This is a genomic window from Microcoleus sp. Pol12B5, assembly GCF_036701335.1.
Taxonomy (GTDB): domain Bacteria; phylum Cyanobacteriota; class Cyanobacteriia; order Cyanobacteriales; family Microcoleaceae; genus Microcoleus.
The window spans coordinates 134436-192106 of the sequence record NZ_JAUBQQ010000003.1 but is presented as its reverse complement, the minus strand read 5'-3'; the positions used below and the strand labels follow the sequence as shown (position 1 = coordinate 192106).

50 protein-coding genes and 1 pseudogene are annotated in these 57671 nt (G+C 44.4%); 31 read left to right on the top strand and 20 right to left on the bottom strand.

Translation table 11 applies throughout. From position 1 onward, the window contains the following. Window positions 1-4 precede the first annotated feature (4 nt). Window positions 5-1810: a proline--tRNA ligase gene (proS, locus tag QUA24_RS03165; protein WP_333227132.1), complete on the bottom strand. Its 1806-nt coding sequence runs from the start codon at window positions 1808-1810 to the stop codon at window positions 5-7. Here proS and QUA24_RS03160 point away from each other — a divergent pair. The 4 genes from QUA24_RS03160 to QUA24_RS03145 all read left to right on the top strand — a co-directional run bounded on the left by QUA24_RS03160 (window position 1809) and on the right by QUA24_RS03145 (window position 7163). Further along, window positions 1809-2201 carry a hypothetical protein gene (locus QUA24_RS03160; RefSeq protein ID WP_333227130.1) on the top strand — a complete coding sequence of 131 codons (393 nt, stop codon included), beginning with the start codon at window positions 1809-1811 and terminating at the stop codon, window positions 2199-2201. The two genes, proS and QUA24_RS03160, sit on opposite strands and share 2 nt — an antisense overlap. A gap of 144 nt (window positions 2202-2345) precedes the next feature. After that, entirely contained in the window at window positions 2346-3275 is a 930-nt protein-coding gene (locus tag QUA24_RS03155) for a hypothetical protein (RefSeq protein ID WP_333227128.1), read from the top strand. Window positions 3276-3355: 80 nt separating this feature from the next. After that, window positions 3356-3517, top strand: a complete 162-nt coding sequence (locus QUA24_RS03150; RefSeq protein ID WP_333227126.1) for a hypothetical protein — start codon at window positions 3356-3358, stop codon at window positions 3515-3517. A gap of 490 nt (window positions 3518-4007) precedes the next feature. Then, window positions 4008-7163, top strand: a complete 3156-nt coding sequence (locus tag QUA24_RS03145) for an MFS transporter (protein WP_333227124.1) — start codon at window positions 4008-4010, stop codon at window positions 7161-7163. Between the two features lie 86 nt (window positions 7164-7249). Here QUA24_RS03145 and QUA24_RS03140 read toward each other — a convergent pair whose 3' ends face one another. After that, the gene (locus tag QUA24_RS03140) at window positions 7250-7399 is read right to left on the bottom strand and encodes a hypothetical protein (RefSeq protein WP_333227122.1); all 150 of its coding nucleotides are present in this window, start codon (window positions 7397-7399) and stop codon (window positions 7250-7252) included. A gap of 288 nt (window positions 7400-7687) precedes the next feature. Here QUA24_RS03140 and QUA24_RS03135 point away from each other — a divergent pair, with 288 nt between their 5' ends. Continuing rightward, the gene (locus tag QUA24_RS03135; RefSeq protein ID WP_333157866.1) at window positions 7688-8164 is read left to right on the top strand and encodes an orange carotenoid protein N-terminal domain-containing protein; all 477 of its coding nucleotides are present in this window, start codon (window positions 7688-7690) and stop codon (window positions 8162-8164) included. 218 nt (window positions 8165-8382) lie between these two features. Here the strand turns inward: QUA24_RS03135 and QUA24_RS03130 are convergent, their stop codons facing one another. The 4 genes from QUA24_RS03130 to QUA24_RS03115 all read right to left on the bottom strand — a co-directional run bounded on the left by QUA24_RS03130 (window position 8383) and on the right by QUA24_RS03115 (window position 12768). Beyond that, window positions 8383-9057 carry an acetoacetate decarboxylase family protein gene (locus QUA24_RS03130; protein ID WP_333227119.1) on the bottom strand — a complete coding sequence of 225 codons (675 nt, stop codon included), beginning with the start codon at window positions 9055-9057 and terminating at the stop codon, window positions 8383-8385. Between the two features lie 279 nt (window positions 9058-9336). Beyond that, complete coding sequence (locus QUA24_RS03125; protein ID WP_333227117.1) at window positions 9337-10818, bottom strand: S-layer homology domain-containing protein; 1482 nt, start codon at window positions 10816-10818, stop codon at window positions 9337-9339. Window positions 10819-11087: 269 nt separating this feature from the next. Next, on the bottom strand, window positions 11088-12074 hold the full coding sequence (locus QUA24_RS03120) for a hypothetical protein (RefSeq protein ID WP_333227116.1): 987 nt from the start codon (window positions 12072-12074) through the stop codon (window positions 11088-11090). 4 nt (window positions 12075-12078) lie between these two features. Beyond that, window positions 12079-12768: a polysaccharide deacetylase family protein gene (locus tag QUA24_RS03115; RefSeq protein WP_333227113.1), complete on the bottom strand. Its 690-nt coding sequence runs from the start codon at window positions 12766-12768 to the stop codon at window positions 12079-12081. Window positions 12769-12848: 80 nt separating this feature from the next. On the opposite strand from QUA24_RS03115, the gene QUA24_RS03110 reads away from it, so the two are divergent. From QUA24_RS03110 to QUA24_RS03080, 7 genes are all read left to right on the top strand, one after another. Next, window positions 12849-13028 carry a DUF433 domain-containing protein gene (locus QUA24_RS03110; protein ID WP_333227111.1) on the top strand — a complete coding sequence of 60 codons (180 nt, stop codon included), beginning with the start codon at window positions 12849-12851 and terminating at the stop codon, window positions 13026-13028. A gap of 182 nt (window positions 13029-13210) precedes the next feature. Beyond that, window positions 13211-13375 (top strand): hypothetical protein, encoded by a 165-nt coding sequence (locus tag QUA24_RS03105; RefSeq protein ID WP_333227109.1) that lies wholly within the window; start codon window positions 13211-13213, stop codon window positions 13373-13375. Then, window positions 13372-14139 (top strand): ChaB family protein, encoded by a 768-nt coding sequence (locus QUA24_RS03100; RefSeq protein WP_333227108.1) that lies wholly within the window; start codon window positions 13372-13374, stop codon window positions 14137-14139. The genes QUA24_RS03105 and QUA24_RS03100 overlap by 4 nt, the downstream gene beginning before the upstream one ends. Window positions 14140-14398: 259 nt before the next feature. Further along, on the top strand, window positions 14399-14557 hold the full coding sequence (gene rd, locus QUA24_RS03095; protein WP_333227106.1) for a rubredoxin: 159 nt from the start codon (window positions 14399-14401) through the stop codon (window positions 14555-14557). A 24-nt stretch (window positions 14558-14581) separates the two neighbouring features. Continuing rightward, entirely contained in the window at window positions 14582-15829 is a 1248-nt protein-coding gene (locus QUA24_RS03090) for an NAD(P)/FAD-dependent oxidoreductase (RefSeq protein WP_445242580.1), read from the top strand. A 183-nt stretch (window positions 15830-16012) separates the two neighbouring features. After that, a complete protein-coding gene (locus tag QUA24_RS03085) occupies window positions 16013-16690 on the top strand; it encodes a hypothetical protein (protein ID WP_333227102.1) in 678 nt (225 codons plus the stop codon). 88 nt (window positions 16691-16778) lie between these two features. Beyond that, complete coding sequence (locus QUA24_RS03080; RefSeq protein ID WP_333227100.1) at window positions 16779-17552, top strand: class II aldolase/adducin family protein; 774 nt, start codon at window positions 16779-16781, stop codon at window positions 17550-17552. Between the two features lie 112 nt (window positions 17553-17664). On the opposite strand, the gene QUA24_RS03075 is transcribed toward QUA24_RS03080, so the two are convergent. From QUA24_RS03075 to QUA24_RS03060, 4 genes are all read right to left on the bottom strand, one after another. Further along, window positions 17665-18567: an Rpn family recombination-promoting nuclease/putative transposase gene (locus tag QUA24_RS03075; protein ID WP_333227098.1), complete on the bottom strand. Its 903-nt coding sequence runs from the start codon at window positions 18565-18567 to the stop codon at window positions 17665-17667. Between the two features lie 37 nt (window positions 18568-18604). After that, complete coding sequence (locus QUA24_RS03070; protein WP_333227097.1) at window positions 18605-19351, bottom strand: HEAT repeat domain-containing protein; 747 nt, start codon at window positions 19349-19351, stop codon at window positions 18605-18607. 327 nt (window positions 19352-19678) lie between these two features. Beyond that, window positions 19679-20215 carry a GNAT family N-acetyltransferase gene (locus QUA24_RS03065; RefSeq protein ID WP_333227095.1) on the bottom strand — a complete coding sequence of 179 codons (537 nt, stop codon included), beginning with the start codon at window positions 20213-20215 and terminating at the stop codon, window positions 19679-19681. 4 nt (window positions 20216-20219) lie between these two features. Next, complete coding sequence (locus tag QUA24_RS03060; RefSeq protein ID WP_333227093.1) at window positions 20220-20423, bottom strand: hypothetical protein; 204 nt, start codon at window positions 20421-20423, stop codon at window positions 20220-20222. Window positions 20424-20558: 135 nt separating this feature from the next. Here QUA24_RS03060 and QUA24_RS03055 point away from each other — a divergent pair, with 135 nt between their 5' ends. Beyond that, the gene (locus QUA24_RS03055; protein ID WP_333214010.1) at window positions 20559-21920 is read left to right on the top strand and encodes a calcium-binding protein; all 1362 of its coding nucleotides are present in this window, start codon (window positions 20559-20561) and stop codon (window positions 21918-21920) included. Between the two features lie 213 nt (window positions 21921-22133). Beyond that, window positions 22134-23492, top strand: a complete 1359-nt coding sequence (locus tag QUA24_RS03050; RefSeq protein ID WP_333214008.1) for a calcium-binding protein — start codon at window positions 22134-22136, stop codon at window positions 23490-23492. Window positions 23493-23816: 324 nt separating this feature from the next. Here the strand turns inward: QUA24_RS03050 and QUA24_RS03045 are convergent, their stop codons facing one another. Both QUA24_RS03045 and QUA24_RS03040 read right to left on the bottom strand, forming a co-directional pair. Continuing rightward, window positions 23817-25181, bottom strand: coding sequence for an MFS transporter (locus QUA24_RS03045; protein ID WP_333214006.1), 1365 nt, complete (start codon window positions 25179-25181; stop codon window positions 23817-23819). 134 nt (window positions 25182-25315) lie between these two features. Next, on the bottom strand, window positions 25316-27379 hold the full coding sequence (locus tag QUA24_RS03040; RefSeq protein WP_333214004.1) for an Eco57I restriction-modification methylase domain-containing protein: 2064 nt from the start codon (window positions 27377-27379) through the stop codon (window positions 25316-25318). A 201-nt stretch (window positions 27380-27580) separates the two neighbouring features. On the opposite strand from QUA24_RS03040, the gene QUA24_RS03035 reads away from it, so the two are divergent. The 4 genes and pseudogenes from QUA24_RS03035 to QUA24_RS03020 all read left to right on the top strand — a co-directional run bounded on the left by QUA24_RS03035 (window position 27581) and on the right by QUA24_RS03020 (window position 31574). Beyond that, on the top strand, window positions 27581-28948 hold the full coding sequence (locus QUA24_RS03035) for an AAA family ATPase (RefSeq protein ID WP_333227092.1): 1368 nt from the start codon (window positions 27581-27583) through the stop codon (window positions 28946-28948). Then, window positions 28941-29723, top strand: a complete 783-nt coding sequence (locus QUA24_RS03030; protein WP_333227090.1) for a hypothetical protein — start codon at window positions 28941-28943, stop codon at window positions 29721-29723. The genes QUA24_RS03035 and QUA24_RS03030 overlap by 8 nt, the downstream gene beginning before the upstream one ends. A gap of 4 nt (window positions 29724-29727) precedes the next feature. Further along, window positions 29728-29868, top strand: a pseudogene (locus QUA24_RS03025) (alpha-E domain-containing protein); the annotation flags it as partial. Window positions 29869-30074: 206 nt separating this feature from the next. Next, complete coding sequence (locus tag QUA24_RS03020) at window positions 30075-31574, top strand: family 10 glycosylhydrolase (protein ID WP_333227088.1); 1500 nt, start codon at window positions 30075-30077, stop codon at window positions 31572-31574. Between the two features lie 228 nt (window positions 31575-31802). Here the strand turns inward: QUA24_RS03020 and QUA24_RS03015 are convergent, their stop codons facing one another. The 3 genes from QUA24_RS03015 to dusB all read right to left on the bottom strand — a co-directional run bounded on the left by QUA24_RS03015 (window position 31803) and on the right by dusB (window position 34644). Beyond that, window positions 31803-32453: an NAD(P)H-dependent oxidoreductase gene (locus QUA24_RS03015; protein ID WP_333227086.1), complete on the bottom strand. Its 651-nt coding sequence runs from the start codon at window positions 32451-32453 to the stop codon at window positions 31803-31805. Between the two features lie 160 nt (window positions 32454-32613). Next, entirely contained in the window at window positions 32614-33534 is a 921-nt protein-coding gene (argF, locus tag QUA24_RS03010; RefSeq protein WP_333227084.1) for an ornithine carbamoyltransferase, read from the bottom strand. Window positions 33535-33633: 99 nt separating this feature from the next. After that, window positions 33634-34644 (bottom strand): tRNA dihydrouridine synthase DusB, encoded by a 1011-nt coding sequence (gene dusB, locus QUA24_RS03005; protein WP_333227082.1) that lies wholly within the window; start codon window positions 34642-34644, stop codon window positions 33634-33636. Between the two features lie 463 nt (window positions 34645-35107). Between dusB and QUA24_RS03000 the strand changes: the two genes are divergently transcribed. The 3 genes from QUA24_RS03000 to QUA24_RS02990 all read left to right on the top strand — a co-directional run bounded on the left by QUA24_RS03000 (window position 35108) and on the right by QUA24_RS02990 (window position 38957). Continuing rightward, window positions 35108-36700 carry a glucose-6-phosphate isomerase gene (locus QUA24_RS03000; protein ID WP_333227080.1) on the top strand — a complete coding sequence of 531 codons (1593 nt, stop codon included), beginning with the start codon at window positions 35108-35110 and terminating at the stop codon, window positions 36698-36700. Between the two features lie 63 nt (window positions 36701-36763). After that, window positions 36764-37498: a DNA-binding response regulator gene (locus QUA24_RS02995; RefSeq protein WP_333212971.1), complete on the top strand. Its 735-nt coding sequence runs from the start codon at window positions 36764-36766 to the stop codon at window positions 37496-37498. 58 nt (window positions 37499-37556) lie between these two features. After that, on the top strand, window positions 37557-38957 hold the full coding sequence (locus QUA24_RS02990; protein WP_333227078.1) for a hypothetical protein: 1401 nt from the start codon (window positions 37557-37559) through the stop codon (window positions 38955-38957). 1 nt (window position 38958) lies between these two features. On the opposite strand, the gene QUA24_RS02985 is transcribed toward QUA24_RS02990, so the two are convergent. The 4 genes from QUA24_RS02985 to murC form a co-directional block, all read right to left on the bottom strand. Further along, window positions 38959-39459, bottom strand: a complete 501-nt coding sequence (locus tag QUA24_RS02985) for a low molecular weight protein-tyrosine-phosphatase (RefSeq protein WP_333227076.1) — start codon at window positions 39457-39459, stop codon at window positions 38959-38961. Between the two features lie 197 nt (window positions 39460-39656). Further along, a complete protein-coding gene (locus QUA24_RS02980) occupies window positions 39657-40007 on the bottom strand; it encodes a YbaB/EbfC family nucleoid-associated protein (protein ID WP_006634273.1) in 351 nt (116 codons plus the stop codon). Window positions 40008-40069: 62 nt separating this feature from the next. Beyond that, on the bottom strand, window positions 40070-41026 hold the full coding sequence (gene murB, locus QUA24_RS02975) for a UDP-N-acetylmuramate dehydrogenase (RefSeq protein WP_333102382.1): 957 nt from the start codon (window positions 41024-41026) through the stop codon (window positions 40070-40072). A 150-nt stretch (window positions 41027-41176) separates the two neighbouring features. Beyond that, window positions 41177-42733 (bottom strand): UDP-N-acetylmuramate--L-alanine ligase, encoded by a 1557-nt coding sequence (murC, locus tag QUA24_RS02970; RefSeq protein ID WP_333227074.1) that lies wholly within the window; start codon window positions 42731-42733, stop codon window positions 41177-41179. Between the two features lie 967 nt (window positions 42734-43700). On the opposite strand from murC, the gene nadD reads away from it, so the two are divergent. The 5 genes from nadD to QUA24_RS02945 all read left to right on the top strand — a co-directional run bounded on the left by nadD (window position 43701) and on the right by QUA24_RS02945 (window position 51765). Beyond that, entirely contained in the window at window positions 43701-44417 is a 717-nt protein-coding gene (gene nadD, locus QUA24_RS02965) for a nicotinate (nicotinamide) nucleotide adenylyltransferase (protein WP_333227072.1), read from the top strand. A gap of 190 nt (window positions 44418-44607) precedes the next feature. Then, window positions 44608-45627: a type I glyceraldehyde-3-phosphate dehydrogenase gene (locus QUA24_RS02960; RefSeq protein WP_333045021.1), complete on the top strand. Its 1020-nt coding sequence runs from the start codon at window positions 44608-44610 to the stop codon at window positions 45625-45627. A gap of 413 nt (window positions 45628-46040) precedes the next feature. Then, window positions 46041-46994: a GDP-mannose 4,6-dehydratase gene (locus QUA24_RS02955; protein WP_333227070.1), complete on the top strand. Its 954-nt coding sequence runs from the start codon at window positions 46041-46043 to the stop codon at window positions 46992-46994. 463 nt (window positions 46995-47457) lie between these two features. Next, on the top strand, window positions 47458-48453 hold the full coding sequence (locus QUA24_RS02950; protein WP_333227068.1) for an STELLO glycosyltransferase family protein: 996 nt from the start codon (window positions 47458-47460) through the stop codon (window positions 48451-48453). 84 nt (window positions 48454-48537) lie between these two features. Further along, window positions 48538-51765: a tetratricopeptide repeat protein gene (locus QUA24_RS02945; RefSeq protein WP_333227066.1), complete on the top strand. Its 3228-nt coding sequence runs from the start codon at window positions 48538-48540 to the stop codon at window positions 51763-51765. A gap of 180 nt (window positions 51766-51945) precedes the next feature. Here QUA24_RS02945 and QUA24_RS02940 read toward each other — a convergent pair whose 3' ends face one another. After that, the gene (locus QUA24_RS02940; protein WP_333227064.1) at window positions 51946-52632 is read right to left on the bottom strand and encodes a methyltransferase domain-containing protein; all 687 of its coding nucleotides are present in this window, start codon (window positions 52630-52632) and stop codon (window positions 51946-51948) included. Between the two features lie 334 nt (window positions 52633-52966). On the opposite strand from QUA24_RS02940, the gene QUA24_RS02935 reads away from it, so the two are divergent. The 5 genes from QUA24_RS02935 to QUA24_RS02915 all read left to right on the top strand — a co-directional run. Next, on the top strand, window positions 52967-53719 hold the full coding sequence (locus QUA24_RS02935) for a sulfotransferase (protein WP_333227062.1): 753 nt from the start codon (window positions 52967-52969) through the stop codon (window positions 53717-53719). A gap of 18 nt (window positions 53720-53737) precedes the next feature. Next, the gene (locus QUA24_RS02930) at window positions 53738-54415 is read left to right on the top strand and encodes a methyltransferase domain-containing protein (RefSeq protein ID WP_333227060.1); all 678 of its coding nucleotides are present in this window, start codon (window positions 53738-53740) and stop codon (window positions 54413-54415) included. A gap of 1 nt (window position 54416) precedes the next feature. Further along, the gene (locus QUA24_RS02925; protein WP_333227058.1) at window positions 54417-55007 is read left to right on the top strand and encodes an acyltransferase; all 591 of its coding nucleotides are present in this window, start codon (window positions 54417-54419) and stop codon (window positions 55005-55007) included. Window positions 55008-55046: 39 nt separating this feature from the next. After that, window positions 55047-56243 (top strand): DegT/DnrJ/EryC1/StrS family aminotransferase, encoded by a 1197-nt coding sequence (locus QUA24_RS02920; protein WP_333227056.1) that lies wholly within the window; start codon window positions 55047-55049, stop codon window positions 56241-56243. A 157-nt stretch (window positions 56244-56400) separates the two neighbouring features. Next, window positions 56401-57671 (top strand): glycosyltransferase (locus QUA24_RS02915; RefSeq protein WP_333227054.1); only part of this gene is annotated, 1271 nt, incomplete at its 3' end.

The window sequence follows — 57671 nt, the reverse complement described above, 5'->3', positions numbered from 1 at the left end:
AGGCTTAGTTGATAGCGGCTTCAATCCACTGTTTTAAACTAGAATTTACTTCATCAATGAGAATTTCCTGTGATTTGTGAGTTGCTCTTTCCACGACTTCAACTTTGCCTGCTTTCAGCGAACGGCCCGGAACAATGCGATAGGGAATGCCGATTAAATCGGCATCTTTGAATTTAACTCCGGCCCGTTCGTCGCGATCATCGAGTAGGGTTTCAATGCCAGATTGGTTGAGTTCTGCGTAGAGTTTTTCGGCGACTTCTACTTGTTGGGCGTCGGAAATATTGGGGATGCTAATGATGGCGTGATACGGGGCGATCGCCACTGGCCAAATTATCCCGTCTTTGTCGTAGGATTGTTCTACAGCCGATTGAGCTAGCCGCGACACGCCGACGCCGTAGCAGCCCATCACAAAGGGCATTTCTTCGCCTTGTTCGCTGGTGTAGGTGGCGCCCATTGCTTGGGAGTATTTGGTTCCTAATTGGAAGATGTGGCCGACTTCGATGCCTCTGGCGCTTTGCAAGGTTTGTTCGGGGTTGTGCACTGCCAGATCGCCCTTTTTGGCTGTTCTGACACCTACAACCCTTGCTGGTAGCGGAAATTCTTTATCCCAATTAGCCCCGACAACGTGGTATCCTGATTCGTTTGAACCAGTGACAAAGTTTGTCAGGTCAACTGCAGTGCGATCGACCAAACGCAAAAACTTAGAGTTTACCTCCTTGCTCCCAGCGATATAATCATCAGCAACATCGGGAGCCATATAACCCAGAGGTAAAGATTTAGCCGCCCATTTCCGCTGAGCTTCCGCATCGGGGACATTCAAAAATAAAACAGTTTTAGCTTGATAATTGCCCGCTAACTTCGTCAACTCATTCAGCAACTTTACCTGATTTACATCTTGGTCGCCGCGAATGCTTACCAATACCAAGACTGTGATGCCATTGTCGTAAACAGCTTGGTAAAGCACATTTTTGACAACTTGCGTCGGAGAACATTTCAAAAACTTGCAAAGTTTATCAATTGTTTCTGTTCCCGGTGTTTCCCGCTTTTCAAACGTTGCAAAGGGCGACGGTTCCACATCCGCAGGCATTGAGACAGCCTTTTCCACATTAGCTGCATACTGACCGTCTTCAGTATAAAGAACTTCATCTTCTCCCGCTTCAGCCAACACCATAAACTCTTGAGAACCAGAACCGCCAATTGCTCCCGAATCAGCATCTACTGCTCGAAACTGCAAGCCGGATCGGCGCAGCATATTGCTATAAGCTTGAGCCATATCCTGATAAGTTTTTTTCAGACTTTCTTCGTTAGTATGGAAAGAATAGCCATCTTTCATAATGAATTCGCGGCCGCGCATCAACCCAAAACGCGGGCGAATTTCATCGCGAAACTTAGTTTGAATTTGATATAGATGTACAGGCAATTGCCGATAGGAACGAATCATATCTTTAGCAATTGTAGTAATTACTTCTTCGTGAGTTGGGCCCAGTCCCAATTCTCGCTGCTGCCTGTCTGTCATGGCAAACATAATACCTTCAGCTTGAGTATAGGTATCCCAGCGGCCGGATTCCCGCCACAAATCGGCCGGTTGCAATTGCGGGAGGAGACATTCTTGAGCGCCGGTCGCGTCCATTTCTTCGCGCACAATTTGAGATACTTTTTTGAGAACTCGCCACATTAAAGGTAGATAAGCGTAAATTCCGCTACCGATGCGCCGGATGTATCCGGCACGGAGTAATAATTTGTGGCTGGGAATTTCTGCTTCTGCCGGATCTTCACGCAGGGTAACAAAAAGCATTTGAGAGAGTCGCATGGCTGATTTCCTTAAAATACCGGATGATTGTAATCTCAGATTAACTTCTGATATTATCAGACGTGAGGCGGATTTGATTAAATATATGAATAAAATTTGGCAAAACTACCAAAAAGGTATGGCAGTATTTGATAATTGTCACTCTCCTACTGTGCAATCTCAGTGGCTTGCCTTAAAAGATGAAATAGGAGAATTTGTTCGAGAACCTAATTTAAGCGAAATTTGGGATATTGTTCATGCTGCTGGTCGATTGTTGTACAAACTAACCGGAATTCCATTCAATTTACTGGCCTATCCTACTGTTCGCAAACACAGTCAACGTTTCGAGGAGTACGGCTGTATTCGCAGCCTTCGCAACTGTGAGGGTAAATGCTGCGGCAAAAATTCGTAGCCTAGGCTGCGGTGCACTCGATATCATGTTTGTTGAATGACGCGCAATTACATTCTAATGACTGGATTAAAAAAACAATGCAACTTGAGGCAAGCGCCAAACCCATATCCAGTAACTAATTCCCACTCTCAAATCTAAAATCGCATGACCAGATTTATTCACGACCAATTTGCTAAACAGTATTTGAAAGAACTATTAACCCCTCTCGGTAATGTAGAAACCAGCCGGGATGTTGCTGGAGAAGTAAGGCAGGTTGACGTTTTATTTTCCCCGAAAGCAGAACCGGAAGTCGAAGCAACAGCCCTCGGCATTTTGGGTCAAATCGCAGCAAAACCCGCTGTATTTGAACCCTTCCGCAGCCCTGTCCAAATCGGAGAAATTCGCAGTTGTCTGGGCAAACTCTTCGATATCCACGGGGAATTTGAACGCGCCGCAGTTAGAGAAAATACCCGGATTGCAGAGGCAGACTTGCCCCAACTTTGGATACTGTCGCCGACTGTTTCCGACACGATATTAGCTGGATTTCGAGCGATTCCCGAACCGGAAAATTGGGTAAGTGGAGTTTATTTTATGGGCCCATCTCTGAAAGCAGCGATTATTGCCATTCACCAACTGCCCCGCACGCCAGAAACGCTGTGGCTGAGAGTTTTGGGGAAGGGAAACGTGCAGAAGCAAGCTATTGCCGAATTGAGAGAGTTACCCTCAGATAATGTCTTTCGGTTGAATGCGTTAGAATTGTTGTACAACTTGCGAACTATTTTAGAAGTTCGCCAAGACATAGATCGAGAAGATAGGGAGTTAATTATGGAACTGTCACCCCTCTACTTGCAACGGTTGGAAGATGCAACTCAGCGAGGTATCCAGCAAGGTATCCAGCAAGGTATTCAGCGCGCTCAACGCCTGATGGTTGAGAGTATGCTACAAGTAAAATTTGGCGAAATAGATGAAGAATTAGCCCAAATAATCGAGCCTTTGATTCAGCTAGAACCCCTCGATCGCACGCGACTAATTAGGCAGCTCGATCGCTCTGAATTGCTAGCTCATTTTGAACAAAAAAATCAACCGGAATCCTGAGTCAGCAGCGCACTCTACAATCGGTAGGGTGCGCTCAATATCAGTTTACTATTTATTATCGACAAAATCTGGAGTTAATTATGGAACTATCACCCCTCTATTTACAACGGGTTGAAGAAGCAACTCAGCGAGGTATCGAGCAAGGTATTCAGCGAGGTATCGAGCAATGTATTCAGCAAAGCAAACGCGAGATTCTTGAGAGTATATTATTACAAGTAAGATTTGGCGAAATAGATGAATAACTAGCCCAAATAATCGAGCCTTTTATTTAACTAGAATCTCTGGAAATCACGCGACTGAGTATGCAGCTCGATGATCGCAATTACTCGCTCGTTTTGAGCCTGAAAATCCAACGGAATCCTAACTCGGTAGCACACTCTACGATATGTAGAGTGCATCACATCGCACTTTACTACTATTGATAATTGGTGGGTATTGCCCCCGCATCAAACTTGCCAGTTTTATGCGAACTCTGCTGCTACCAATCCCTTAAAAAGTAATTTCTGACTTTAGACGGATTTATTTTTTAGCTTCCAGAGCCATAATAAGCAGTAAGGATGAGATCACTATAGAACTGATTTACCACTCATCCCAATGTCACTAATAAGGGCTTCCGTAAGATAAAGCCGAACCCAAACAAAACCTCATCTAAAGATTACAAACACCCCTAGAAAAAAGTTGGGGGGAATTTTCGCTATGCCGAGTTAGGCATAAAAATTAAGGAGGTAAATTATGTTTCAAAGCGAGTTATTAATGTCGCTGTACACTCCAAAACTCGATAGGGGCCAAATGCCAGTAGAAATGCCAGTACAAATGCCAGTAGAAATAGATGTGCCATTTGACCACCCCGATATCGGAGGGCTGATGTTTTTAAGCCCTCAGTTTTTCGTGGCCTTAATCGCCGGAGTCATTATGGCTTTCGGCTTCCAATTCCTGTTAACCAATTTCTCAATCGCCGCCAAAATATCAAATTGGGACGAGGCTTTACCCGACGATGACGATGATGATGAGTCCGAAAGTTTAGGCAAAAAAGTTCGGAAAATCGAAGGTTTAGTCGGGGGTTGGATTTTAGTCACCGTTAACCTGGCTTTATTTTTGGCTTGTTTTCTGGCAGTCAAACTAACTTCAATTGCCAGCGTAGACGGAGCGGCAATTATTGGTGTGGTCATCTGGGCGGCGTACTTTTTAACCCTAGTGTGGCTCGGTTCTAGCGCCGTCGGTTCTATGATCGGTTCCTTGATAAAAACCGCTTTTTCGGGCGTTCAAGGCATCATGGGTACTGCGGGTGCAGCGATCGGCGGCAAGATGGCCAGCGACCAAATGGTCAATACTGTAGAGGCATCTGTTGCCGCTGTCCGCCGCGAGTTGAGTTCGGCGGTAGACCCGGATAGCATTCGCGAAACACTGCAAGATTATGTGGGTTCTTTGCAGTTACCGAAACTAGATGTTAAGGAAATTCGCGGTCAATTTGAAAAGTTACTGGGCGATGCAGATATCAAGTCTCTTGCCGGCAGCGACGTTCTGAAGAATGTTAACCGCCAGACTTTTGTGGATTTAGTTAAGAGTCGCACAGACTTTTCTCAAGAGGAAATAACTCAAGTTGCTGACCAACTCGAAGGCGTTTGGAAGCAAACTTTCGGCAAGCAGCAAGAGCAGAAAGATCCGAATTTAGAGTTGGTAGATTTTCTTAAGTTTGCGGCTCCGGATTTGCTGAAGTCTGACGAACTCAACGCCAAGCTGTCTCAAATTCTGGAAAGTAGGGAAAACAAATCGGAATCCAGCAGTGGCATGAAGCGAGCGATGCAGTTGGGTGTGGAAGCTCTTGTGGGCACTGTTTTGTCGCGGACGGATTTGTCGGATTTGGATGTTGAAAAAATCTCTGGTCAGTTGCAGCAACTGACAGCCAAAGGGACGGAACAAGCTAAATCTTTGGCTTCTCAGGTGGGCGACAAAGTGCCTGCGCTGCCTTTCAATACAGCTAAGGCTGATGTGGAAAACTACTTGATGAATGCCCAACCTTGGCATCTCAACCGGGAGACAATCAAGCAGGAATTTAGGGATGTGATTTACGACCCGGAAGCTTCTCCTGGGGCAGTTGTGCGCCAGTTAGAGATGTTTAATCCCGATTATTTTGTAGGGATTCTAAGCCGCCGCGAGGGGTTTGCTCCTGAACAGGTGACGGAAATTGCCGAACAGCTTGAAGGTGTCCGCCAAGAAGTGTTGGAAATCGTGCGAGATGCTGCTGGTGAAGAACAGTCTCAAGATTTACGCAGCCGGATTGAGAATTATTTGCGATCGACTGGCAAAGATGAGCTGAACCCTGAAGGTATTGAACGGGATTTCCAAGCGCTTTTGGAAGACCGGGATGCTGGTTTTGAGGCTTTGCGCGATCGCCTGTCGCAGTTTAACCGCGATACTTTGGTGCAGTTGCTGGGTCAGCGGGAAGATTTCAGTCCAGAGGAAGCCGATCAGTTAATCGGGCGGCTCGAAAGTTCGCGCGATCGCGTGATTTCTAAAGCTCAAGAATTGCAAGAGCAAGCGCAGTCGAAAGCGCAAGAATTGCGGCAAAAGGTAGAAGACTATCTCCGCAATACGAATAAGGAAGAACTCAATCCTGAAGCGATCGAGCGCGAGTTTCAAACGCTGTTAAACGACCCGGAAGCCGGATTTAAAGCGCTGAGAGAACGCTTGTCTCAATTCGACCGCGATACGCTGGTGCAGTTGCTGTCACAGCGGCAAGACCTTAGCGAAGAACAGATCAATCAGGCGATCGACCGGATCGAATCTGTGCGCGACAACATTATCCACGCGCCGCAAATAGTCGCAGATAGAGCTAAGCAACAGTACGAGGAAGTTACTGCAAAAATTGGCGAGTACCTACGGAATACAAACCTGGAAGAACTCGATCCAGAAGGCATCAATCGGGATTTGACCCAATTGTTTGAAAATCCGAAAGAGGGTGCTTTGGCACTTCGAGAAAGACTTTCTCAGGTTGATCGCGAAACTTTAGTCAAGCTGCTGTCGCAGCGGGAAGATTTGAGCGAAGAACAGATCAATCGGACGATCGATCGCGTGCAAGATTCGATTCGCAGCATCGTGAAATCGCCCCGTCGCTTGGCTTCTCGCGCTCAAAAAACAGTCCGGGATTTCCAAGGCAGTTTGGAAAATTACTTGCGGAATACGGACAAGGAAGAACTCAATCCTGAAAGCATCAAACGCGATTTGCAGTTGCTGTTTAGCGAGCCGGGAATGGGGATGCAAAGTTTGGGCGATCGCCTGAAGCACTTCGACCGCTCGACTCTGGTAGCATTGCTGTCGCAGCGGGAAGACATCTCGGAAGAGGAAGCTAACAGAATTGCCGACCAAATTGAATCTGTCCGCAACCAAATTGTCGAACAAGTTCAAATGGTTCAGGACAAGTTTCAGTCAGCAATGGATGGTATTTTCGGGAAAATCCGGGATTACCTCAATTCGCTCGATCGACCAGAACTCAACTACGAAGGCATCAAGCGGGACTTCCGCAAAGTGTTTGACGATCCGCAGGCCGGATTTGACGCGATTAAAGAGCGTTTAGGTGAGTTCGATCGCGGTACTTTAGTGGCCCTGCTGAGTTCTCGTTCCGATATTTCCGAGACAGACGCTCACCGAATTGTTGACCAAATGGAAGGAGCCAGGGACAGCGTTTTATTGCGTTCGGAACGCCTGCAAAATGAAACCAAAAAACGCCTCAAACAGCTCAAGAACAAGGCCAAGCAGCAAGCAGAAGATGCGCGCGAAGCCGCCGCAGCCGCAGCTTGGTGGCTGTTCGGTACGGCTCTGACTTCTGTGGTTGTTTCCGCTTTGGCTGGAGCAATAGCAGTCAACGGGATTTCGGGTTTGTTTAGCTAGATTTTCAACGAGTTTGAAATAAAGTTCTCCTGATTCTAGGCTGGCTGTTTGCCAGCCTATTTTCTTGGGAATGATATCAAAGTTTTTTATAATTCAAAGTGAGCTGTACCTTGAGCGGCCCTTTTCACAAGTTCTCCGTTGATTAACTCAACTCGATCGTCCTCGCCAAAGAACCCCTGTTCTGTCAGGCGGTGATATTCCGCTAGGGTGAAGCGTTTTACAGTTGCGATCGACATAACAGCCACCTCAATACAGGTATGTTGCGATTATAGGCGATCGTCGCTCGGCTAAACAATGCTAATCATGAGCTCCGCTAACAACAATCGTGTCAAATTTTCCTCATCCTTTGGTTGCAAATTTTCCCAGTTTTGGTCAATTTCCTCCCCGAACTTATGTCCGGGATCATCTCTGTCTTAAGCAAGATTCTAGCATCACTATTTATTAGGTACTTTAACTTAAGTAGCAAACAAAAGTTTTCTCACAAATAAGAAAACTGAGCAATACATATTATTTTGGAGGCTTGAATGACCTTTACTACCAGTGCTTACGACCAAGGAAAAGCAGATATTAAGCAGTTGAGTGTAGACGACCAATTAGGTTTGCTGTGGTTTGTTTACACCGAAATGGGCAAGTCGATAACGCCAGCGGCTCCCGGTGCTTCCGGTTCCGAAATCGCTCAGGGTTTGTTCGAGCAAGTCAAGCCTCTGCCCCACCAAGAACAACTACAAGTAATGCGGGACATTGCCTCAAAAGCCAATACTGAAATCAGCCGGATGTACGGCTCAATGAGTCCTGAAACCAAGCTGGCTTTTTGGTATTTCCTAGCGGTAGGAATGGACGAAGGAACTATTATTCCTGTGCCTCCAGACTATCAACTTCCCGACGCCGGAAAAGCTTTATTAGGAAAGATTGAGGGCATGGATTTCCAGCAGCAAATTGATTTCCTTCGCGGTACAATTTTAGAAATGGGTGCTGAAGCCGCTCCGGGGGCTGGCATTTAAAAATAGAACTTACTACGAAAAAAAACCCGGTTTCTCGGATGTCGCAACGACGCATTTAGGAAAAAACCCGGTTTTTAGCCGTTGGATGCCTAACTCCTCAAAAAGATTAGTAAGTAGCTCAAACTAATACGTAGCGACAGAAACCCGGCTTCTTGAAGAAACCGGGTTTCTGGCTGTTCTGTTTTTTTAGGTTGACGGAAAATACCCGCACTTGACAGCTAATAACTGAATTCAACGGCTCTATTTCCTACAACTTCCGGCGCAGCGACTGTTAAACGCATATCTTCGCAGGCAACTGTTAGCAAGGGCTGACCTAAGTTTAAACTGGCAAAAGGGCTTTCTTGTGGCACATCTAACTCGCCTCTAATCAAGCCGATTCGAGAAGCCAATTCTCCTTTAAATAACAGCACATTGCTGCTGTCAGCGCTGAAAACATTTCCGCTAAAAGGCAGCGGGAAAGCTAAAGTTTGCTGGCTGTAATTGAGGCTGCACAGTTGACGGTTTCCTTGGCGAACTATGACGCGGTAGCCTAGCGGTGCTGCCTTTACCGAATCGCTACCTTCCCAACTAAATTGAGCTAATTCTTTAGGAAGTCCCCAAATTTCGCGCCCGCCGGCTACCGAGTTAGGATTGTCTACGTAGATGTGGGAAATCCAAGCGCCCCATTTTCCAGCATAATTGGCGATCGCGCTAACTACAATTAACTCATTGTATTCCATCACCGAACCCAACCCGTAGGAGGATATATAAATGCCACCTAGGGTTTTTCCGGGCAATAAAGAGATGATTTCTAATTCAGAGGGAACCAAGGGGCGCACTCGTGCCACATCTACCAATTGTAAAGTCTGAACAGCATAACCTTGCAGATTCCAAGGTGCAGATGGATATACCATTTTAAGTAATTAAATGTCTGAGGTTTTGTATTTATTTTAGCTTAGGGTCTAAAAAGCGACAGCCCTTTGCATTTCTTCACACCTTGTGAGGAAATTTAGTTTATTTAAACAAATTAATATGTGACGAGAAATTCGATGAATAATTGACGTGGGTTATCTGTTGTAGGGGGGCGGGTTTAGTAATATTGTCAACAGGAATTAGATATTATTATTCAAACCCACCCCTACAGATATTATCAGCGTTTCTCCGGGTTCATCTGCGGTTAAAAACCTCGAAGTCTACTTACTAGCATAACCCGTACTCACCAAAAACTCCCGCAACTTCCCAAAGAATTGAGTACGATCGCGTCCTTGATAAACCCTCTCCAACAACTGCCAACCTTCCGCCTCCTGGCCCATGACATACTTGTTCGCCATGAAGGCCGCCAACACCCCTTTTACCTCCCCATCTTCACTCAGACGCTTGTTAGATTCCAGCCAAAGCTCAGCAGAATTCGTGTATACTTCCACCGGATACTGTTTGCTAACATCTTGCATTTTACCTTGGCGGTACTGCCAAATTTGTAGCGGAAAGCGAGAATCAGCATAATTTGTAAAAGCCTCGGAAAATCTGCCGTCCTGACTCTTAAACTCTGGGATATCATTTTTGCCAAAATCGACTATTTCGTAACTCACATTGCCCCAGAAATGCTTGAGATGACTGTATTTTTTAGCAGCAGAGTCATAGCGGTAAATAAACGAATAATTGCAGCAGCGGACGCCGCTTTTGATTGACACTAAATCTGCCAGCACTTCCGGTTCCTTGTCCCCGTCCAAATCACGGATTCGCAGCGATAAAAAACGTCCTTCTGATATTTCTTCGCTGGCTCTTTGGTCGGGATTATCTACTAGAGAGCGAGTCGGAATCAGCACGGGTTCTTCTAATAAAGTTTTACCGTCGCGGATAATTCTGATGCGGAGATTTTTAGCATTTTCTGCTTCTTTTACGAAAGAAACTTCCGCCCGAACTTTCCCCGCTTCCGAAGTTTCTGTTGTTCTCGGCGGGCCGATATTCGGCGGAACTTGGGCGATATATTGGGTAGGAACTAAGGCAGTTTGACCGGGTTTGGCGATCGCCTGACAGAAAAAAGTTGCGACTTCGGCGCGAGTAGCATTCCGAGTAGGTTCTAGCTGTTTAACAGCCGGATAATTCACCACAAGTTGTTTTTCTGTGGCGGCGGCGATCGCACTTCTGGCTAGTTCGGGAATTTGTGGCGCATCCTCAAAAGTCGCATCCAAAATCTCAGCCGCCGAGCCCGTAGGTGTATATTTCAAGCCGCTGGTTAAAGCTACCAAAGCCTGCCAGCGGGTAATATTCAAAGTCGGGTTAAAGATACTGCCACTGTATCCAGACATAAAACCCGTCTGATAAGCTTCTCGAATTGCTTTAAAACCCCAGTAATTTGTAGGAATATCTGCAAAGTCGATCGGAGCTCGGACGGTTTTGGCATCGGGAAAAGCCATGCGAACCATCGCCGCAAACTCAGCGCGGCTGACGGGGCGATTCGGGCGAAAAGTGCCGTCTTCGTAGTAGCCACTGATGATTTTTTTCTGTGCTAACTCCTCAATGCAACCTTGCGCCCAATGGTCGTTAACATCCTTAAATTTGGCTTGAGCAAATGCCGGCGCTACATTCATGCCCGGAAACATTAAATTCCCGATGATTATCACTAGGGCTACCACTAAACCGATAATAGCTTGCCGTCTGTGCGATCGAATCATAGAACAGACTCCTCTACTTACAAATTGGCGATCGAAACTTTAGGAAACTTTATACTTTATATATAGCCATCCTCGCATTATTTGTGAATTTCTTACTTTCTCCGCGCGGGTTCGGGGAGGGTTGGGGTGGGGTAAAAAATTTACGACTCCTGCAAGGATTGCTATATCAGGTATATTAACCCGATTTAATACCATTTCTTAAAAATTTCCCCGCGACCAAGGACACGGCACTGCCGTGTCCCTAATTTTTCGAGTTCCTATAATAAAGGTTACTTCGACTCTAAAGTCATCTCCATCGCCATTTTTGTTGTGATTGTTAATTCTTCAGAACTGCCAGCATTTTTAGCACTCATTTCGCTATTTGAACTAATAGACACAGTAGCGCGAAAAGGAATTAATCTATCTAACCGTCCTGTAACTTTTCCCCGACCCTGAGAACTAAAAGATTTTAGGGTTAATGTACTTCCAGCAGGCAGTTGAGGAGAGCTAATATTTTGGGGGTTTGCTTGCTGCTCTATACTTACATTCATAGAGACAACTCCATCTTGCCAGCTAGCCAATTCATAGGTAGCAATGTCATTCACATTCATGCCACTGAAACCAGAAGAAGAAGAAACGCGCCATTTGGCTCCTTTTCCGACGGCTTCGGCAGGCAGCGGCGAACCGAGTTGCTCTAGAGATTTAGACATTTGTCGAACCATTTGTTTGACGTTATTGTCAGCTCCTGCGGGCAAAATAATGTCGCCTCCTTTATGAAAACCGCGATTGTCCATGATGAAAGATCCTTTCACTCCCACGATGTTTTTGAGTGCAGAACGCATGGCATTTAGGGCGGCGGGCTGGGTATTGCCAGTATCACCGACGATATTTGCATTAGTGTAAGCAAACTCGTAGTAAATATCGCCGTTGGAATCAATTTTAGTGACTTTGGTCTCGAAAGTCATCACCGATACAGGAATTTTAGCCGCAGCCGAAGACTGACCAGATGCGGATATGTCCATATTCATTTTGACGGTCATCACAGTTATTTCTTTGACATTGATAGCTGGTTTCAAACGTAGTTGCTGTCGGGGTTCAACTCCCGGATTTAGCAGTTCCACTTGCGGGGTTTTCGAGCTAGGGGCAGGCGCGGATAAGCCACGGGCTGGCTGCTGAACTACAAGTGGAGTTTCAGCACTGAGCGAAGCAGGAGAAAGCTCGATCGCCCATCCGGCACTTACCAAACAAAGAGATGCAATAAACTGTCTTTTTGTCATTAACTTAATTTCCTCTTATTTGAATGTTTGCCTGTTCCCACAGTCGATCGACTGTCACGAATTTGTAACCTTTATACAAAAGCAATGGAATTATTTTATCAGCAGAAGCTGCAACATCTTCACCGCCGCAATATCCGTCGTGCAGTACAATAATTGATCCGTTTTCTGTTTGCTGCACGATGCGACTAATAACTTTTCTCACCCCCGGCCGCACCCAATCTTCCGGGACAACACTCCACATTACAGGGCGATATTCCCACTGTTGCAATAACTCTAATGTTCGCGGCGTAAAAATGCCGTTGGGTGGCCGCACGTCCAGGATTAATTTTGGGTCTAAATCGCAAGCTTTGGCAATTGCTTTCTGTGTGTCTTCTAAACTTTGTTTGAGTTCGTGGGTTTTGAGTTTGGGAAACGATATATGCTGGTAGCCGTGGAGGCAGATCCAGTGTCCGCGATCGTACACTTCTTTAGCCGTTTCTGGATGCCTGTCAACGCAAAAACCCAGCCAGAAAAAACTAGCTTTGATGTCGTATTTATCTAAAATTTTTAACAGTTGAGGTGTGTGCTGACGGTGCGGCCCGTCGTCAAATGTGAGGGCAATTTCTCGGCTGTTGATATCTCCCGTCCACAGACATCCGGGAAAAGCAGATTTGAGGATGGGATGAACGACAGGAAACAGGGGTGCTAATGGCATTGGTTAATGTTGCGAAAGTGCGATCGGGTAGAAATGAAGCTGCGTTACAATAGAATAAAGTTAACTCAATCTAGGTAAATATGACAACTGCCGTTGATATTGGAACGCTAATTGTCAGCAGGCCGGGAACTTGCGGCAGCCACCAGCGCCTCGCCAAAACCGGAATTACCGTAAAAAATATTGCTATTGATTTTAATGCTGCGCTCACTCCAGAACAAATCATGGATGAAAAACCGCACTTGACTTTATCGCCCATATAAATTTATGGTTTACTAGCCTACTCTTAGGCTAATCAAGACAAAATTGACGCGGATATAGCAGCAGGAAAGGCTGATTGTGAGTCCGATCAATCTGAACAAACAATAAAAGTTAAAGCGTTACAATAAAATATAATGAGAATATTTGTAAGGTTATATGAGAGCTAAATAACTATCTGTAATAGATGAGTAATCCGTCCTTGAAAAATCCCTTAACTCTTTTGATAGAGCCTCAAACTATATCCGATCGCATCGACCTCTATCTCGCGGTTGATGCGATCGCCCTACACTGTCTTCCTATACTAAAAACCAGCATAACTAATCGAGAAACCCTCAAGGAGGAAAAATGACAGAGGAATACCTAGCCGAACGCACAGTTTCAGCCGTATTTAAGGAAGAAGAACAATTAGACGGCGTAATTCGGCGGTTGCTCGATCGCGGAGTTTCCCGCGACCACATCTCAGTAATGGGAAAAAACTTTCAATCTAAAACTAAAATTGCCGGCTTTATTACTAAAAAAGATGTGATATTAGGCGGTCTGCGAAGCGGGGCGATTTTTGGTTCCTTATTCGGTTCTTTTTTGGGTTTGCTAACAGGCGTCGGTGTGCTGTTTATTCCCTTTGTCGGTGCAGTAGTATCGGCGGGCCCGCTGGGCGCGGTACTGTTGGGTGCAGCTAGCGGCGCGATCGCAGGTTCGGCCGGTGCGGGTCTAGTTTCCGCTTTAGTCACTTTGGGAATGCCCGAAGAGAAAGCAACTATCTATCAAACTCGCGTTGAAGCAGGCGAATTTCTCGTGATGGCAGAAGTTCCTGCCGACCGTGCGGGCGAATTTCAACTCTTGCTAGAAAGTGCAGGTGGGGAAGAGATAGCTATTAGCGAGATGACCTTGCCGCGCGCCGTCAAAGGTCGCTGCAATAGTCCGGCAGACTTGTCTCCAGAAGTGCGATCGCACCTGTCGGAAGCTGCTCAAAAAACCTTTATGGAATCCTACAACGCCGCATTTGACGAAAGCAACGACTCGATACAAGCGGAACACACCGCTTGGAGCGCCATTCACCAGCAGTACGAAGAAGATGAAAACGGCGTTTGGACTAAGCCTTTAGCGAAAGTCTAGTCTTTCAATCGCAGCAAACTAATAAAAAATAAAATCCCGCCTCTAGAACTACCGTTCTAGAGGCTTTGACGATTTGAGATTTGAGATTTTATAATTGTGTAAAGCTTAATGAGATTTGAGATTTTATAATTGTGCAAAATTGAATTTTTAATAATTTGGTAATGGCCGAAAGTCGCATTACTTTTTGAAAGTGGTATTGCACTAAGTTGCGTTGTCCAGTACAATCTATAGGCTTACAATATAAAATTGAGTTAAGCAAATGCAAAAATACGTTTGTACAGTTTGCAATTACGTCTATGATCCAGAAGTAGGCGACCCCGACGGAGGCATAGATCCCGGTACACCCTTTGAAGATATCCCCGACGATTGGGTTTGTCCCACTTGCGGGGCGGCAAAATCCGATTTTGAACCAGAATAAGCGAGAAAAAATTTGTCCGATCAAATCCTCAAAATTACAATCATTGGCGGCGGTGCTGCTGGTTTTTTTAGTGCAATTACCTGTGCCAAAACCTACCCGCAGGCCCGCGTCACTTTACTAGAAGCTGGCCGGCAACTCCTGGCAAAAGTTCGCATCTCTGGCGGCGGGCGCTGCAATGTGACTCACGCTTGTTTTGACCCCGGTGTTTTAGTGCAGAATTACCCCAGAGGAGGGAAAGCTCTGCGCGGTGCTTTTACTCGATTTCAACCCCGCGATACTGTAGAATGGTTTGCAGGTCACGGTGTGAAGTTGAAAACAGAAGAAGACGGGCGAATGTTTCCGATCACAGACGATTCGGCGACAATTGTTAACTGTTTGATCCGGGCTGCTGAGGATGCAGGCGTAAAAATTCGCACTGGTGATGCAGTCGTTTCAGTAAAGAAATTAACAGGGAATAACGCAGAGGGCGAACCAGGGGACACTGCCCCTAGGTTTGAAATTGAATTGAAATCCGGGGAGAGTTTTAAGTGCGATCGCATTCTTCTCGCTACAGGCAGCAATCCGTCGGGTTATAAGTGGGCAAAAGATTTAGGTAATACTGTAGAACAGCCCGTTCCTTCTCTATTTACTTTTAATATTTCCGACAGCAGAATCAAAGATTTAGCCGGAATTTCTGTTCCTAATGCTAAGGTGAAATTGCCGGGAGCTAAATTAGAACAAAGCGGGCCTTTGCTAATTACTCACTGGGGTTTAAGCGGGCCTGCTGTACTCAAACTTTCGGCTTGGGGTGCGAGATTTTTGCACGATCGCCATTATAAGACTTCTGTTCTAATTAATTGGCTTCCCCAGTACAATGCGGAAGTTTTGCGGCAGCAACTGCTAGCGGTTAAGTCGCAGTTGTCGCACCGATTGATTGTGTCTAGCTGTCCGTTTCCGGTGCCGCGCCGCCTCTGGGAACGCTTGACAAGTTCGATCGGCATTGATGAGCAAAAACGCTGGGCCGACTTATCTAACAAAATCCTCGATCGCCTCCTGCAAGAACTCGTTCAAGGCGAATATCAGGTTGCCGGAAAAGGCGCTTTTAAAGAAGAGTTCGTCACGTGCGGCGGTGTCAACCTCAAAGAAGTCGATTTTAAGACAATGGAAAGCCGCCGCTGTCCCGGACTTTTCTTTGCTGGCGAAATCTTGGATATCGACGGCGTGACGGGCGGTTTCAACTTCCAAAGTGCCTGGACTACAGCGTGGTTGGCCGGGAACGCGATCGGCAAATGATACCATTTTAGATTTTAGATTGGGGAATATTTGTTCTGTAAAGGTTTGGGAGTTGCGATCGGGCGATCGGCTCGCCTGTATTAAATTTTGTGTTATTTTTGAATTAAGGCGCACCAAATGTGTGTCAACTTCAGATTGTAGACAAAATTCGCAGTTTGGCGGAGTTAACATTGGGTGAGATACATGAAAAACTTGAATCTAAAAACCCTAGAGTTCGATCGCAACCTTGACAGCCATTTTGACTCCCCTTTCATCGAAAAAAATGGCTTGCTGGAACTCAGCCCCAAATTTATCACTCCCGAATTTTTAACAACCTGGACGTTTGAAACACACCTGTACGACGAACAAGTTGCGATCGACCACTTTGTCCTCACATTCCCTAGCCGCACCGAACTCGAAAACTACGCCAAATCTTTTTACCCATTCGGCGTCAAAACAGTTGAAGGCCCCGACTTGTTCCCGATTAACTTTTGTGCGGAAAACATTAATGTTCCCTCCGACTTGTGGCTGCATTTAATGACCTTATTAATGCCAGCCGGTGGCTTAGTAGTATTAGATGCGCCCCACGCAGCCGGCGACCAAACAGACCGCTTCCAGCAAGAAAGAGGATTAGAAGCAGTTCACCACGTCGCGATTCGAGTTGAAAACGTGCAGAATGCTGCTAAGATATGGCAAAATAAAAACTTTAAACCGCTATCAGAGCATCCTCTAAACTCCGGCTCATTAACCCAGTGGTTTCTGCAAAACCCCGCCGGGCAAATTCTCGAATTAATAGAACGTCGCCCCGGTAACAACGCCACCTTTGACTGCAAAAACATCGCAGGTTTGCGCCTTAGTGAAGATAAATTCAGTAGTCAGTAGTCAGTAGTTAACGGTTAACAGTCAACAGTCAACGGTTAACAGTCAACAATGCCCAATGCCCAATGCCCAATTCCCAATTCCCAAATCTATGGTTGCAATAAAAATCCCCAAAGTCACTTTTCAACCCCCAACGTTCAACTCTATTGAAGAAGAACGCCGCCACCGCAAACAGCGTTTAGCCGCCGCATTCCGATTATTTGCCCGCTTCGGATTCAGCGAAGGAGTGGCCGGACATATCACCGTCCGCGACCCCGAACACCTAGACCATTTTTGGGTCAATTCTTTTGGAATGCACTTTAGTTTAATTCGAGTCAGCGACCTAATTTTAGTCAACCACAAAGGCGAAGTTGTTGAAGGAAATAAACCCGTAAACGAAGCAGCATTTGCCATTCATTCCCAAGTACACAGCGCCCGCCCCGACGTAATCGCAGCAGCCCACGCTCATTCTCCCTACGGCAAAAGTTGGTCGAGTTTGGGTCGCCTGCTTGACCCGCTGACGCAAGATGCTTGTTCTTTTTATGAAGACCAAGCTTTATTTGACGATTATACCGGAGTTGTTTTGGAAATCGAAGAAGCTAAACGCATCGCCAAAACTTTAGGTGAGAAAAAAGCTATTATCTTACAAAATCACGGACTGTTAACAGTAGGTCAAACAGTAGATGAAGCAGCTTGGTGGTTTATTGCAATGGAACGTTCTTGTCAAGCGCAGTTAATGGCCGAAGCTGTGGGAAAACCAATTCTCATCAAGCCAGAATGTGCGCGTTTAACACAGCAGCAAGTAGGGTCTCACCGCATGGGATGGTTTAGCTTTCAACCGCTTTATGACATGATAGTGCGCCGGGAACCCGACTTATTAGATTAGAAACTCGGCGGTTGAAACCGCTACTAAACAAACTCTCGTCTGCCGGCGCCGACTAAATAATAAAGGGGGTATTAAAGCCTGATTTAGTATCAGGAGTACAAAAGTTATAAATTCATGCTGAAGCCGATTCCAACCAAGCTATCAAATCCTCTTGACGGGTAAAATCTAACAAGATTTCTCCTAAATCCTCCAATAGTTGGGGAGATAGCTGCTGGATGCGAGTTTGAATTTCTGGTGGTATTTCACCAGTGCGCCGCGCGAGTAGACGCAGGATTAATGCTGTTTCCCCCTCAATTATGCCTTCTTTGCGACTTTTAATAATAGCACCGCGCTGGTCTTCAAAAAACATTTCCCGCTTTTCCAATTCCTCTAATTCCTTAAGGGTTAAATTAGTTCTGCTGGCGATGGAAAAAGCTGTTTGAATTTCGGGAATTGATGCAAATTTTTCCGGAATTTCATCGAATAGGGGAGCATTTTTGATAAAATAAACCCAGCTTTGAATTATGTTTTCGACTTGTTCTAGTTCTTTGTTAAACTTGGGCAGTTCGACAAATACTAATTCAATTTCTCTGTTATAATACTCGAAGTTTTCTTCGAGTTCTTTAAATACAAAATGGGTGAGAAACTTTTCGGTATTTTCAAACAGAATAAAATCTGTAATTGTTAAAGCAATCAGAGGATTTAATTTAGAGTATCCTTCCCTGGGTCTGAGTTGAGTTGCGTAGGTTTTGGCGGCATTGTACACTACCCGTTTAGTAAAAGCTTCTACATTTATTACCTGCATTTCGATAATCACAGTTTTGTTGCCTGTAATTTTGGCTTTAACATCCAGGTAAGTGTCTTTTAATCCAGTAACGCTTGGCGCGGCGTAAGGGTCAATAATTTCTAAGTCTTCAATGGTTGGCTGTGCGTCGTAGAGCATTGCATTGAGGAAGCTAATCAAAATTTCCTTGCTCTGGGGCGAACCAAAGATTTTTTTGAAACCAAAATCTGTTTTAGCACTGATGAAAGGCATAATTAATAGTGGGTAATTGGTAATGGGGGCGTTTAAATCATAAAAGTCCTTCCATTTCTAAATCTTCAATAATCTGCAATCCGCGCGGGTCGCCAACTCGCAAAAGTGAAGATTTAGCATCTTCCCGCACGCCCATATCTTCATCTTCTTCTAAAGCTTCAATCAAACCGTCGATCGCCCCAGCGTACACTATATTATTCGGCAATTCGCGGGCCAGTTGCCCGATCGCCCAAGCGCAGTTGCTCCGCACAGCAGATACAGTATCTCCCCGCAGCGCTTCAATCAACGGTGGAATCGCCGCAATCACCACAGAGTAACCAACTTTGGCCATTTGACCCAGAGAACTCGCCGCCCACAAACGCACCGCCGAAATATCAGTTTTCAGAGCATCAATTAAAGATGGCAAAGCGCGGTGGTCGTTGCAATTTCCCAGGGCCCAAACTACCCCTTTGCGAACGTAACCGTTCCAGTCGCGGTTGAGCTGAAGAATCAGCGGTTCCACAGCATCTGGGCTCGGATTTCGCCCCAACGCATAAGCCGCGCTCACCCGCACCAAGGGGCAACCGTCTCTCAATAAATTAATTAAATGCGAAATTGCTCGATCGTCCTGCAGTTCGCAAAAAGCCCGCGCCGCAATCATCCGGTGCTGAGGTTCCGGGGATTCCAGCAAAGGCAGCATTTCCTCGGGATCTGGCAGCGGGGGTTCGGATTCATAAATTTGATCCAAAGGGCTTTCCAGTTCCGTGTCAGTATCAAGGGCGTTGGAGTAGTCGTTATTGTTCATAAAAAAACTTTACCGCACAGAGGATGCTCCTAAGCAACTCAGTCAGCAGTCAGCAGTCAGCAGTCAATAATGATAGGGTGCGCGCGCAGTACCTTACTACAAACAAATACCTCTGCTGTCACCTAAGTTGGTAGCGAGGACTTCAGTCCTCATAATTGCTGTCACCTAAGTTTGTAGTGAGGACTGAAGTCCTCATAATTGGGATGAATCAGGACTAAAATCCTTACTACAAACGAATATCTCTGCTTTTACTTAAGTTGGTAGTGAGGACTGAAATCGTCATAATCAGGACTTTAGCCCTGATTCCCAACCTGCACAATTTATATTTCAAAGAGACTTGAGCATCGAGACGGAATGACTTTGATAGCCTAATTTTTGATAGAGATTCACCGCAGGCTGATTGCTCAGAAATACTTGCAAACCAATTTGCCGATCGCCTCTTTCCCGCGCCCAATTCTCAGCATGAATAACTAAAGCTGCACCGACTCCTAGACGGCGATGTTCCGGTGCTACGTACAGCAAAAAAATGTGAGCGTAGCGTTCTCCGGTGGTTTGGTCGATCGCATTTCCCAACCACAAACATCCGACAACCGATTGGAGATTTTGCGCCTGAGATTGGGGATTGAGATACTGCGAGGGAAGCGCCGACAAAATTTCTGCCTCTTCCTGGCTGTTTTTCTGGCACTCTACCCACCAAACCGGCGTCTGGTTAGAAAAATACTGCTCGACAGTTTGAGCCAAATGTCCCAATTCCCCATCCGGGTAAAGCTCTTGGTAAGTCCGGTGCATAAACTTTACCAGTTTTGCCCGATCGAGTCCCGATCCCGATCGCAGCCAGTAACCCGGTATTAGTTGAGCAGACATCAGCTCAGCGGACACGGAAAGCGGAATAATTTAGCCCCAAGAACATTGGATTGACTACTGCCGCTTGCTTTTGAGGGATCGCTTCCTCAATCGGTGCCGGGGCAGCCATGTCACCAGGCAAAAAGATGCGAGCACTGACTGCTACCAGAGCCGCGAAAAATACTAATACCGCTATCAATGGAGCAATGTATTGACGAATAATACCCATAACCGCAAAAACTTAATTCTTGAGTTGATATTATCAAGTGTACCATACAAATCTTGTCAGCTATAATTGCTGCCATTGGACAATTAGCTCAAGCCTGAGCGATCGCAAATACCAACTAACAGAAAATCTAATATTATGAGTGCCTCGCCTGCTGTTTATGAAGATCTGGCTAAGTCAATTGTTTTTTTGAATCAAAAGCCGAGCGCGCAAAATGAAATTTCGACTTTCCTAGATACTAATGGCTACTATATCGATCGCATATTCGACGACCCAGAAACAAACTTTTATGCGATCGGGTTCGGTTCATCCAATCCCGAAAACCCGCCAGCCCTCGTATTTAAAGGTACAGACTTCATCGACGGCGACGCTATCTTTTCCGACTCGCGAGACATTGGTTTACCTGAATTTGAAAAGAACAAAGATAATATCAAAAATTGGCTCACAGAAATCGGTCAAGATACTGGTAAGAACCCCAACAAATTATTGCCCGATGTCATCGGACACAGTTGGGGCGGAGCAGTCGCTCAAATTGTAGCAACCGAATACACATCTCTGACCAGTGATATTTTTACTTTCAACTCTCCGGGAGTCTCCGCGAATACATTCACCAGTTTTCGGAGAAATCTCGGCAGAGTCGGCAACAAAAATGTCACTCACTACATTGTCAGCGGAGATTTCGTCAGCTTGTTTGGTGAAGCATTTATTCCGGGTAAAGTATTTATCCAAAGTTTTACAGATCCGAGTATTAATCCCTTAACTGTTTTGGCAAAACATCGAACTGAAAATTTGTTAACTACTCCGCCCGTGGGTTTTTTGCAGAGGCAAATTTCCGTAGAACAATTAAACAGTCCCGAATTTGCTTATAACAACGACTCAGATTTTAACGAGTTTATCGCTGCGATGAATTTCGCCCTGCCCAATGTGTCAGTCGCCATCAGAACCAGAGGCGGTGCAGAGAGTTTGAGAACAGCACCAGAATTTTCTTTTGTGCAGTTGATCAGAGAAATGCAATACGGTTTAGCTCCCTTACAACCGAATTATTTATCAGGCGACGCTCGTAGCAATACTGCTACGGGGGGCCCTGGAGAGGATACAGTTATCGGCAACGGCGGTAACGATACTCTCAGAGGCAATCGAGGTAATGACAGCATCATCGGTGGTGATGGCGACGATTTCTTGTACGGCGGCAGAGATAACGATTATTTGGAAGGTGGCGACGGAAACGATTTGGTTTCCGGCGAGTTTGGCAACGATTTTTTAATTGGTGGTGCGGGGCGCGATCGCTTTGTATTGGAATCCGGCGGCGGAGCAGATGTGATTTTAGATTTTCAAGATAGTAAAGATTTAATTACACTGTCGAGGGGTCTAACTTTTCCTCAAATTATAGTAACTCAAGGTGTTGACGGAGCTTTAATTACTATCCCGATTACTGGGGAAATTCTTGCTACTCTCAGAGGCGTAGTTGCCAGCGATATTACGCGGGTAGATTTTGTATAGCTTTAGGGTGCTCAAAATTGGTATTTTTGGTGGCGCAAAATCTGCATGGGTTTTGTAGAGAGAGTTTTTTTGTATTAAAAAATCTCTATCAATTTGCCCCTAAAAAACCCATAAAAATGACCAATTAATATGGTCAATAAACGAAGTTTATAGTAAACTTAGTTAAGTAGCTTAAAAACTAATTCCCCCTCAAACGACAGGAAATAAAAAAATATGCCCTCCTCCCCCGCCGCTTACGAAACTATAGCCAAGCAACTTGCTTACATAGATGACCAGCCCCAGTTTCAAACTTTAGTTCAAACAGGCTTGAGTGCTGCTGGCTACCAAATCGATCGCACCTTTGACGATCCCGGAACTGGATTTCATGCGATCGGCTTAATTTCCACCACCTCAGACAAACCGCCAGTTTTAGTATTTCGCGGCACCGACTCGCCCGTAGATGATCTTGCTAACGGAGACCCGCGCGGCACCGGTTTTAACCAATTTGAAGCCAACAAACAAGCATTAGGAAATTGGCTGACCCAAATCAGTCAAGATACAACCAAAAACCCCAGCCGCTTGCAACCAGACCTTCTGGGACACAGCTTGGGCGGCGCCATAACGCAACTAGCCGCCACTGAATTCACATCTGCGATCGGAGATGTTGTCACCTTTAATTCTCCTGGAGTTGATCAGAGCACCGTCAATACATTCAAGCAGAAAGTCGGTGCCGGAAAAAATGTAACTCACTACGTAGTTGAGGGGGATTTTGTTAGTTTGGGAGGAGAAGCTTTTCTCCCCGGAAAAGTAGTTCTTCAAACATTTACTAACCCGGTTATTAACCCGCTACTTGTCTTGGACAAGCACACGCAAAGCGGTTTGTTAACTTCTCCACCTCCCGGATTGACTCAGAAAGAAATCTCTGTAGACGAGTTGAGCCGCCCTGATTTCACTTTCACCGATTCCGATTATTTAGAGCTGTTAGCTGGCGTAGACTTTACACTGCCCGACTTGGCAACCTCGCTGGAATCGCGCAGCAGTTTAGAGCAATTAAGAAGCACTCCGGGAGCCTCATTTTTAGCAAACGTTGCAGCAATGCAAACTGCTCTAGAGCCATCCCAAATTAATAATTTAGTCGGCGACGATGCCAACAATACAGCATCAGGTTTTGGAGGGGACGATATTATCACTGGCAATGGGGGCAACGACACTCTCAGTGGCAACAAAGGCAACGATATTATCAGCGGTGGCAGCGGCAACGATCGGCTATTAGGCGGCAAAGGGGATGACAATTTGAGCGGTGGAGAAGGAGACGATACACTCATTGGCGCAATGGGTGCGGATCTCTTAATTGGTGGCGCTGGACGCGACGTATTGGTGTTAGGAGCAGGTGCCGGTACAGATACACTTGTAGACTTTCAAAAGGGTCAAGATTTAATCGGTTTGAGCGGAGGTTTGACCTTCAACCAAGTGAGAGTTACTGCAGGCGATTTTATAACGACGATTGAACTGGCCCGTAATGGCGAAGTTCTTGCCAGTATTCCTGGCATTCCAAGTAGTCCGCTAACAGCTAGTGATTTTATTGCGATTTAGTTCGCGGCTGGCAATACAGATATTGTGTAGGGACACAACAATGTTGTGTCCTTATTTTATGAACGCAAGCGCACATAATTTATACTCCAATACGCTTGGGATAAGAATAATCTGATTTCCTTTCACAAGTTTGGAACTCTCATAAATACGTGAAATGAAATTCGTCTTAAAGCGCTAACCCAAGTGTATTGATTTATACTCATTCCATGATTACAAACATCAATATTCCTCTAGGGAGGGGTTGACCGAAATCTCCAAAAGTAGTGCAGACATTGGTAAACCAGACCCGCCCGAATATTAGAGTTATAGCCACCGGACTTGATATTAATCGAAATCGTCCAGTCCAGGCCTGGGCATGGATGCCAATTTTTTCTCATCGTCTAGGGGCAGAAAGAAAATGGTTAGCATACCGGGAATCACAGCCAGCGCGCTCATCAAAAAATAATTTTGATAGCCGAGACTCGCCTGCAAGTAGCCGCTGAAAACGCCCGGAATCAGAACTCCTGCGGCCATAAAAGCAGTTGTAATTGCATAGTGAGATGCTTCGTATTCAGGGCGGACAGTCCGCATCAAGAACACTGTATAGGCAGCTACGCCAAGTCCGTAAGTAAATTGCTCGATCGAGTTTACAGCATAAGCCCATTCAATCCCCGGTTGATTTATTGCCAACAGCCAATACAGCACGTTAGTTGAATTTTGCAGAATAGCCGTCGGCCACATCCATTTTTTCAATCCTTGTTTGGCAATCAAATAGCCGCCTAGCAACCCTCCAATTAACAGAAACATTACCCCTAAAGTACCGGATAATAAGCCCATATCCGACGTAGAAACTGCTAATCCTCCTTTCTCAACTTTATCCATCAAAAATGGCGGAGCCATTTTAAACGTCAAGGCATCGCCCAAGCGAAAAATCAAGACGTAAGCCACAATCCAACCTATTTTATCTTGCTGAAAATAGGTTTTGAATGCTTCGATAAAGCTGGTTCTTTGTTGGGGCGTGTCGGATTCCAGATCGTAATTTCGAGGATAGGGAAGATACCACCGCTGAAAGAGATATATCAGCACAAACATAATTGCACAAATGCCAAAGGCTGTCGCCCATCCGTAGTTAAGCGCAGACACGCTAAAATCCGAACCGAAAAATGACAGTGGAATGTTTTGATATATTTTGGTGTCGCCTGTATTCCCGGTGACTAAATGGTTTTCGGCCAGTTTCCCGGCTAAGAACACCAATAAACCGCTACCGGCAATGACAGCACCTCTATAAGCCGTGTTGCGAACCCCGACAAATAGTGCTTGTTGGTCTTTATTTAGAGTGTTTAAATAAAATCCGTCAATGGCGATGTCGTGAGTAGCTGACACAAAGGCGATCGCGGTAAAGATAACAAGCGATATAATAATCGGTGCGGGCGTTAATACGCCAAAAGCCAGGAAAGCAAACAGGAAAGCACAAATGATTTCGGTTGTTAAAATCCATTTGCGTTTCGTGGAATACAAATCAACAACGGGCCCCCACAAACCTTTTAAAACCCAAGGAAAAGACAAAAGACTTGTCAATCCGATCAATTCGTTGCTGGTTCCCATACCTTTCAAAAAAATCACCGACATTAAATTAACGACGGTGTAAGGGAGACCTTGAGCGAAGTATAATACTGATACCCACAATCCAGCGTTATGCTTTTTTTCCATTGCAGAGATATTTAACCTAGTTACTTATTTGATTTACTGAGTGCGATCGACAATTCCGGTCAATTCAACCCCTGGCCTCACAGTATATGCCATTCCGATGCCAGCGGCAGCCATATAAATAGTGCATTTTAGCATCATTCATACTCAAAACTATTTTTATTTTTTGAATTAGCCTGCAATAATTTTTCTCCGTTAAAATGAACGAGGTAAGCGCAAACATTCTTTTCCCAGTCAGAAGTGTCATAAGTTCGCAGCAATTCCAAAGCACTTTCTTCTATCTGATATGCAGTTTTTGCACTATTCACCGGACGTTCGAGACTGTCAAGATTAACAACAATTAAACCTGCATCTAGAAACTGATCCACCGTTTGGCGACGCACAGTTGCCCGCGTATTTAGTGCATATTTTTTACCGTATTGCTGCTCCATAAATTCCATAATTGGTGTGATTCCCCGAAGGGGAGATTTTGCCAATTCCCAAGCTTCCTTTGGCTTGAGGTCAAGCAAAGCCAGAAGGGTTAAGGCGGAACGTTCGTTAAGCTGACCTTTTGGAAAACCCAGCGCTGCAAGTATTTCTAGAGATTCATCAATACGGTTCTTGATTGTGATTGGGCTATTTTCTAACGGATTGGTCGCGTTCAGCAGTTGTCTCTCGACAAGTTTATCAATCTCCCGCTGTGTAGGAAATATTTCTGTTATTTGAGCGCCAAGTAAAAGTAATTGCTCTAGATTAGGATACTTCAAATTGCGTAAATCCGTAGCATTAACTTGAGTGTGTCCGTTGAACAGTCGAAAAAACGCATCTACCAAGCTCGAATTTAGATAAACGGCCAATCCCCGCGCCAGGGTGAGGTCTAATCCGCGTCCCTGTTGGTGAAAGTAATTCAAATGGTTCTCAAAACCCACGCTATAACTATTAATTTTAGTGGCATCCCAGACAACTGCAACAATTCGCTTTTTCTCTTCCTTTGAGGAGAAGCGCTTGCTCAAAACATAATGTTCGTTAGGTACGAGGAGTGCAGCAGTTTTTTCCGTGACAGCTAAAGCTTGATGCTTTCTCGTTGCTGTGGGATATTCAACACCGCCAGCCGAGAAGTGTGCGGGATAAATCAGCGGAACTGTACCGTTCTCAGGTTTGAGTCGCAAGTCAAAGCGAACACGAAAATCTACAACTTTTCCGGTTGAAACTGTCAAGCCTAATCCCTCTAGGGTGCAAGTAAATTGAGCCATTTGCTCGACTACTTTCTGGCTGACAGAATCCGGTAAAATCCGAATAAATTGCTCGGAGTCTTTGGGATTAATTAGGGCGGTATAGGGCAGTTGGTGAGACAAAACCAGGTCGTCGCCCGCGCTGCTGCTTGAGGTAATTAGTACAGTATCTGGCTGTTCTATTTGTTTGGTGGCGCGCACAATAATAGTTTCTTGCAGCACCGCATCATCGCGAAAGGGCAACTGTCGGGATTCAAAGATGTGTACTTGGCGTAAAGCCATCATTTGAAGGAATACTTTGCGGAAATCTCGAAAGTATAAACCGTTGCAAAAGCTGCGGGGAGTAATCGACACTAATTCACCGTTTGGTTTGAGCAGGTGAGCAGCAGCAACTGTGAAGCCAGCGTAGAGATTGCTGGTTTCTAGTCCTATAGAACGCAGCAAGGTGCGGGCTTGGGATTTAGCGTCTATCTTGGCATAGGGAGGATTGATAATTGCATGGGTAAATTCCCGTTTTACTGGTTGTGTAAATAGATTGGGCTGCAAGATATCGGCGCTGTCTTGAATAAAATCTATTTCGCGAACCTCACAGGTAAAAGATATCCCAAAATGCTGACATTCAATACTGCACAATTCTAAAGTTTGCTTGAGGTATTCTATCAAAATAAGGTCAATTTCATAAGCTGTAACGTGCAGGCTGTGCGGTTTGTTTGGGCGCTGGCAAAGTTCGCAAACAACGGCTGCTAACAGGGAACCAATACCAGCCCCGGCATCTAAAAGCGATATATCGGGACAGTTAAATTCAAACATTTTCGCCATCAAACTTGCGACTGAGGAAGGTGTTAAAAATTGTCCTTTTTCTCCTCTCTGGCTTTGCTGCAACTTTCGGGTTGCTTCTTGGCGCCAGCCATCTACTCGATCGAGTAAATTGCTTGCAGTTGAGTAGCTGTTACCCGGAAGGGCTAGCGTTTGAAAGTGCGGTACTATCATTTGTTCAAAAAGTGCGATCGTCTGTTCAGTTTATTTTCGCCCAAAATTGCACCGATGTGCAAAAATGTCAAGCGCACTAGAAAATATATAACTTATCCAAAAGTATGTTGACTGTTCATATAGCTAGAGCGGGAGGTAGCTAACGATGACACAAACTGAAACCAAGCGTTATGATTTTACTTAAGTATCTAGGTCTAAGTTATGACAACTATCAACTGGAACGAAGTTTTAGATAGTATTTCAGAGAATGCAGAAGAGCCAGAAGTCGAAGATCGATTTGTCAAACGCCTTCTAAATGCACTTGGATTCACATCTGATGAGTGGGTACAACAGTTTAAAACAGGGAAGGGTCCTGCTGATTTTGCTGCTCGCAAGAATCACGATGAGGATAAATTTTCCGTGGCTAAGATTGACCCATACTTAATCATTGAAGTTAAAGGGAGAGTATCAGGAAATGCCATCATTAACTTAGCAGAAGGTACTCCCATGTACAAAAAAGCTAAAGAACAGATAACAGGTTATCTTCTTGCTCCTAAATGCAAAACATCTCAATGGGGTATAATTACTAACTCAACAGATATCCAGCTATTCCGCAAACATGGTAAAATCGTATTGCCTGCTACTGACTGCATGAGGATAACCAAAGATAATATCATTGAGATTATTACTAAAATTAAGAACTTGCTGGAAAACGCACCCAAAGCTTTAACAATTTGCATCTATAATGATAAGGGAGGTGTGGGAAAAACTACAACTACAATCAACTTGGCTGCGATTCTTCGACAACATCATAAAAAAGTGCTTGTTGTTGACTTCGATCCACAACAAGGAGATTTAACAGATTCATTAGGCTTACAGGAGGGAAAAGTCAAACTATCTGATTGCCTGATTAAGACAGCACTTAATGTTAAAGAAACTCTTCAAGCATTTAATGTGAAGAATAAAGCAGGTCTATTAGTTAAGGTGTTTGATGTCATCCCCTCTGATTCAGGATTATCGAAGTTCATGACTCATGATTATGAATCAAAAATTGAGAAAGGTTCAGCAAGGCTGCGAGATTTGCTTGAGATTTTTGTTGGTAATTATGATTACATCTTAATTGATGCACCTACGAACTGGACTTTTTTTAGTAAAAGCTGTGTGAGAGCTTCCGATGTAATCCTCATGCCAACAGAACACAATAACTTTTCATCTTTGAAAAATGCTGCTAAAGTTATTAAAGAATTCTTACCTGAAGTTAAGAAGCTTAGGCAGGACGGTGGCCCTATTGCGTTGCCGATTTTTTTCAATAGACATAAAGAAACAGAGGCTTCAATAAAAAGAGCCAATGCAGAAATTGAAGCAATTATTACAGTTAAGAAAGGAGACACTTATATTAAAGATCCTAATTTGTTACCCTATTATTGGCCTAAATATACAAAAGCGGTGAGCGATAAAAGTATATTCACAGTTCCAGAATATGAAGTTGTTTCAACTGCCGCTTTTTCTCGAAAACCAGCGGTTTTTCAACACAAAAAAGCCGCTGAATATTACTTAAAATTAGCGAAGGAGTATTTTTTGTATGAGTAATTCTGAGAACATCGGTAAGTTAATGCACTTGAATTTATCTAAAATTGAGTCAGCAGAACCATGCTCTGAGTCAGAGTTTATCATTGCCGGAGCCGCCGAAGCCGTCTTGCAAGCAGGTAATCGCAATTGGATTCCGATTATCGTTAAAGAAACAGGCGACTATCAGTATCAAGTTGTGAGCAATCACTTTGTCTATGCTGTAGCTCAACAAGCCAAATTAGATTTAGTATGGTGTATTGTCATTGACCCAAAACCATCAAATATTGAACAAGCCAAGATTCTAGCGCGAGAAGCAAATCCCCAAGTCAATCTGAGTACAGCATCAAAAGATACTATTATAGCTGTACTTAAATACTTAGTTAAGGAGCATAATTGGAAGAATGTAAAACCAGTTGAAACGGCAAATAAAATTGTAGATTCTAACCGCGAGCAATGGTCAGATTTCACCCCCCTGACTAAGTTACAATGTGGTTTGACTAAGGCGAGATTAGATTTTATTGCTAAAGTATTTTCTATATCACCGCCACCGCCGCCGCCTCCTCCTCCTCAAGCAGTTAGCCTGAAACGTGCCTCAAGAGATGAAATTTTAGATCGTCTCAATTACTTATCAACTAATAAAATAGGAGGCTTTGATAAGATTGATGCCGAAAAAACAGCCGATGCTATCTTCACCGCCAATAAAGGCAAGTGGAAAACCCTCAGTCCAATTTCCAAACTTGAATGCGGCATTGATACAGCCAAAATGAAAATCATTAAAACCGTATTTAGCCTGTAAAACTATGTTAAGTGGTGTAGCGGATTCAATTTACTGGCTCAACCGCTATCTTGAAAGATCGGAAAATATCGCCCATTTTGCCGAGGTCAATTTTAATCTCATTCTCGACTCTCCCAGCGGTATTACTCAACTATTTACCGATCTGCCCACTTAATGTACCATTGTGCGAAAATGTCAAGCGGACGCTCAAACCAAAAGTCCGTAAAGGACTGTTAAACGCTCTCTCACACATTTCTGATGCGAAATACCAAAACATTCTTTTTGTCAAGCTTGTTCCTGATTGGCTTAACAATTAGTTTTCTGCTGACTCCTGGTTGGTTCTCCAACTTCCCATCCCGCGCGAGCGCAACTATGCCCCCGCAAACCCAAACCGCCGAATTTCGCGCCTTCTGGGTGGACGCCTTCAACCCCGGCTTCAAAACCCCTCAAGAAGTCACAAAATTGATCGCAGACGCGCAGCGGGCCAATGCCAACGCGATCGTCGCCCAAGTCCGCCGCCGTGGCGATGCTTTTTACACGAGTGCGATCGAACCCCGCACCCTCGATCCCAACGTTCCGGCGGGTTTCGATCCACTGCAAGATGTGATTGACAAAGCCCACGCCGCAGGCATTGAAGTATACGCTTGGATGGTGACGCTGCCAGTGGTTTCGGGCAGCAAACTTCCCGCCGGTCACGTTTGGCAACAACACGGGCCTTCGGCCCCGGGCAGCGACAATTGGGCAATGCTGACTTACGGGGGGGAATCACCCGGTTTCCTCGATCCCGGCCATCCAGACGCCGTAGATTATACTGTTTCCGTCTATTTGGACTTGCTGAAGCGCTACGATGTGGACGGCGTACAGTTGGATTACGTGCGCTACGGCGGGCCGACTTGGGGCTATAATCCGACTGCGATCGCCCGTTTCAATCAGCAAACAGGTCGATCGGGCAAACCCGCACCCACCGATCCCGTGTGGATGCAGTGGCGGCGCGATCAGGTGACAAATTTAGTGCGGAAGCTTTATGTAGAAAGCCTTGCGATTAAACCGCGCGTTAAAATTACCGCCGCCACGATCGCCTGGGGAGACGGCCCGAAAAACGATGCAGGGTGGTATCAAACGCAGCCTTACAAAGAAGTATTGCAAGATTGGCGCGCTTGGCTGGAGGAAGGGATCGTAGACATGGCGATGCCGATGACTTACCAGCGCGAGTACAAACGATCGCAAAAACTCGCTTACGACAACTGGATCGAGTACGCCAAAGACCACCAGTACAACCGCCAAATTGCGATCGGCCCCGGCAATTACCTCAACTACATCGAAGATACTCTAGGCCAGATTCGTCGCGCCGAACAGCCGTCTGCGAAAGGAAATCACGTCGCAGGTACGGTGCTGTATTCCTACGCTAGCAGCAACGTCTACACGAATGTGGAACTGCGATCGGGCGGTAGCGGTGATTTGCCCCGCCAGCCTTGGAAATACGTTCCCCAAAGCAACGATTTGTTTTACACCGCGCTTTCGCAGCCGAGTCAATACGTTGATGCTGCGACGGGCAAAACCTATGAAACTCAGCCTGTGTGGGCGACAGCAGCAGCGGTTCCCGATATGCCTTGGAAGTCGCGACCGACTACAGGTGCGATCACTGGAAATTTGCAGCGGTGCGCTCAAACTTGCGACGGTGCCAGCTTGACATTGCAGTCGATCGATGCTGCTGGCAAGGTGCGTCAACTGCGCGCCGATGGTAAAGGATGGTTTGGGGCGATCGAGCTTTCTCCGGGAACTTATCAGTTGAAAGTTGACGGTAGTCAGATTCAACAAACTGTTAATGTTGTCGCAGGTGAAGTCACAAAAGTGAATTTCGGAGCCTCTTAATATCTTTTTAGGGTGCACCGAGGTGCGCTATTGCCATCGACTTACAGTGTATCCCGGGTTTATAGAACCCATTTAGGATCTTTTTGTTGTCTCACAAGCCTTTGAGGTATCTAGGTTGTATCTGGTTTGATGCCTGTTAGCTTAAAGTCCTGACTCTGGTATTAAATCCTCTGGTAAAACGCTCCCCTCAAAACCATATAGTTCGCTCAAGAAGACACCAAATGGGTTCTATAAAGTTTCTAAGATTTCTGACTTAGGGAATCTTACTTTTGCGAGTGAAGCATACTTATCTGCTTCAGAGCGATAGCCAGCCGCACAAGCTACGACGGTAGTAAAGCCTTTTGCAGAAAGACCCAACAGGCGATCGTAATTGACAGGTTCAATTCCTTCCATTGGACAGGTGTCAACACCAAGCAATGCAGCACTGGTCATAAAGTTGCCCAGTGCAATATAAGTTTGGCGCGTTGACCAGTCATTAATATTAAAACTGCGGCCACCATCAACCAAGTCCCTGACGATTAGACTCCGATATCCTGCCATTGCCTCTACAGTCCCGCCCCGCAGCTCGACAGTGCGAGCTATAAAGCGATCGACATCCTCGGCACTGAGATGCTTTTTAATCGCGAACACGACATAATGAGAGCAATCAGTAACCTGTGACTGATTCCAGGAGAGGGGTTTGAGCTGTTCTTTAAGTTCCGAGCTGGTAATAATCAGAAATTTCCAAGGTTGAAGCCCATAAGAAGATGGTGTTAACACTAACGCATCTTCTAAAGCTGTCCAGATTTCTGGATCAATTGTTTTGGCTGGATCGAACTGTTTGGTGGCATATCGCCATTTGAGATTTTCGAGTAAGTCTGTCGTAGTGATGTGATTCATTTCTTTTACTTAAGAGATTGCTACTAATCATGGTTGAAACGGATAATTACAGGCTGGCTGCAAATAATCCTGGTTCAACTGAAATGATAACGGAAGCGGTCTGCAAAAAGTAGCGAGCAGGTCGATTTCATCCCCCGACAGACTAATTTTTAGCTACTTCCTAATCGCTTTCTAGAATACTAGCCAGCAAAGCTTGCTGAGCGTGCATCCGATTTTCTGCCTGATCCCAAACGCGCGATTGACTGCCTTCAATCACTGCATCGGTAATCTCTTCATCCCGGTGTGCGGGCAAACAGTGCAATACAATTGCATTCTTATCTGCTAACTTCAGCAATTGTTCGTTTACCTGATATGGTTCAAACAAAGGAATCCTGATTTTTGCTTCCTCTTCCTGTCCCATACTCGCCCAAACATCAGTATAAATCACTTGAGCATTCTTCACTGCTGCTTCTGCGTCCGCCGTCACAGTAACTTCTGTTTTTCCATTAGCAATATTCTTAGCTTTTTCCACTATCTCAGCATTCGGCTGGAAATCTTGAGGGCAAGCAATTCTTACATTCATTCCCGTCATTGCACAGCCCAACATCAGCGAATTAGCCATATTATTGCCATCGCCCAAGTAAGTCAAAGTCACCCCTTCCAACTTGCCAAAACACTCTTTAACTGTCATTAAATCCGCCAGCACTTGACATGGATGTTCGTCATCTGTCAGTGCATTAATTACAGGAATTTTCGCATAGTTGGCAAAAGTTACTAAATCTTTTTGCTCAAAAGTCCGAATCGCCAAAATGTCTAAATATCTGTCTAAAACCCTGGCTGTATCTACCAACGGTTCGCCGCGGCTGACTTGTGTAACGTTGGGATTGAGGTCAATCACTTGCCCTCCCAATTTATACATTGCCACCGTAAAACTTACCCGCGTTCGCGTTGAAGCTTTAGAAAATAACAAGCCGAGAACTTTATTGCGTTTCAGCTTGACCATTCCCGATTTTAAACTGGCTGCTAGATCTAGCAAATAATTTAATTCGTCAATGCTTAAATCTGCCAGACTTAATAAATCTCGCCCTTTTAAGGAATCCATGCTTTCCCCCACACACAAATTTTTAACTGTGTCTTAAATCTTAGCCCGCAGAGGTAAATTTTGTTTCTGTAATCCCTAGCTGACATCTGCGGCTAAGGTTTATGCGGGCAATTGCTCGATCGCGCGATCGATCGAATCGCAACCTTGTTCAACCGTTTCTACCACAGCCAACACGCCCCGCAATTCCCCAGCGCCGGGGAAACCCTTAGCATACCAGGTTAAGTGCTTGCGCGCTTGGCAAACACCGCTTTCACCTTTATATTCCCACAAAGCCCGCAAATGTTCCTTAGCACATTCGAGACGTTCAATTGGTGTCGGAGCTATCTTTTCCACACCAGTTTTCAAGAAATAATCAACTTCTCCAACCAAAAAAGGATAGCCCAAAGTACCCCGCGAACACATCACTCCATCGGCGCCGGTTTCTTCCAGACATCGCATAGCTGCTTCTACTGAAAAAATATCCCCGTTGGCAATAACTGGAATCGATAAAACTTCTTTCACGCGGCGAATCCACTCCCATTTTGCCGGGCCGGTGTAACCTTGCGAGCGAGTGCGACCGTGCACGGTAATCATTTTTGCTCCCGCATCTTCCATCCGCTTGGCAAATTCCAAAATATTAATTTCTTTGTCAGTCCAACCAATCCTAGTTTTAACCGTGACAGGAACATCTACCGCTTCCACAACAGCCCGCACAATTGCCTCGGCCGTTTCCGGGTCTCGCAGCAGGGAAGAACCGCCGCCGTTTTTAGTAATTTTGTTAACGGGACACCCCATATTAATATCAACAGTATCCGCTCCTTCTGCCACTGCTTTCTGCGCCGCTTCTGCCAAGAAATCCGGCCGGCAGTCAAACAATTGAATGCTAATCGGGCGCTCGTTCGGGTCAACTTCCATAATTCTCGGCAGTTGCTTCACGTAGTGCAAACCCGTAGCGTTCACCATTTCCGTGTACATCATCGAATCCGGCGCGTAGCGGCGCACCAGGCGGCGAAATACCAAATCGGTAACGCCGGATAAGGGCGATTGCAGGACGCGGCTTTTAACTTCAAAATCGCCGATTTTGAGCGGAGTTGCTAACCTTTCTTTTAATTCGGGAGATAGAGTAAGCATAGTCGATCGCACTTTAATTCTAATATCTGTATATTATACTACACTTCAGATGGTTGACAGTTGTTAACTATATTTTTAGCCGATTATGGAGTGACAGCTAAAAGTATATTTAACCTGACCGCAATGCCTATTTTACACATCCCGATCGCCCGAATTTGAATATTGTGAAACCAGGACTCAAACGCCAACGCCGACCACAGTTAAATCTCTGTGCCGCTTCGATCTATCTATGGGGTGTGACCATTAATGAGGGATCTACCTACTAAGAGTGTTGCCCAAGTTATATTTTTATTGTTTAATTCTGCCAAAAGCTCTGGCTGCCTGCGGATCCGGCTGCCTTCAGACGACTAATGATTAAATTTATTGGGATTGTGCAAAAGCCGTACATCAGATCGTTTTAAACTACAATTGGTGGATTCCTGACGACGCCGATCGAACATTAAAAAAATTGTAGAGAATTCCTATGGACGCCGCAGCACTCTGGCAACGCTATCAAGACTGGCTTTACTATCACGAGGGATTGGGACTTTACCTCGATATCAGCCGCATGGGATTCGACGACGCTTTCGCAGCAGCACTGAAGCCCAAATTTGACAAAGCTTTCAAAGACATGGCAGCTTTGGAAGCAGGTGCGATCGCCAATCCCGACGAAAACCGCATGGTGGGCCACTACTGGCTGCGAAACGCTGATTTAGCTCCCACTCCAGAATTAAAACAAGAAATAGTCGAAGGCATATCACAAGTCGAAGCATTTGTCAAAAAAATTCAAAACCGCGATATTAAACCGCCCTTTGCTCCGCAATTTACCGACATAATTTCGATCGGCATCGGTGGTTCCGCCCTCGGCCCCCAATTTGTCGCCGAAGCTTTATCCCCAGACATTCCGCCCCTAGCAATTCATTTTATCGACAACACAGATCCGGCTGGGATCGATCGCATCCTTAACAAAATCAAAGACAAACTCGCCAGCACCCTAGTAATTACTATCTCCAAATCCGGCGGCACCCCCGAACCCCGCAACGGCATGATCGAAGTTCAAAAAGCCTTCGCCGCCGAAAAACTGGATTTTGCCAAACAAGCAATTGCCATCACCGGAGTTGACAGCCAACTAGACAAATTAGCCAAATCCGAAGGCTGGATTACCACTTTTCCCATGGCAGATTGGGTGGGAGGACGCACTTCCGAATTGTCAGCAGTCGGACTTTTGCCAGCAGCTTTGCAAGGCATCGACATTCGGGCAATGCTCGATGGTGCGAAAGTCATGGACGAAGCTACCAGAACCACCGAAATCAAACATAATCCCGCCGCCTTGTTAGCAATGTCATGGTATTTTGCTTGCAACGGACGTGGCGAAAAAGATATGGTAGTTTTGCCGTACAAAGATTCACTGCTATTGTTCAGCCGCTACTTGCAGCAATTAGTCATGGAATCGATCGGCAAACAGGAAGATTTAGACGGCAACACAGTTCATCAAGGAATCGCAGTTTACGGCAACAAAGGCACTACCGACCAACACGCCTACGTCCAGCAACTGCGAGACGGCGTGCCGAATTTCTTCCTAACATTTATCGAAGTTTTGCAAGACAGACAAGGCATTTCCCCAGAAGTAGAAACCGGCGTCACTTCAGGAGATTATTTGTCGGGTTTATTGCAGGGAACTCGACAAGCTTTGTACGAAAATCACCGAGATTCCATTACTGTCACCATTCCCCAAGTCAACCCGGAGACAGTAGGAGCATTAATCGCCCTCTACGAAAGAGCAGTAGGTTTTTACGGTTCCTTGGTGAATGTCAATGCCTATCACCAGCCAGGGGTTGAAGCAGGCAAAAAAGCAGCCGCTGCTGTATTGGACTTGCAGCAACGGGTACTGCAAGTGCTCAAAGACGCCCAAAAACCTCTGTCTGTAGCAGAACTAGCAAAAAAAGCAGGAAGACCAGAGCAAATCGAGACAATTTACAAAACTCTGCGGCATTTGGCAGCCAATGGGCGCGGCGTAGCTTTGGAGGGCAAATTAGGACAACCGGCTACTTTAACTGCAAGTTATCAAGAGAATTAAACAGTAGAATTAAACATTAAAAGTGAAATTAGTCACTTTTAATGTTTAATTTTTAATTCCCCCATGCCATTAACGATTCTGGTTGCTGACGACGATTTCGCGACTCGCTTGTCAATTACCGATTATCTAGAAATTACCGGATACTCTGTAATCGCTGCTGAGAACGGCAAAGAAGCTTTAGGCTTGGTAGATGAATTTCAGCCGCACTTGATTGTTACCGACATTACAATGCCCCAGATGGATGGCTACGAATTCGTGCGGCGAGTTCGGACTCGTCCCTCTTTCCGCTTGCTGCCGGTGATTTTTTTGACGGAACGTACGAGCACGCAGGAACGGATTCGCGGCTATCAGATGGGGTGCGACAATTATCTGGCTAAACCTTTTGAACTCCAGGAATTGGGGGCAGTTATTCGCTCTTTGCTCGATCGCTACGCTCTAATCGCTCAGGCTCCCTCTCGTTCCCCCGAACCCGAACCAACGCCAACAGAGGCACGCAGCAGAGCCAATGACAAGCCAGAAGCAGATTTTTTAACTCAAAAGTCAAACACAGGCGATTCCCTACGGGATAGCTCCGCTTCACGGGCATCTCCCAGCCAAAATGCTCCGAGTTTGACGCAGCGAGAGCGACAAGTGCTAGATTTGCTGACAGAAGGTCTTTCTAATATTCAAATAGGCTCCACACTCCACCTCAGCCCTCGAACGATCGAAAAGCACGTCAGCAGCTTGTTCCGAAAAACTGAAAGCAACAATCGAGCAGAACTCGTTCGCTTTGCTATGGAACACCATTTAGTCAGATAACCGCCAACGCTCTGGGAAAGAAAATTACCTGCACTTACTACGCTGAATAAATAACATCATGGTCAACAATTACTTAAAAAATCAGAAAATTCTATATGCTGTAGCATTAGCAGCTTCTATAATTTTCTGTATTGCCATGACCTCCATGGGAATCACCAAGTATTACAGCGTTTTACAGGGTGGAGACAACTATAACGATTTCCCTACCAGCGGTTTCAGCCTCATCCGAGTTCTAATTAACGGTTCCTACTTGATAGCAACAGTTACATATATTATCTGGTTAATTCAAAAAAAACAGACAAGTTCCAGCTTTCTAGACATTTGTAAGTATGCAATCCCCTTTCTGGGACTTGCGCTCATAGCTTATCCCCAAAGCAGTGACATTTATATGTACTTGCATTACGGAGCAATGAGCTTACAAAAAATTAATCCTTATCTGAATAATTCCGATACCTTAATTTCTAACGTATCTACCTTCCTGCACTGGGGGCAAACTTCTACCTACGGCCCCGTTTCTTTATTCTTTTTTGCCCTATCAGCACTTGGTGTACCAATTAGCCCTTTACTAGCAGTTTATATTTTTAAAATAATCTGCGTGTTGGTACACGCGCTCAATAGCTACTTAATTTGGCGGTTGCTAACAAATTCTGAAAACCGTAACCTGATAACAATCGCTTATTTAGTCAATCCCATGCTATTGAATGAGCAAATAGTTAATGCTCACCTCGACGTTTTGCTGGCTAATACATTGATTGTTTTAATAGGATGTATTTATTACCAACGTTATGTTTTTGCAATTTTGGCAATTTGGGTAGGTTTTTTAATAAAAACCTTACCTATAATTTGGCTACCCTTAGTTTTTGCTTTCCTCTGCAAGCAGCGTCGGTGGAAAGATTTAGCAGCATCAGTCTTGCTTTCTTTATTAATTATCGCGGTGATAACTTATACATTTATGCCAACCGTTTCAGCTTGGAGAAGTCTTTTAAATCCAGGAACCGCCGGGGCGACGGCTCGATCGTTTCACCATGCAATCAATTTATTTATGAATTTTTTGCCCAATGTAAGTGTTGAAACTAGGAAAAGTATTCTATTATTAGTCAAATATTTTGCGTATTTAAGCTGGATTGTTTACTATACAGGAACGTTAATGAAATCATTATTCCGCAAAAAATATTCGGAAATTAATTTGGTATCAGATATTGGATGGACGACTCTCACTTTGTTTTTGTTTGCTACACCTTGGCTAATGCCTTGGTATCCATCTATTTTGCTGCCAATTGCGGCTTTGAGTATCAATTCTCCCCATTTTGTATTGACAAGTTTAACTTTTTCGTTGTCACCCAGTCTCATTTTGGGAGCGGGATCGGGAACAACTGTGATCTCCCTAGTTACGAGTTTTGTTAGCGTTGTCCCCCCTACAGCATGGCTAATATTCGGCCGGAAAAAGGCACTTTTTTAATTTAAATTGATTGCTGACCGCCAACTGTTAATTTTTCTTGACTGACAACGTACTCCAACAAACCCTCGCAAGCATCGTGCAGCAAATCAATTACTCGATCGAATCCCTCCGGACCACCGTAGTAAGGATCTGGCACTTCTTTAAGGTCGTATTTCTGGCAAAAATCGCACATCAGCCGCACTTTATCTTTATACTTTCCAGCCGCATCCAGGGCAAGAATATTGCGATAATTTTCTCGATCCATGGCCAGAATCAAATCAAACTTTTCAAAATCGTTTTTGGAAAATTGGCGGGCTTCGCCTAGCAATTCAATGTCTTGCTTCCTCGCCGCCAATGCCATCCGCCTGTCAGGGGGGCTGCCAATGTGATAGCTAGCAGTTCCGGCAGAATCGCAGGTGATGCGATCGCTCAAACCAGCTTCTTGAATTAAGTGATTCATAATGTTTTCTGCTGAGGGCGATCGGCAGATATTTCCGAGGCAGACAAACAATAATTTAGTCATTAGTCATTAGTTATTAGTTATTAGTTATTAGTCAGTCAACAGTCAACTGTGCTAATTTGTAGGGTACGTCGCTTTCAGAGTCAATCTGCAAGTTCCATCGAACATGGAGCAGCGACGCACCTTACTAGAGCGGTTTTCCAGAAAGTTTAATCAATCAGTCAATAGTCAACAATTGACTAATGACTAATGACTAATGACTAACCGAAACCGGGGAGATTTAGTCCACCGGTGAGTTCTTCCATTTTCTCCCGCATCGTCATCGTAGACTTAGCGTAAGCATCCTGCATCGCCACCGTGACGAGTTCAGAAACCACATCAGCACCTTCACCGAGGGCATCCGGTGAGATTTCCACGCGGCGGGGTTCTTGGTTGCCACTGAGAAAAACCTTGACCAAGCCGCCGCCGGCTGTTCCCTCAATTTCCATTACATCCAACTCTTCTTGGAGCTTTTTAGCTCCTTCTTGAACCTGCTGAGCTTTTTTGAAAGCTTCAGTCAGTTCTTTCATTTTTCCCAGGCCGAAGCCAAATCCTTGTCCTGATTTTGTCATAACTACTTTTTGATGGTGTGTGGGTTGGCAGTCTGCCGTTTCCGTATTACTTCAATGATGCCTTAGAAGGGAAACTCTCCCAGTATTCTAACTTCTGGCTCCAACAACAGCGACCACCGCTGCTCGACTTGCTGTTGAACGTGGCGGATCACTTGAAAAATATCATTGGCCGTTGCCGACCCGCAGTTAAGAATAAAATTAGCATGGCGCTGAGCTACTTGTGCGCCGCCGATCTGATATCCCTTCAGTCCCGCTTGTTCGATGAACCAACCTGCCGTCTTGGGGCCGGGGTTGCGGAAGACTGAGCCACAGCTCGGTAAGTGGTAAGGTTGAGTTGTCCGCCGCTGGCTGAAATGGTCATTAGTTTCTGCCATTACTTGCGATCGGTCAAATCCCGGCTGTAACTGGAAAGTCGCTTCTGTTACTAGCCGATCGCCCCCTTGCAGCACCGAAGTCCGGTAGCGGTACTCCAACTCTTGGGGAGTCAGAATTTCCACCTTGCCACCAGGGGAGAGGACGCGAGCGTTGACTAGAATATCTGCAGTACAGCCTCTGTGAGCGCCTGCATTCATCACCACAGCCCCTCCCACTGTACCCGGTATGCCAACTGCCCATTCTAGACCTTTCCAGCCCCGTTTAGCCGCCAACCAAGCAAGGCGGGGAATTGACTCCCCCGCCCCCGCTGTAACTTGACCTGTTTCTGGGTTAAAATTCACCTGTTTGAGGTAGCGAGTGCCGACGACCAAACCGGATAAACCCCGATCGCTCACCAACAAATTAGAACCGGCACCCAGCAGAGTCACAGGCACCCCTTCAGAATCAGCCCAAGCAAAACTCGCTTGCAAAGCCTCCATACTGCGGGGAGCCACGTACCACTCGGCCGGGCCACCGACTCGGAACGAAGTCAGGCCCGCCAGCGAAACTTGGGAGTTAATCTTGCAATCAGTTCCCCGCAAAGAAATAGGAGAATACACTCGCCGATTGTCCTTAACAGAGGAGTCATTCGAGATAGTCACCATCTTGAAAATCCTTAAAAATACCTTCGCTCGAAGACGTGGTTTAAAATCCATTTAGCTAACTTATGTCGCCCCTTTGAGCGAGCCGTCCGACAGAAGTTTCGGCACAACGTGCAACCCCATAATGTCGATCTACTCTACTCAGTTCGCGAGCTAATCGGGGCGATCGGCTTGTTGATAAAAAGCCATAACCTCTGGAATAATCTGATTCAGATTACCAGCGCCCAAAAACAGAGCCAAATCCCCCGGTTGCAGATTTTGGGTTAAAAACTTAGTGACTGACTCTAGGGAAGGCGCAAACTCAACATCTCGGCCTTCTTTAGCAATCAAATCAGCAACTTTCTGCCCGCTAATTTCTCCTAAATTCGGTTCCCCAGCACTATAAATATCGCAAGCCACAACCAAATCAGCATCCCCAAAAGATTGAGCAAATTCTGGCAAAAATGTCAGAGTCCGGCTGTAACGGTGGGGTTGAAAAATTGCAACCACTCTTCGGGATTTGGGATTTTTTTCGCTACCTTCGATCCGCAAGCGAGCCGCCGCCAAGGTGACACGAATTTCGCTAGGATGGTGGGCGTAGTCGTCCACAAACAGGATCTCATTGTGAAAGCCCCGCACCTCAAAACGGCGGCGAGCTCCTTCAAAGCCAGCAATCGCTTTGGCAATGGCCGAAAACTCTAACCCCAACAATCGGCCCACTGCTACCGCAGCTAGTGCATTGCTGAGATTGTGTGTGCCCAGCAACTTCAACTCCATTTCCCCTAGGAAAGTTCCTCGCTCCCAAATCCGGGCCTTGGTGCTTTCTGCTCCGTACTCCACCTCCGAAGCCGTGTAGTCAGCACCGCTGTCCGGCTGCAAGCTGTAGCTGACATTAGGCTGAAGGGAATCTTTGACGATTTGATCGTCAATGCAGCCCACCAAGGTTTGACAGTTTTGGGCAAACACCTTAAATGTGTCTATTACCTGGTCAAGGGTATCGTAATGGTCTGGATGATCCAGTTCCACATTCGTCACTATGCCAATTTTGGCTACCAGCTTAACGAGAGAACCGTCGGATTCATCAGCCTCGGCCACTAAGTAGGGCCCTTCCCCCAAACGGGCATTGCCTTCCCAAGCATTTACCTCGCCTCCTACTACGATGGTCGGGTCTAGACCCGCCGCCATCAGCATGAAGCCGATTAAGCTGCTAGTAGTAGTTTTGCCATGAGTCCCGGCTACGGCTATGCTTTGGTAATCTTGAATTAACGCTGCCAACACATCCGATCGATGAAAAATCGGACAGCCCAAATCTAAAGCAGCTCGATATTCGGCATTTGCTGGGTGAATAGCCGTCGAACATACTACTTGAGGCAATCCCGGAATTGCTTGGGCGCTTGAACCGTTGCCGTTCAATTGGAGAGTTTTGGCTGTCGCGACAGAAGTCCCTACCGTACCCCCGACTATTGAGGATACTGCCCTTTCCTGTTGCCCGCAGTCGGGACTGCTACCGTTAAGGGCCGTTTGAAATAGTTCAAAATTGCTGGCGTCTTGACTCCAAAAAATATGAGCTCCCATTCCTTGCAAGCGCTCGGTTATGTGACTCGATTTAATGTCGGAGCCGTACACAGGCAACTTGCGTTTAGCTAGAATGTAGGCAAGGGCTGACATCCCAATCCCACCAATGCCGATGAAATGAAATGGTCTACCGCTAAAATCAACAGAACTCGGCATCTTTGCTCCTCACACACCACACCACGCCAATAACACGCGATATCATATCAAGAATTGTTTTTTCAGGATACAGTTCGCTAGAGATTTTGTACAAAATTCTCTGCGCGTCCCTAGATTTGCGGGACTTGTAGAGATGTTTGTCTTGTATCCTATATGACTTAGTACCGAGTAGTTTTCCGGAACAGTCACAGCTCGAAAATTGCAGGTAACAGAAAACGGGGTCTGGGGTCGGGGTCAATAGACTAATTTTGGGTGATTGCATACTCCTGCATTCTTTCTATTTCTATCCGCCTGCTGTGCTGGGATACGGCAGCAAAAGCCCCACAACCTTTCTACCAAGATTGAGGGTAAAACCCATAAGGATTTACAAACACTACCACGAACAACAAAATTTCGCTCATTTTGTAGTCATTTATCTAGTTGTACGGTCATTTTTTCTTGCAAGTCAGAGATTGACACGATCGCAGGTATAGTATATATTCTTACTTTATTGTATATATACAACGTATGCAGTTAGTCGAAATAGTCGCAAAGCCATAGATCAAACCAAATCATTGGTTTTGATCGAGAAGCCGATCGACGCTTTTGGCAGTCCTTAAAATTTTTACCACTGCGCTAAGTATATCTACCCTCAAAACTTTTTCGGTCCCCCACAAACGAATGCTCAGGCGGTAGATCGCGCACTCAAAACAAGTTGGGATTAATATTGGCAAGGTTAATCATCCAGTCCCGCACCCACTCCGACCCTCAGAATCAATCGGGTTTTTTAAGTCTTATTGAAGGTTTGAACGAATTAAGGGGGTTGAAAAAACCGGTTTCAGCGTTCAGGACGATCGTTGAAACTAGGGTCGTCCAGGGGTTTGTCCCCGATGTGAAGCGAGGGTTTTCTAATAAACGAGCTTATGGTTAAAAGTGTATAAACATAAAATTGGCGCAATGTCTGTATTAATCCTGATTTTGGGGAAATATGGGGAAAATAGCGATTTTGGGGGGGACTTTTGACCCGGTTCACTGGGGTCACGTGTTGGTAGCCGAGACGGCTGCGAGTCAATTTGCTCTCGATCGAGTCATTTGGGTACCGGATCGCTCTCCTCCTCACAAAGAGCGCCCGGATTTGGCAAGTTTTGAGCGGCGGCGGGAAATGCTGGCTTTGGCAATCGCGGATCGCCCAGACTTCGTAATTTCGCCGCGGTCGGCAAATCCCTCCCACAGTTCTTTTGCGATCGACACCCTGCTGTATTTGCAAAAATTGTATCCAGGCGATCATCGCTGGTACTGGATTATTGGTAGTGACGCACTCCTTACTCTGCCCAAATGGCACCGGTGTGGCGAAATTGCCGGGTTGTGCGACTGGTTGGTGGCCCCACGTCCGACTCAGGGAGATCGAGAGACAGCAGAAAGCGGGGAGATTGGGGGACTGTCCGAGTGGGGAGATTGTCCGGGTGGAAAACCCCTCGCTTCCGCGGGCGACAGGATGCAGGTTCAGGCAAATGCTGTTGGCCGACGAGTTGCCGAACAAATGGCTCTTCTGGACGTGAAAATTCGCTGGGAGGTGCTTTCCATGCCTGCGATCGAGATTTCGTCGAGCCACATCCGCCGCTGCTGCGCCGAAAGAATCGACCTCCGCTACTTAGTCCCGGAAGTTGTGCAAACTTATATTGCAGCCCATCAGCTTTACCAGTAACCCGTGACAGAAAGCCTAATGCCTTCTGCCTTGTAATTTCTGCCTTCTAGAAAAGTTCAAGCTTTTTTGATCGACACAAAAAGTTAGAAAGGATCGACCTTTGCGATATGATCTTGTCTCATAAGTCAATTCTTAAATTTTTTCAAAATTTAAGCCTGAGCTAGAGGCTGCCATCGTTAGGAGGTACAAGGTGATTAGAGTCGCGATCAATGGTTTTGGACGTATCGGGCGCAGTTTTGCGCGCTGCTGGTTGGGCAGAGAAAACAGCCAGCTAGAGTTGGTAGCTATTAATGACACTTCCGATCCCAGAAGTAATGCTCACTTGCTCAGATACGATTCCATGATGGGAACGTTGAAGAATGTGGACATCAGTGCGGATGAAAATTCCATTACTCTCAACGGCAAGACAGTTAAATGCGTGAGCGATCGCAACCCGCTAAACTTGCCTTGGAAAGATTGGGGTATTGATCTGATTATTGAATCGACCGGTGTCTTCGTTGACCAAGCTGGTGCATCGAAGCATATCACTGCCGGCGCTAAAAAAGTGCTAATTACCGCTCCCGGCAAGGGTTCTGAAGTTGGCACTTATGTGATGGGAGTCAACCACCACAACTACAAGCACAGTGACTACACTGTCATCAGCAATGCTAGCTGTACTACCAACTGTCTGGCTCCTGTACTGAAAGTGCTTCACGAAAATTTTGGCATCGTCAAAGGCATGATGACCACTACCCACAGCTATACTGGCGACCAGCGCTTGCTGGATGCCAGCCACCGCGACTTGCGGCGGGCCCGGGCGGCAGCAATGAATATTGTGCCGACTTCTACCGGAGCAGCCCAAGCTGTGGCTTTGGTGATTCCAGAATTGAAGGGCAAGTTAAATGGTATTGCCATGCGCGTGCCGACTCCCAATGTGTCCGTAGTGGATTTTGTGGCTCAGGTAGAGAAAAAGACTTTTACCGAGCAGGTAAATCAAGTGTTCCAAGAAGCTGCCTCTGGCTCCATGAAAGGGATTTTGGAGTACAACGATTTGCCTTTAGTTTCATGCGACTATCGCGGAAGTGATGCTTCTTCGATTCTGGATTCCAGCTTGACGCTGGTGATGGATGGCGACATGGTAAAGGTTTTGGCTTGGTACGACAATGAGTGGGGCTACAGTCAGCGGGTGGTTGACTTGGCTGAATTGGTCGCCGAACGTTGGGAAGCTTAATCCGAAGGTAGAAGGCATTAGTCATTCGGCAGAAGGTAAAAAATGCTGACATTTTGTACTTTTGAGCCGATTTCTAGCTGACTGGTTATTTCTGTTTTCGAGCGGTAGAGACTTTTGGCAGTCGATAGTTGGCGAGTAGAAGATGAAATATAGTAGGGACAAGGCACTGCCGTCCCTACTATATGCTTATGCTGCTACTCCCAGCTATCTATCGAACTTTTTGCAATCATACTTCGATCGGGCTTTTGGGTCTGTTTGATGAGAAATTTGTTGTTTGTAGTAAGCCATTAAACTTGCTCTGAGAACTCCTGGGAAAATCTTAGGTATTAAAAAAAATAATAAAAATTACTATAAAAGCTAAAAAGTCAAAAAATAGCAACAGCTACGGTGTAGTTTTTAAAGCAAAATGTGGTATGAAAAAAGCGTTAATTAGCGGTATATCTGGTCAAGACGGAGCTTATTTAGCTAAACTTTTGCTTGATCGAGGTTATGAAGTTTGGGGCACATCCAGGGACGCCCAAATGTCTAGTTTCGGAAACCTGGCCCGTTTGGGGATCCGAGACAGAGTAAAACTAGAATCCATGTCTCTCAACGATTTTCGCAGCGTCTTGCAGGTACTAGCGAAAATTCAGCCCGACGAAGTGTACAATCTAGCAGGTCAAAGTTCCGTCGCTCTGTCTTTTGAACAACCCGTAGAAACCCTCGAAAGCATTGCCACAGGCACATTGAATCTCTTAGAAGCAATTAGGTTTACAGGCGGAAAAATCAAACTTTACAACGCCAGTTCCAGCGAATGTTTTGGGGATACCGGAGGTAGTGCAGCGGATGAAAATACGCCTTTTCGCCCAAGAAGTCCTTACGCAGTAGCGAAAGCAACCGCATTTTGGGAAGTAGCCAATTATCGGGAAGCGTACAATTTGTTTGCGTGTTCTGGTATTCTGTTCAATCACGAGTCGCCGCTGCGGCCGGAGAGGTTCGTCACCCAAAAAATTGTATCTGTTGTGTGCCGAATTGCTACAGGTAGTTCCGAAAAACTGCATTTGGGAAATATTTCAGTGCAGCGGGACTGGGGTTGGGCGCCGGAATATGTGGAGGCGATGTATTTGATGCTGCAGCAGGAAGAACCGGATGATTATGTAATTGCCACGGGTGTAAGCTATCCTTTGGAGGAGTTTGTGCAGACAGCGTTTGTTTCTGCGGGTTTGGATTGGCGGGAACATTTGGTAACGGATGCGAGTCTCTACAGACCGACGGAGATTGCAGTTGGGAATGGAAATCCGGGTAAGGCGAAACAAAAGTTGGAATGGGAGGCGAAGTATAAGATGCCTGATGTGGTGCGGATGATGGTGGAGGCGAGGATGGTTTGAGGGAAAAGTATGGGGTGAAAATATCGAGGCAGGATATCGAACAGCTAATGATTGGTATAAAGCAAATCGCCGTCAGTAAAAAAAATCGAGGCGAGTGGATAGCTTATAATCATCAAGCTGTGATTAGTCGCGAGGGCGATTATCGAAAAATGAAGGACGGGATTCCGGCTGATAAACCTAAATTTGGTTAGGCGTTTGATCGTATATATAAAAGCGAATTTGTTGAGGCTGTTATGTTATATCCTGTCAGTCTGATATAAAATTAAACCAGGCTGGGGATAGCATTCTTTTTAAGTAGTGAAAAGTTACTGCACAAGAAAGGTACAATTTGTTTGCCTTTGCTGGTATTTTGTGATAAAGTTCAGGCCGGAAGCAGACTATAAGATACAGCAGGTGGTGCGGATGATAGTCTAGGCGAGGATGGGTAATGTTTGATTTCTATAAAATTTTTGAGGTTTAATCCGTGAAATCATTAGTTATAACAACAATTCATAAACCAACTGCTGCTCTGTTTAAATACAGAGATGTTTTGCTAGATTTAGGGTGGAAAATTATTGTAGTTGGGGATAAAAAAACTCCTAGAGATTTTGACTTGCCGGGGGCGGAATACTTTAATGTAGAGCAACAATGCGAAGACTTTGGCGAGCTAGCTTCTCTGATTCCTATGAATCATTACTCCCGCAAGAATTTAGGATACTTGTATGCTATGCGTATGGGTGCAGAAGCGATCGCGGAAACAGACGACGACAATATTCCCTATGATGACAAGTATCCCAATTTCCTCCCTTCCCTGGTTAAGACTCCAGCGGTAAACGTTAAAGGTGCTGTTAATGTCTATTCTTACTTTACCAGTAAAAAAATATGGCCCAGAGGCTTGCCACTTGACAAAGTTAATAGTTTTGTGAATGAGAAGCTGGCAACAGAAAAAGAGGTTACTTGTTACGTCCAGCAAGGACTAGCAGACTTAGACCCCGATGTAGACGCTATTTATCGTTTGACGGTTGGTGATGAAAATATCAAGTTTGAACCGCATAAGAAGTTGTCACTGTCGCCCGGGTGTTATAGTCCTTTCAATACGCAGAATACTTTATTTTACAAGCAAGCTTTTCCTCTGATGCTGCTGCCTATTGGTGTGAGCAGTCGTGTTACCGATATCTGGAAAAGCTACATTGCTCAGAGACTTTTATGGTGCATAGACTCCAGTGTTCTATTTCTCTCACCTTCAGTGTATCAGTTGAGAAATGAACACAACCTGATGAAAGATTTTAGTGAGGAAATTCCTTTGTATACTCAGGTTCACAATTTAATTGACTTACTGGAAAATTTTACAAGTGATACTAGGGATGCTTGCGATTTAATGAAAGAGATGTATTTTTACCTCAATAAGAATAACTTTTTAGGCGAGATAGAGGTTCGTCTGTGTGAGCTGTGGATTGAGGAAGTCAAAAAATATTGGTAGCAAATTTTTCTCAAGCATAGTAACTGTAATAAATTAATAATTTATTACGTGGAATAGTAAAAGCGCAATAAATATTTAGGAGCAATGATGAAGAACCAAAATTTTGAGTCTTACTACGAATTAGGAGAGAATTTGGCAAAAGAGGGTGACTTGGATGGGGCAATTGCTTGTTATCACAGAGTCATTGCCCTCAATCCAGACTCGCCATCAAAATGCTTTTTAGATAATTTGGAAGCGATAAATTTTCTGCGAATTAATGCCAAAGAATTAGGTATTTTACCCGGGAACAACGTTGAGGAAACCAGTGAAGGGTATGTAAGCTTGGAGGGCAATCAAGGCTTTGTGTTTTACGGGCCGTATATAGACATTCCCGATGGGTTGTACCGCGTTAGGGTTGGATTCAGTTTCCCAGAGAACAGTTTAGAGATGACTGAGAAACAAGACTGCGAACGCAGTTTCAAATTTGATGTGGTCTCTCCTTGTCCTTATGTTTTGTATGAAGCCAAGGTTGATAGCCATCAAACCTCTCTTGAATTTTACTTGGACTTTATTGAAGGTCACAGAACAGAATTTCGTTTCTTTTCCACCGGATCAGCATTTTCAGTAAGCTGTATTGAAATGAATCTTGTCTATCAACCAAAACCTCACACCGATGCTGCTTTTTTATACTACTTTCATTTGGGTTGCCTCCTGCAATTAAAAAATCAACGGGAGAAGGCAAATCAGGCGTACAGTCGTGCTTTTGAATATTCGCCAATAGGAACACTAATTGATGGTTTAATAACTGACCAATATGCTTTAAATCTTCCACCAGTAGCTGAAGAAGCTTACTTGAGTTTAGGTGTGCTTTTAGAACAGCAAGAGAGGTGGGAAGAAGCGATCGCTTGCTACCGCAAGGTTTTGGAAATTACTCCCAACCACGCCAGTACGAGCTATAAATTATCAATTATTTTAGCAGCACAAGGTCAGTTAGATGAAGCTATAGCCTGTTTCCAAAAAGCCCAGAAGCAACCCAGCGAGGCAGAAATTTATGAAAAGATTTGGAATGGTTTGAATCAACTGACTCCTTTCCACGGGACAGATATAGATATTCAAGCTGAAATTAGACTCGAAGATACCTGCACATACTTCAGTCAGACAAGCAAATATACCGTCATGAAAATGGTATCTTTAACTGACTTGAATGAATCACAAAAGACGATTCTTGAAGATGCGAATTTTTCCTTAGCCCACTTGGAATTAATCAAACAAGACTCTCTAGCTTTAGAAAAGATCTATATAAATCACTTTCAAGAATTTAAAGGTATAAACCTCGCCCAAAAAACCATTAAACAGTCCAATTTTACATGGGATGTAATTAAACCGACTAACGATTTTCAGCAAAGCATAGTAGAAACAGGTTATATTTATTCAGTTTGCCCGTTTACAGGTAGGGTACTTAGGAGTAATCGTTCATTTTATCTCCAACATGATCCTAGTGTACCGATATTAATTTATCAATTTCAAAGCACAGAAATATTTTACCTGATTGTGGGAACTTGGAGCGGTTGCAAGATAGGTATTTATTTCCCAAGATTAGATATAGTAATCAACTTGTCTAATGAATGGAGTATCTGGCTGAGTTCTGAAAAAATTATTAATGAATTTAAGGCTCATGCTGTTAGTTATTGGCGCTCATTCCAATCTTACGTATCAAATGGAGAAACAAAAGAAGTTGTCGCTGTTGTAGGGAATGTCTCCAACTTAGGTCACTATTTCTGGAATCAAATCAGTGGACTTTATTATCTATATGAAAATGATTTCTTGCACAAAATCGATAAATTTTTAATAGGAGCTAATGAATACTTTGAACTCGCTTCGCTTTTTCCTGAAATTCCGCCCGAAAAGATTGTTCGCTTATCCGACAATAACAGTTTCTTTAGAGCTATATTAGACAATAACTATTTCGCTGTCCAAGTAACGGACTCCTTGATTAAGGAGGATTTAGCTGCCAGAATTCAGACCGCTGCTGTCAATAAGTGCAGTCAGTCATTTTTGCAAACTGTAGAAGCAGCTAAGAAACATTTTCCGCTGCTATGGATTAATCTTCGCAGCCATAATAAGGCTTGGATATCCCAAGTAGAAGGATATGCAAATATCATCACAAAAATATTTGACGATTATCCAGATATGGCAGTTGTCTTTGATGGTTTTTCCACAGAGAAACCTTATATGGAGCAAATACAGGCTCTAATTTCTCCTAATGTTAAGGTATACAATGCGCTTGAATGTCCTCTCCACGAAACAATTGTCTGGGCTGGTACGGTAGATACATACATAGCTGTTATTGGTTCTGGATTAACGTTGGTAACTTGGATCGCTAACAAGCCTGGAGTAGCCCACTCCGATCGTGGACATTATTCGCAGTTGATTTTTTGGTTTGAGGTGCGTGAAAACTCTGTAGATCCAGTATTAGTGCCTGTTGGTTCTATAATTGATGTCACTACTGGGGGGGGATGGGAAAATTATGATTGTGATTGGAAAGTAATTTATGATGAGGTTATTAAAATAGTGAAAGATTTGGACAAATCGCAGGAACAGCCACAGCTAATTGAGAACGAGTTAATCCAAAATGACTTAATTCAATCACAACTTGAACCATTCACCAATCAGCAGGAGTATCTAAGATTAGATCTAGGCTGCGGTGGTAACAAAAAACCAGGAACAATTGGATTAGATTACTGTTATGTTCCCGGCGTGGTTGACCACGTACTTAACATACAGACTGATATATTGCCCTTCCCTGATCGCAGTGTTGAATACGTTCACTCATCACATACCTTAGAACATTTGACTGACCCGATACATCTATTCCAAGAAGTTAGTCGTGTTTGCATTGACGGTGCTAAATTAGAGTTTTGGACACCCTATGTGTGGCATAATTCAGCATTTATTTACGGACATACAAATTACTACCAAGAGGATAACTATATGCACCTTTGCGTTTGGTTTGCAAACTTGTGGTCGGTGTCGCTTGGTGCTAGGTGGTATCTCAAGGAAATTGTATATGTTGTTCCCCCCCATATATTAATCGAACTGTACAACCAGAAGATTCAGCTTGAATTTGCAATTCGATATTATAAAGGTATTGTCCAAGAGTTTGCTGCTATTATCGAAGTTCGCCATGAGGACAAAGAGCAAACGATTTATCCTCAACGCAGCTTTGCTACTAGCCGCCAGGGTCAGCGGTACTTGCTGCCGTCAGTTTCTGAAATAGTTGAACAACAAGAACTCCTCGAAGCAATCAATTGGTTTTCCGCTCCCTCAAGTTGAAAGTTGAGGCTGACAGTTAATTGCACCCCCCATTGCAATTATTTTCGGGATGAGTCAGGATATATTGTGGGAACGAGTTCTATTTTTTATGCTGGTTTTGGCATTGCCTTGCTTTTGAAACAGCAGTTGTCAATTAGTTATTGACAATTGCTGCTCATCCAAAACAAGTTCATATTACTATTATTTTCCTTTAACAGTTTTTCGGAGAATCATAATCATTTCCCCAGAGTTTTCTTGGAATAGTTCTATTTCAAAACTCGAAGATAGGTTTTGTTGACAGTATGCGAGCATTTCAGGGAAAGTCTCTGATGTCCAGACGTGAAAATGAATGCTGTAATCTATGTCAAGTAGAAGCTGCATCCGCGCAGCCACCTGTTCTTCAGGAGTTTTGTCAACTAGCCTGACATATTCCTCGTAATGACCTAGCTTAGACCATTCCGGCCCTTCTTTGTAGTCCCGAATTAGGTGGTCGAGGGAAGTGAGGGGTCGATCGATGTCAAATGTATAGCGTTTGTCTGGTACGCCCATATACACAAGTCCTCCCGGTTTAATAACTCTCAAAAAGTTTTCCAGGGCGCCGATCGGATTTTGACAGTGTTCTATCATGTGATTGGCGATCGCAAAATCCCAAGAGTCGTCAGCTATGGATGACAGAGTTTCACCATTATCTACAATGTCCGCTTCTACTAGATTAACCGTCGCTAACTCTGGGTACTGCTTCCTTAAATCGCTTACAGACATTCTATCAACGTAATGAACCTTCACGCTGTCTGGAACTTGCAAAGGAGCATGAAGGGCTCCGACTTCTATTCCCTCGCCTTTTAGGTATTGAAAAGCAATGTCTTTCCGTACTTGTTGAAAATCCATAGTGAATTTCTCTCCTTAAAAATTTGCTCAATCTCGATATAGTTTAATTTGGGCTTTGGGTCAAGGGCACGGGGGTTGGGTGCGATCGACCTTTCTAGTTTACCCGATCGCGCGTGTTGCTGGCTCGATTGAGTTAGATCGTCTTCGTTTGTTTTTGGGGTAATATCTATTGTTAAGCTCGATGGTTTAGGGCTTGGGGGCGATCGCCCATCTATAATAATAACTGTTTTGCGGGAACATCCTCAGAGGGCTGAAGTCTGATATCCTTGGGAAAGCAACGGCTTGAGTGCATTGGGGTCGAGCAAGCCAAACTCACCCTTTGTAGTAGAATAAGGTGCAAAAGCGCGATCGGGGGTTGGCTACCACGACTATGGAGCAAAAGAAATTACAATATATTCAAGAGGATTTGGAGCGATCGCGCTCTTTTTTACAACAACAACTTAAAAGCTTGAAGTTATCAATTCCATTCAATTATAACAAAATCTTTTGTGTTGGCATGAACAAAACAGGAACAGAATCTACGAAAGCCGCACTGATTGAATTAGGATTTCAGTTTGCACCTCAGCTTCCCGGAGAAAGGATGTTAAAAGACTGGGCGGAAAGAAGGTTTGACAAATTAATTAATTTTTGCTATGAATATCAGTGTTTCAAAGATATACCTTTTAGCTTGCCCTATACTTTTCAAATTTTAGATACACATTATCCTAAGAGTAAATTCATTTTAACTATTAGAGACAATAGCCAAGTTTGGTTTGAATCTATTAAACGCTTTCACGGTCAACTATTCAGTCAAGGCAAAACCCCCTCCTGGGATGATTTGGAATCAGCAAGTTATGTTTATAAAGGTTGGATAGCAGAAGCCAGTAAATATATTTTCCAGGCTGATGATTATGGTTTATACGATCAATCGAGATATATTGAAGTTTATGAATTTCATAATCAAATGGTTAGAGAATATTTTAGATACAGAAGTGATGCACTTTTAGTAATTAATACGGCTTCGGAAGGATCTTATGACCAACTGTGTAAATTTCTGGATGTTTCTCCAGTGAGAACAAAATTTCCTCACTTAAATAAAAGCCAATGATCGAGAGGATTGGGTCAAATGTTTAATGATAAGTTACAGCAGATTAGGGAAGATTTAGATCGCTCGGACTTTTATTTACAACAAGTAAAATCAGGTTTAGAATTTAGTCATAAAATCAATTCATCTTTTCCAGATGTACAATTGATTGAACATAAACTACATATAGGGTGTGATCCAGTTAAACTAGCAGGATGGATAAATATAGATGAGAGTCCTCATCCTGGCGTTACTGACCTACACTTAGATATTACCCAAGGACTCCCTTATCACGACAATTCTTGTAGTTTAATTCACCACGAACACTTGTTAGAGCATCTATCAGCAGAAGCAGGTTTAAACTTTCTCAAAGAATGTTACCGAGTGCTTAAATCAAGAGGTGTAATGCGGATAGCTATGCCATCTTTGGATCTGATCATTGAAAAGTCTTACTTAGGCAACTGGAAAGATCAAGATTGGTTAAAATGGCCTGAGTATCAATTTATTCAAACCCGCGCCGAGATGCTTAATATTTGTTTTCGGTGGTGGGGACATCAGTGGTTGTACGATCGAGAGGAGTTACATCGCAGGTTGCAGGAAGCAGGTTTTACTATAATTAGAGATGTTGAGTGGGGAAATAGCGACATACCCGAATTAAGAAACCTAGAAACTCGTAAAGACTCTTTACTTATCTGTGAGGTAAAAAAAATAATTAATTAGTATGACAAATCAAGCCTACAAATTAGAATTAGCACAAGTCGGTCAAGATGTAATTATTTGGCCAAAAGCTAAAATTGTATACCCTGAAGTTATTGCCATAGGTGACTCAGTAATTATTGATGATTTTGTCTTTATCATGGGTGGCAAAAGTACCCAACTTGGTAGTTTTGTTCACATCGCTTCTTTTACCTCAATTACTGGTGGTGGTGAGTTATTGATGGAAGATTTTACGGCGTTATCAAGTGGAGTTAGAGTTTTTACTGGTAATGAAGACTATTTGGGAGGGTGTTTAACTAATTCCTCTGTACCTTATCCCTATCGGCTACCTACACGCTCATTTGTTCATATTAGAAAACACGCAATTATCGGCGCGAATACGGTGATTTTACCAGGAGTTGTTATTGGCGAAGGTGCTGCTATAGGTGCTAATTCTTTAGTGACGAAAGATTGCGAAGCTTGGAAAATATATGCTGGTTCTCCAGCTAAGGCGATTAAAATTCGCCCTCAAGATAAAATCTTAGAGTTAGAAGCTCAGTTGCGTCAAGAATTGTATGATGCTAGAGGTAATTACATCCCAAAAAATCCGCGTTAAAATTTTAAATTTAGTGCTATTTAAAACTTAAGACGCTTAATGATGACAAAATCTAACTTAGAAGACTTAGCTATATTTGGCGGTAAGCCAACATTTAACGAACCACTCCATGTCGGAAGGCCCAATATAGGCGATCGCGCCTCCCTCCTCAAACGCATCAATGATATGCTAGACAGGAGATGGCTAACTAACAACGGCCCTTATGTGCAAGAATTAGAAGAGCGAATCAGTAGCTTGCTAGGGGTCAAGCACTGTATCGCCACCTGTAACGGGACAGTAGCGCTGGAACTTGCCATTAGAGCAGCAGGGCTTTCTGGTGAGGTGATTGTACCTTCCTTCACGTTCATCGCGACACCTCACGCCCTACAATGGCAAGAAATCACGCCCGTTTTTTGCGATGTACACCGTCGCACCCACACCCTCAACCCTTGGCGCGTAGAGGAAATGATTACGCCACGCACCAGTGGTATTATAGGAGTTCATGTATGGGGGCAACCTTGTAATGTAGAAGCCTTAACCGAGATTGCTCGGAAACACAACCTCAAGTTGATGTTTGACGCTTCCCATGCTTTTGGTTGCTCATACAAAGGACAGATGATTGGTAACTTTGGTGAGGCGGAAGTCTTCAGTTTCCATGCTACCAAATTTTTCAATACTTTCGAGGGCGGCGCGATCGTCACCAATAACGACGAACTAGCTGTTAAAATACGTTTGATGAAAAACTTTGGTTTTGCTGGTTATGATAATGTTGTTTACATCGGCACTAATGGTAAAATGAGCGAAGTCTCGGCTGCAATGGGATTAACATCCCTGGAGAGTCTTGATGACTTTATCTCTATCAATTATGCCAATTACCAGCAGTATCAGCATGAACTAGCTGGCATTCCTGGCATTTCCTTGTTTACTTACGGAGAAACAGAAAGATGTAATTATCAATACATTGTACTAGAGGTTGATGAGTCTGTGACTCAAGTTACTCGTGACCAACTAATAAATATTCTCTTTGCGGAGAATGTGCTTGCTCGTCGCTACTTCTATCCTGGCTGCCATCGTATGGAACCTTATCGCTCTTACTTTCCCCATGCAGGATTATTACTGCCAGAAACAGAGAAACTGGTGCAACGGGTGTTGCTGCTGCCTACAGGTATCGCAGTGGGGTTAGGGGAAATTAGCCAAATTTGTGATATGCTCCGGTTAGTCGTTGCACGGGGTGAACAAGTTAGAGGAAAATTATAAAATTCGCCTCTTTCTCAATTAGTTAAATTAGGAGAGCTAAGTATCTGAACGTATTGATAATAATCAATGCTGTTAAATTAGTCTCATTTTAATTTAGAAAAAAATATCCCTCTAAATTATCGGTATACAATTTTATAATTTTAAAGGTAGAGAACTTATGCCAAAAGTATCAGTTGTGATGGCTTCCTATAACCATGAGAAGTATGTAGCAGAAACGATTCAAAGTGTTTTAAGTCAGACATATCAAGACTTTGAATTTATAATTACTGATGATGGTTCGCCAGATGGAACTGTAGAGGTTATCAAAAAGTTTGCCGATTCGCGAATTAAACTATTTTGTTTTTCAAAGAATCAGGGCGCTTGTACGGCGATGAATAATTGTATAAAAGAGGCAAAAGGTGAATACATAGCAGTAATCAACTCTGATGATTCGTGGATGCCTGATAAACTGGAAAAACAGGTTAAATTTTTAGAGGAACATCCAGAAAAAGGGGCTGTTTTTAGCTATGCGGAAATTATAGATGAAGAAGGGAAAAACATTCCGGAAGAAAGCCCTTCTTACACCAAAGTATTTATACAACCTAATAGAACTAGATTTGAGTGGTTAAGCCATTTCTTTTTTAAAGGAAACTGCTTGTGTCATCCCACTATTTTAATTCGCAAGCATTGTTATGATGAAATCGGCTTGTATGACGAGCGATTTGCTCAGTTGCCAGATTTTGATTTTTGGATACGGCTCTGTACTAGATATGAGATTTATATTATATCACAAAAAACAATAAAGTTTCGTATTCTTCAAGAACAAAAAAATGTTAGTTCTCGCACTCCTCAAAATATGAGCAGGCATTTTTTGGAATATGTCCAGATATTAAGGAACTATTTAAATCCTGAAGTTTTAGATAATTTAGTCAAAATTTTTGACATTACAACCCATGTAGAAAAAATTGGAATTGCCATAAAGCTCGGTGAAGTAGAAAGGGAAATAGCACCATTCTTTATAGCTATGTTAGCCCAACAAGCTATATATCCAGCTCATAAATATTTCAGTTTTGATATCTTGTATCACTTTTATGCGAATAAAGAGTTGGCTAACAAATTGAAGGAACAATATTGTTTTGACTTTAATAGCTTGACTAATTTGGCGAAACAACAAGATATTTTTGGGATAGTAGCATTAGCTCAAAGCAACCTAGAATTGCAAAATTTACGAAGTGAACTACAAAAGACAAAAAACGAATTAAATCAGTGTCAGACTCAAAAGAATGAACTTAATACTGTTTACTTAGAACTTCAAATAGTCTTAGAGCAGTCTGAAAGTCAATTGCATCAGACTCAGACGCAGTTAGAGGAATCTGAAAGTCAATTGCATCAGACTCAGACGCAGTTAGAGGAATCTGAAAGTCAATTGCATCAGACTCAGACGCAGTT

Coding starts and splice junctions, on each gene's coding strand:
- QUA24_RS03045 (WP_333214006.1), bottom strand. CDS start 25,181: ATGGAAAAAAAGCATAACGCTGGATTGTGGGTATCAGTATTATACTTC.
- QUA24_RS02995 (WP_333212971.1), top strand. CDS start 36,764: ATGCCATTAACGATTCTGGTTGCTGACGACGATTTCGCGACTCGCTTG.
- murB (WP_333102382.1), bottom strand. CDS start 41,026: ATGGTGACTATCTCGAATGACTCCTCTGTTAAGGACAATCGGCGAGTG.
- QUA24_RS03155 (WP_333227128.1), top strand. CDS start 2,346: ATGACCAGATTTATTCACGACCAATTTGCTAAACAGTATTTGAAAGAA.
- QUA24_RS03035 (WP_333227092.1), top strand. CDS start 27,581: ATGACAACTATCAACTGGAACGAAGTTTTAGATAGTATTTCAGAGAAT.
- QUA24_RS03060 (WP_333227093.1), bottom strand. CDS start 20,423: ATGGGTATTATTCGTCAATACATTGCTCCATTGATAGCGGTATTAGTA.
- proS (WP_333227132.1), bottom strand. CDS start 1,810: ATGCGACTCTCTCAAATGCTTTTTGTTACCCTGCGTGAAGATCCGGCA.
- QUA24_RS03150 (WP_333227126.1), top strand. CDS start 3,356: ATGGAACTATCACCCCTCTATTTACAACGGGTTGAAGAAGCAACTCAG.
- QUA24_RS03160 (WP_333227130.1), top strand. CDS start 1,809: ATGGCTGATTTCCTTAAAATACCGGATGATTGTAATCTCAGATTAACT.
- QUA24_RS03135 (WP_333157866.1), top strand. CDS start 7,688: ATGACCTTTACTACCAGTGCTTACGACCAAGGAAAAGCAGATATTAAG.
- argF (WP_333227084.1), bottom strand. CDS start 33,534: ATGGATTCCTTAAAAGGGCGAGATTTATTAAGTCTGGCAGATTTAAGC.
- QUA24_RS02925 (WP_333227058.1), top strand. CDS start 54,417: ATGACAAATCAAGCCTACAAATTAGAATTAGCACAAGTCGGTCAAGAT.
- QUA24_RS03020 (WP_333227088.1), top strand. CDS start 30,075: ATGCCCCCGCAAACCCAAACCGCCGAATTTCGCGCCTTCTGGGTGGAC.
- QUA24_RS03100 (WP_333227108.1), top strand. CDS start 13,372: ATGACAGAGGAATACCTAGCCGAACGCACAGTTTCAGCCGTATTTAAG.
- QUA24_RS03055 (WP_333214010.1), top strand. CDS start 20,559: ATGAGTGCCTCGCCTGCTGTTTATGAAGATCTGGCTAAGTCAATTGTT.
- QUA24_RS03085 (WP_333227102.1), top strand. CDS start 16,013: ATGAAAAACTTGAATCTAAAAACCCTAGAGTTCGATCGCAACCTTGAC.
- QUA24_RS02945 (WP_333227066.1), top strand. CDS start 48,538: ATGATGAAGAACCAAAATTTTGAGTCTTACTACGAATTAGGAGAGAAT.
- QUA24_RS03130 (WP_333227119.1), bottom strand. CDS start 9,057: ATGGTATATCCATCTGCACCTTGGAATCTGCAAGGTTATGCTGTTCAG.
- QUA24_RS03070 (WP_333227097.1), bottom strand. CDS start 19,351: ATGAACAATAACGACTACTCCAACGCCCTTGATACTGACACGGAACTG.
- QUA24_RS03145 (WP_333227124.1), top strand. CDS start 4,008: ATGTTTCAAAGCGAGTTATTAATGTCGCTGTACACTCCAAAACTCGAT.
- QUA24_RS03040 (WP_333214004.1), bottom strand. CDS start 27,379: ATGATAGTACCGCACTTTCAAACGCTAGCCCTTCCGGGTAACAGCTAC.
- murC (WP_333227074.1), bottom strand. CDS start 42,733: ATGCCGAGTTCTGTTGATTTTAGCGGTAGACCATTTCATTTCATCGGC.
- QUA24_RS03125 (WP_333227117.1), bottom strand. CDS start 10,818: ATGATTCGATCGCACAGACGGCAAGCTATTATCGGTTTAGTGGTAGCC.
- QUA24_RS03030 (WP_333227090.1), top strand. CDS start 28,941: ATGAGTAATTCTGAGAACATCGGTAAGTTAATGCACTTGAATTTATCT.
- QUA24_RS03065 (WP_333227095.1), bottom strand. CDS start 20,215: ATGTCTGCTCAACTAATACCGGGTTACTGGCTGCGATCGGGATCGGGA.
- QUA24_RS02985 (WP_333227076.1), bottom strand. CDS start 39,459: ATGACTAAATTATTGTTTGTCTGCCTCGGAAATATCTGCCGATCGCCC.
- QUA24_RS03115 (WP_333227113.1), bottom strand. CDS start 12,768: ATGCCATTAGCACCCCTGTTTCCTGTCGTTCATCCCATCCTCAAATCT.
- QUA24_RS02920 (WP_333227056.1), top strand. CDS start 55,047: ATGATGACAAAATCTAACTTAGAAGACTTAGCTATATTTGGCGGTAAG.
- QUA24_RS02980 (WP_006634273.1), bottom strand. CDS start 40,007: ATGACAAAATCAGGACAAGGATTTGGCTTCGGCCTGGGAAAAATGAAA.
- QUA24_RS02940 (WP_333227064.1), bottom strand. CDS start 52,632: ATGGATTTTCAACAAGTACGGAAAGACATTGCTTTTCAATACCTAAAA.
- QUA24_RS03000 (WP_333227080.1), top strand. CDS start 35,108: ATGGACGCCGCAGCACTCTGGCAACGCTATCAAGACTGGCTTTACTAT.
- dusB (WP_333227082.1), bottom strand. CDS start 34,644: ATGCTTACTCTATCTCCCGAATTAAAAGAAAGGTTAGCAACTCCGCTC.
- QUA24_RS03120 (WP_333227116.1), bottom strand. CDS start 12,074: ATGACAAAAAGACAGTTTATTGCATCTCTTTGTTTGGTAAGTGCCGGA.
- QUA24_RS03105 (WP_333227109.1), top strand. CDS start 13,211: ATGAGTAATCCGTCCTTGAAAAATCCCTTAACTCTTTTGATAGAGCCT.
- QUA24_RS02930 (WP_333227060.1), top strand. CDS start 53,738: ATGTTTAATGATAAGTTACAGCAGATTAGGGAAGATTTAGATCGCTCG.
- rd (WP_333227106.1), top strand. CDS start 14,399: ATGCAAAAATACGTTTGTACAGTTTGCAATTACGTCTATGATCCAGAA.
- QUA24_RS03015 (WP_333227086.1), bottom strand. CDS start 32,453: ATGAATCACATCACTACGACAGACTTACTCGAAAATCTCAAATGGCGA.
- QUA24_RS03075 (WP_333227098.1), bottom strand. CDS start 18,567: ATGCCTTTCATCAGTGCTAAAACAGATTTTGGTTTCAAAAAAATCTTT.
- nadD (WP_333227072.1), top strand. CDS start 43,701: ATGGGGAAAATAGCGATTTTGGGGGGGACTTTTGACCCGGTTCACTGG.
- QUA24_RS03140 (WP_333227122.1), bottom strand. CDS start 7,399: ATGTCGATCGCAACTGTAAAACGCTTCACCCTAGCGGAATATCACCGC.
- QUA24_RS03110 (WP_333227111.1), top strand. CDS start 12,849: ATGACAACTGCCGTTGATATTGGAACGCTAATTGTCAGCAGGCCGGGA.
- QUA24_RS02990 (WP_333227078.1), top strand. CDS start 37,557: ATGGTCAACAATTACTTAAAAAATCAGAAAATTCTATATGCTGTAGCA.
- QUA24_RS02955 (WP_333227070.1), top strand. CDS start 46,041: ATGAAAAAAGCGTTAATTAGCGGTATATCTGGTCAAGACGGAGCTTAT.
- QUA24_RS03080 (WP_333227100.1), top strand. CDS start 16,779: ATGGTTGCAATAAAAATCCCCAAAGTCACTTTTCAACCCCCAACGTTC.
- QUA24_RS03050 (WP_333214008.1), top strand. CDS start 22,134: ATGCCCTCCTCCCCCGCCGCTTACGAAACTATAGCCAAGCAACTTGCT.